The following is a 57,671-nucleotide window of genomic DNA, read 5'->3' as shown; positions in this document are numbered from 1 at the left end:
AGAGGATGCCAAGGCCCTCAAGCGGGACATCAACGTGCTGTGGATCTACCCCCCGGTCGATGACTCCGAGCAGCTCCTCGCCCAGGCGGGCCGCTTCTCCAACCTCTGACAGCGCGAGCGCGGGCGCACCGCGTGCCCCCGGTCCCGCCGGGGGCATCACCGACGGAGCGTATGACGGGCATGGCCGACAGGTACCGCACTCACATGACGTGTGCGGTACCTGTCGGCTTTCCCTGTGCGGTGGGAGGGTAGATTTGACGCATAAAGTTACGTACTGGACATCAGGTTCCAGGGTTGGGCAATGCCATGAGATTCGCGGCCGTCGGTGGTACCGGGCTGATCGGGTCACGCGTCGTGGAGAACCTCGACGCAGAAGCCGTCGCGGGCGCCGATGTCGTCATCACCCCGACGAATTCCCCGGCCTTCGACGAAACCTCGCCGGCCTTCCTCCGGTCCTCGATGGACACCCTCCTCGCCGCGAGGGGGAAACGCGGTGTCGGACACTTCGTCATTCTCTCGATCGTCGGCGTGGACCACCTGCCCGAACTGGACTACAACCGCGCCAAGGTGGTTCAGGAGGATGTCCTCAAGTCCGGCCCGATGCCGTACTCCATCGTCCGCGCCACGCAGTTCATGGAGTTCGTCGAGGCGATCCTGTCCAGGACCATCGGCGGCGAGACCGTCCGTCTGCCGCGTACGCCGCTCCAGCCGATCGCCGCCGAGGACGCCTCCCGCAACGTCGCCGTACTGGCCGCCCGCGCCCCGCTCAACGGCGTTCCCAGCATCAGTGATGCCCTCGACGCCGGGAACGACGCCCACATCGCCCACCTACCCACTCCACGGACTGGGTCTCCTGAACCAGCCGTGATTCCCGACGGCCCATCAGAACCCCGAGGTTCATCCGCACGTTCATGTGTGTGGCATCGGTGGCCGTCGAACTTGCCGGACAGCAGGGACTGTGCACAATGTCGCCGAAGAACAATCCAGCGGATGAAGCCGAGGACCTCCGGGAAGCAGAGGCAGCCTTCAACGAGGCCCGTCGCTACCTGTTCGGGATCGCCTATCGGATGCTCGGCTGCCTCAGCGAATCGGAGGACATCCTCCAAGAGGCCTGGATCCGATGGCAGACCTACGACCGGTCCAAGGTGGAGAACGCGCGGGCGTTTCTCACGACGACCGTGACGAGGCTCGCCATCAATGTGCTGGAGTCGGCGAGGGTCCGCCGTCAGGCCTATGTCGGTCCGTGGCTCCCGGAGCCGGTCGACACCAGCAGCGACCCGGCGCTGGGCGCCTTGAACGCGGAAGCACTGGAAGTCGCGGTGATGATGCTGTTGGAGAAGCTCACCCCCACGGAACGAGCGGCGTACGTGCTCCGTGAGGCATTCGACTACCCGTACGAGCAGATCGCGGAGATCATCGGCCAGACGCAAGTCAGTGCACGCCAACTGGTGAGCCGGGCACGGAAGCACCTGGTCGCCGGGAAACGGGCAAGCGTCCCGGCCGCTGACCACCAGAGGTTCCTGACAGTGTTCGTGGCGGCCGCCCAGGAAGGGAATGTGGCCGTACTGGAGAAGCTGTTCACGGAAGACGTCGTCTCGTACGCCGACGGCGGAGGGGTCGTGCGGGCGTCGAAGTTCCCCGTCGTGGGCCGTCAGCGCGTGGCGAAGTACTACCACGCGTTCGCCGACCGCTTCTGGCCCGGCGTCACGGTGGAACCGGTCGAGGCCAACGGCAGACCGGCGGTGAGCCTGTCGCGCGACGGCACCGTGTTCGCCGTCCTCACCGTGAGCGTCACCCCGGACGGCATCGACCGAGTGCTCGTCATGATGAACCCGTCGAAAATCGCTGCCATGGCTGTCTGAGCATGCGGCAGACCGGCCCGGGGCGACGATGCCGTTCAGCGGGGTGCCCTCGGCGACTTCGGCCATCGCGTCGGCCATGCCTAGGCGGCGATCGGATGGATCGGTGTGACGGTCAGCCGGACGGTGGCGGCGGCGGTCCAGGACAGGGTGGCCGACGCCGCCTTAGCCGCCGATGACGTCGATTGCGAAGTACGTAGCGACCAGATGCCCTCGACAGGGTTCAGGTCGCGCGTGTAGGTGGGCAGTTGGACGCTGGTGAGCCCGTCATGCTCGGCCACGTGTGGGCGTACAAGGGTGGGTTCACGCCGCAAGCCGCATGCAACGAGGCGCGCCCGGGCGGCAGGCTGCCGGCGCGCGAGCGTGTTCCGCCGCACCGCCCGCGCGACAGGCAAAACCCGGTCAGAAGATCTGTCAGCCGCTCTTGCCATGGCGGTCCCGACCCGTCTGGCGGCGTCCGTGGCCGGTCGACCGGACGCGCGTCGACGTCACACCCCCCGCCCCAGCGGCGAACACCACCTGCGCCGGCGACGCCACAGACGTACCAGCCGGGTCCGAGCCCGCCGCTGTCACTACCAAGGCCGAGGTCATCTGGGTACCGCACGAGCATGAAAGGGCCCCGCCCTGCGGAGTCCACTACGAGCCTCTCGCAGGGGCGGGGCCGCCCGCCCCTGTTGGCCGGTTGGGCGGGCTGCGGGCGCCCGTCCCCTGACGCCCGCCTCTCCAAAATAAAACGAACGGTTATTTTTCGCAAGCGTGCCGTGCCAGGTCGTCGGCGCACATGCGTGGAGGCCCTGCGGAAGCTTCCGCTGCTGCTCCGTGACTCTTGGCGTGGCATCCTGCTGTAAGGAAAACGAATGTTCGTCTTGACCTGGTCTCGCCAAAGCCCTCAGGATGTGGTGACGGAAAAAGGAACGTTCATTCCGGGAAAGGGGGTGGTGGCATGAGCACCGCACGGGCCGGAGGGCTGGCGTTGTCACCGCGACAGGGGCCGGAGAGTGCCAACGGGACGCCAATGGCGCCTGTCGAGGCCGAGTCTGCACCGCGTGACACCGTGGCGTTCGTGCTGCAAGGCGGCGGCAGCCTGTGTGCGCCCCAGGTCGGCATGCTGCGGGCACTGACCCAGGCAGGGATCAGACCGGACCTTGTGGTGGGGTCGTCGGCTGGGGCGCTGAACGGTGCGGCCTTCGCTGCCGACCCAAGCATCGGCGGTATCGATCGGTTGGAAGCGCTCTGGATGCGCCTGAAGCGTCGGCACGTCGCACCGCTTTCGCTGCGGACCCTGGCCAGGGCCGCGCTGGGCCGGAGCGAGGCGGCGGTCTCCAGCGAAGCGCTGCGGCAGGTGCTGCGGTCTGCCGTAGCTGTCGGTCGACTTGAGGAGGCTGCTGTCTCCATGCACGCCGTGGCGACCGACTTCGAGACTGGTGCGGCGGTCGTCCTCTCCACTGGGGCGGCTGTCCCGGCCCTACTCGCCTCAGCGGCCTTTCCGGGCCTGTATGCCCCCGTGCGCGTAGGCGGGCAGCGGCTCATCGACGGGGGAGTCTCGGCGGACCTGCCTGTTCTCCAGGCAGAGGGGCTCGGCGCGACCACTATTTACGTGCTTCCCGCCGCGGTCACGAGACAGGCGGGGCGCCCGGCGCACGCGGCCCTGGACGCTGCGTTCCGGGCACTTGGCCAGATCTTGGATGAACGGGAAAGGCGGGACATCGCGGCGGTCCGCGGATTGGTCCATCGACTGCCCAGCGTCACCACTCCCGTGGCCAGCGTCATCGACTTCCGTGACACCGAGCGGCTGCTTCAGGCCGGCCATGGGCTCACCGCGGCCTGGCTGGCCGGGCAGACCGCAACCCGGGAATGAGGGAGGCCCATGGCCAGCCGTGCCTCTCGCGTGCGCCGCCGGATCCACGACCTCGTGTGTGCACCGGCCGGCAGTACACAGCTTCGATGGTGGGCGGAGCGGCTGTTGGTTGACATGCCGCTTCATGCGAGCCCAGGGGACCTGACTCTCCCAAGGCGCACATGGTGTCCCGTGCACCTGGTCGGCCTGATGCGCCTGCTGCCCCAATGGCCGGTGCAGCGATGAGCAGCTCGCACCAGATCGAGCCGGCTGACCACGGATACAACCAAGTTGCTGCTCCAAGGGCGGGAGCCCGGGTGGAGCAGGTGAACGAGGACGACGGGAGCCCATCCCCGTCACGCTCTCGACCACGCGTCGCGCTCACTGTGGGTGTCGTCCTGATGCTGCTGAGTGTCGAGCTGGCGGTTGCCACGCCCTATGCCCGTCGAGCTGCAGGCCATCTGGCCCATGCTCAACCCGCCTGGTTTCTGCTGGCTGTTGCCGCTGAGATGGTGTCGATGGCGGCCTTCGCCCGGCTGCAGAGCCTGGCACTGAGTGCGGGCGGTTTGCGAGTGAAACTGCGCGCCGCTGTTTCCGTCGTGTTTGCGGGGAATGCTCTCAGTGCGACTCTGCCTGGCGGCAGCCTGGTATCGATCACCTACCGGACTCGGCGTATGCGTGCCTGGGGTGCCAGCGTGCCTTTGATCGGCTTCACCCATGCTGTCACCGGTGTTCTGAGCACGATCGCACTCATCGTGCTTACTGGGATTGGCAGGACTCTGGCTGGGGACAGTGCCCAGCTTGTAAGGGCGTCCATCCAAGTTTCAGTGGCTTGTGCCGTCACCGTCGCCGCGCTCGCGCTCGTCCGGCACACCAATGTGTTGCGCCGGCCCGTGAGCGCTCTTCTTCGTGTGTGGCAGAGACTGCGGCGCAGGAAGGACGGGCACACGTCGGCTGATGGCTTGCTTGAGGAGTTGGCTGTCATGCAGCCTCCAGGTCGCTTCTGGTTGCTGGGGCTTGGCGCTGCCCTGATCAACTGGGCAGGCGATCTCGTGTGCGTGCTCGCTGTGTGTCATGCGGTGGGCTCGGCCCCGGCCTCGGGCAAGGTGCTGCTCGCCTACGTCGCTGCGATGACGGCAGCGTCGGCTCTGCCTCTGTTGCCCGCGGGACTCGGCCCTCTCGACGCGGCTCTGGTCCTGACGCTGCATCACGGGGGAATGCCGATGGCGGCTGCCACGGCCGCTGATCTCCTCTACCGGACCCTCAACCCAGCACTGATCGGTGTCGCCGGGTGGTCGGTCTTGCTCGTCCAACGCCGGGGCCGGTCAAGGCGTGGCCGGCTCCGGCCACAGGGCCCGTACCGCGTCGCCGACCCCATCCACGAGCGCGGGGTCGAGCATGGCCACCTGGAGGATGTAGCCGGGTAGGAAGCAGACCAGCGCGCCGGCGATGGACTCGGCAGTCACTTCCTTCGGCAGAGCGCCGCTTTCTTGGTGCTCTCGCACGACCTCTGCGAGGTCGGAGCGCATCTGGGTCAGCAGGGTGCTGAACTGGCTGGCCAACGTGGGGTTTCGCAGAGCCTCGGACCAAGCCAGCACAGCCAGCCTCGCGGTGTCGTGTTCCGCGGCCCTGACTGACACGAGGTCGAGGACATCAGCGATGACGGCCCCTACGGAACCTCTGGGCCGAGTCGTGGCGACGCCGTGGACCATCGTGAGGACCTCACGCATGTTCTCTTCGGCAATGGCCAGAATCATCTCGTCTTTGCTCGCGAAGTGCCGGTAAACCGCGCCCGCCGAGAGCCCGGACTCTGCGAACAGATCCTGCATCGACGTTGAGTGAAACCCGTCGCGCAGGAAGCATCGTCGGGCTGCATCCAGGATCTGGGTACGGCGATCGTCCATGTACTGCTGGGATACCTTCGGCATGGGGGGCATCCTATCAAATACGAAAACGAATGTTCGTCTTAGCTCTCTCGCGGAGCTAAGCAGACCGAGGTTCTGGTGAACGACCATTCGCCTTTGGGGGCGAGGCCGTGGGGACCCGTTTGGCGGGACGCCAGTCATAGCGGCGAGTGACCCCCACTGGGGATCGTGGGCACGAATACGGCAAGCCAAGATGCGGTCGAGGGCCTGGCGCACGGCGCGGCTGGTGGCTTTGGCGTCCATCTTGTTGTCACGGAGGCTGCGACCTGCGTCGCGTCTTATGGCCTTGAGCGCCGTGAGTGGAGCGGCGGCACTCGGGGTCTACCTTGTGGCCCACGGTTTTGTCGGTGCGCTGCCGCACGAACATTTGGCAACCTGGGCTTCCTTCTCACTCACCAATCTCGCGATCAGCGCCACCACGGCCGGGGTAGTCACTCTTGCGGGTCAGGCGGGGTTTGGGCTTCGTCAGGCGCTCATGGACTTTGTCGGCGATCCGTTTTCCGGCAGCACGTCCGCACCGGAACGGCTTCCCAAGGCGGTCGATGAACGCCGGCCAGTGGCTGCCGCCGGGCGCCGGCGCGAGCCTCGTGCGCGGCACGGCCTACTTCAACGGCAATGACAGTGCCGGCCGCGTCGCAGTTCTCACTCCGTGGAGCGTGCTGGGACCGGCAGCCGCTGCGGGCACGTGATCCGGCGCTTGAAGGGATGGTGGCGCGGCCTGGGTGCTCCGCTGGCGCGCGACCTGTCCCTTGGCTGCTACGTCGTCTCGCTGGGCGGCCTGCCAAGCCGACTGGGTGCGGTCGCCGACGACGGTGGTGGACGGCCGCCGCGTGGCGCGTGCGGCGCAGTCTCCTTCATGACGACGGTCAGGTGGCCGCATGGGCGGGTGGTGGCGGCGTGGACGCAGAGACCCCGCGGTGTGCGAATGGCAGCACCCTGATGGCAAACGAAGCGGGACCCCGGGTGGTATAGGACACGGGATCCCGCTGAGAGCGTGGCACGTCAGTGCTTGAAGACGTCCTTCGCCTTCTCCTTCGCCTGGCGCGCGGCACCCTTAGACTTCTTGGCCTGTCCCTCGGCCGTCATTTCCTCATTGCCCAGTGCGCGGCCGACCGTCGCCTTGGCCTTGCCCGTGGTCTCTTCCATCTTGCCCTTGCCCTTTTGATGTCCGGCCATCGTCGCTCACTCTCCTCACCGCATGCGGCGTTGTCGCACCGCTTCGAGTACCCGCAGCAGGCGGGACGATGCCCGCGGTCCTCAGGGTGTGTGCGGCTCGACCTGGTGACGCCCAGTGTCCGGGCGAGACGCCGGCTTCGGCTTCTCCGTGGCGTACGACCACTACTTTCCGTGATTGCGCGAGCAGGGGCTTTCGCGTACGCCTGGAGCGTGCACGGCGCAGCCGCGCAGGCTGCGCTGAGCACCGCGCGACGGAGGGCGGCAGACCAAGCCCAGCGCCACCCCGCTTTCCCATCACAGCGGCGGCAACGCCTGGGTGCCGACCGATATCCCCGCGGGCTTCGGCAGCCACGCCACACCTCACGGCCACCGTCCGTGGAGAGCGCGACAGTCGGCCAATCGCCCGGCGCACGGAGTTGCGTGGCCGGGACATCGGTCGGCGGGGGAGCGACGACGAGGACGACTGGCCGCTTTGGGGGATTGACGAGCGGTCACAGCCTGGCGTAACGGCTTGACCTGCCTCCCGTCGATCCTGCCGGGACACCGCAAGTCCTTAAGGTAATCAGGCAGGCCATTGATCGACAAGTGGTTTCGCTGGGCGGCGACCAGGGGACGTGCCCGGGTTCGGCCGCCCCCAACTGGCTTTGCGTGGCTCACGGCATGCCGGGCGGTGTCCGCCTCTCTCTGTTACCCCCGGGCGTCCCCGTGGCGAAGGTCGCGACGACGGCGTCGAAGCCTTTTCGTAACCGATGTTTCACGCAGGACTCTTGCGCTCGGCGGCGCCGACGGCAAAGGTATCGCACCAAACCTTTGATTTAGGCGGGGAGCGGTACGTCGGATCCACCGGCGGCCACCAGAGCCCGAGGAGGCCCGTATGCCCACCGACAAGTCAGTGACGGAGCCGGAGCGCGAGAAGGCTCTGTCCGGAGACGCTCAACGCCTTCACGAACTCGGCTACGCCCAGGAACTGGCGCGTTCGATGTCGGCGTTCTCGAACTTCGCCATTTCGTTCACCATCATCTCCGTCCTGTCCGGATGTCTGACGCTGTACGGCTTCGGCATGGTCACCGGCGGCCCGGCGATGATCACTTGGGGCTGGCCGCTGGTCGGCGTCATGACCCTTTTCGTGGGCCTGGCCATGGCCGAGGTCTGCTCCAGTTACCCGACGGCGGGTGGCCTGTACTACTGGGCGGCCAAGCTCGCTCCGTCCCACGGCGCGGCCTGGTCCTGGTTCACCGGCTGGTTCAACTTCCTCGGCCAGGTGGCGGTGACCGCGGGCATCGACTTCGGCGCGGCCTTCTTCCTGAACGCGCTGCTCGACCTGCAGTTCGGGTTCTCCGCCACGCCCGGGCACACCATCCTGCTCTTCGGGATCGTGCTGGCCGTTCACGGCGCGTTGAACACCTTCGGCGTCAAGCTCGTCTCCCTGCTCGGCAACGTCAGTGTGTGGTGGCACATCCTCGGCGTGCTGATCATCGTCGGCGCGCTCGTGATCTTCCCCTCGAAGCACCAGTCGGCGGACTTCGTCTTCACTCACTTCGTCAACGGCACCGGCTGGGGCTCCAGCTTCTACGTCGGACTCCTCGGCCTGCTGCTCGCCCAGTACACCTTCACCGGCTACGACGCCTCGGCGCACATGACCGAGGAGACCCACAACGCGGCCGAGGCCGGACCGCGCGGCATCGTGATGTCGATCCTCGTCTCCCTCGTCGCCGGCTGGGTCCTCCTGCTCGGCATCACCTTTGCCATCCAGAACTACGACGGCGCCCTGGCCAGCTCGACCGGCGTGCCTCCGGCGCAGATCTTCATCGACGCCCTCGGCGAGACCGGTGGCAAGCTCCTGCTGCTCATCGCGATCGGTGCCCAGTTCTTCTGCGGCATGTCCTCGGTGACCGCGAACTCCCGGATGATCTACGCCTTTTCCCGGGACGGTGCCTTGCCCGGCTCGCAGGTGTGGCACCGCATCAACAAGCGGACCAAGACGCCCACCAACGCGGTCTGGCTGGCGGCCGGCGGCGCCTTCGTCCTCGGCCTGCCCTACCTCTGGAACGCCACCGCGTACGCGGCCGTCACCTCGATCGCCGTCATCGGCCTGTACATCGCCTACGTCATGCCCGTCTTCCTGCGACTGCTCCAAGGCGACAACTTCGAGCGCGGCCCCTGGCACCTCGGCCGCTGGAGCCGGCCCGTCGGTATCATCGCCGTCGCCTGGACACTGATCATCACCGTCCTGTTCATGCTGCCCACAGCCAGCCCTGTCACCAGCAAGAACTTCAACTACACCCCGATCGCCGTTGTCATAGTCCTCGGTTTCGCCGGAGTGTGGTGGCTGGTCTCGGCACGCAACTGGTTCACGGGCCCGAAGGTCCAGGGCACCGCCGAAGAGCTGGCGGCGATCGAGCATGAACTCGAGTTCTGAATCGATGCGACGGGGCACTGAGCCCTGCCTCAGGCAGGGCTGAAGGACGGCTGCACCGGCCGTCGCATCTGCTCGCGCTTGCCGCGCAGGACGGTGAGGGTGAGGTCGAGTACTTCGATCTCACCCTGCCGGCCCTCGACGCTCCCGAGGAACGTGACCGGCCACGAGTTCCCGCGGGACATCGTGGCCGGTCCTGTGCGCTCAGCGGGTTGACAGCTGGGGTTGCGGCATCCGCTGCCAGCTGAACGGGCCGTAGGTCGTGTCGGTGACGACGTGGTGGGCATTGGGGTCTGCGGTCAGTTTCAGCCATTCAAGCGGGGTAGTGCTGCCGTGCACGACGATCCGGTGGAAGTTCGGGACGTTGTAGTACGGGTGCTCGTTCCACGCGCTGTTCCCCGGGTCGTGGGCGCAGACGCCGGCGCCGGTGGCCGGGTCCGTCTCGCCGGTGCACGTCGCCGTCAGCGACAGCGGGTTGTCCGAGCGGTACAGGTGCGAGTCACCGTTGAGCATCAGCACCGGGCGGGCGAACTCGGTCGTCTTCGCCGCGACCTCGCTGATGATCGGCTCGTAGTTGGTCAGGTGGTCCTTGGTCTTGCCGTCGAGGTCCCACATGTCGGCCTGTGCCGTGATCACCACCGCCTTGGCGTGCCTGGCCCGCGCGTCGGCGAAGGCGGTATCGAGCCAGCGGACGTCGGCCGCGGTCCGGTTGGCCCGCTCGCCGGTCTGCGCCTGAGTCGCGGTCGGCTCCTTGTACCAGGGGTCGGCGTCATTGTTCGAGCCACCCGGCACGTTGACGGTCACGAAGACGATGTCGTTCTGCGCCCACATCACGTTCTCGACGTACTGCGCGTCGCTCGGGTGGCTCGGGTCGTAGGCGGTGGCCTGAGAGACCACGTCCAGTGTCCCGCTTCCGAGGGTGTGGCCGGGCCGGGCGAAGAAGTTCTGCCGGACCTTGGCGAGGTTGTCGACCGGGTTGCCGCAGTGGTAGCTGATGCAGTCCGCTGTGTTGGTCGACAGTCCGCTGGTGCCGATGTAGTTGATCGCGCCGGAGGCCGGGTCGTAGAAGCCGCCGCCTTGCCCAGGTGAGGTGAGGCTGGATGCCTTGTGGCAGTCGGCCCACTCGTTGTCGCCCGGCGTGTAGATGAGCGGCTTGGTGAAGGACTGCCACGCGGATGCGATCGAGGCGTCGTAGTCCTCGGTGCAGAACTCCTTGCCCGAGTGGATGTCGCCGACGTGGATGACGTCGCTGATCGTCGGATCGCCGTTGATGGTGCCGATGAACGCCGGGGTCTTCTGGTACTGCGAGGTGTCGGCGATCTGGCCCGCGGGCGCGTACGCCGACTTGCCGTACGGGGAGTCCCCGAACACGGCGAGCGTCAGTGGGCCGTCGGCCGTCGAGGCAGTGGCGGTCGACATCACGGATGAGGCAAGGCCGACGGCAACGAGCGTGATGAGCCCACGCTTTGGCATACGACTCGACATGCGTCCCTCTTTCAGGTCCGGTTGAGGGGGGGCGCTCCAGTGAACTGGGTCCTCGGCGAGCGCGACATGGCCTCAACGGCGGCCTGGAGATGACGAGAAGGCGAAATTACGGCTGAGCCCGCAGGCCGGATCGCTCTCTGAACGGGGTTGCGGGCGGAGTCCCTTGGTATGGTGCGCCGATGTCATCGATCAAGAAGTTCCAAGTCACCTTTGACTGTGCGGAACCTGAGCGCCTCGCTCGCTTCTGGTGCGAGGTGTTGGGGTACGTCGTACCGCCGCCACCGGAGGGGTTTGCCACTTGGGACGATTTCAAGCGCTCGCAGCCACCTGAGCAGCGGGATTCATGGTTCGCCTGCAGCGATCCCTCAGGTGTGGGCCCGCGGCTGTACTTCCAGCGCGTCCCCGAGGGGAAGGCCGTCAAGAACCGGGTGCATCTTGATGTGCGGGTCGGCACCGGACTGGTGGGTGAGGAGCGGCTCGCCGCACTCGAGGCCGAGTGCGCACGACTCGTTCCGCTGGGCGCGGTACATGTGCGAACGCTGTATGACGGCAATGATGCGTGCATCCCGATGCTGGACATCGAGGGCAACGAGTTCTGTATCGACTGACCATTCTCCGGGCCGGAGAAGCGATCGTTGCGACTGTCCGTGACCGGCCGGCCGACGGCGACGACCAGTCGGTGTCGCCGTCGATGACGACCGATGGTTGGTCGAGTACCGGTAGTTCTACGACTGAGTTTGTTCTCGCCGACGTTGAGGTAGCGCAGCCGTGTCAGGTTTCTGAGGGCGTCGGGGATCTCGGTCAGGTTGTTGTCGTGCAGGTAGAGGCAGTCGTTGAGGTTGGTCAGGTCGCCGAGTTCGTCGGGCAGTGACCGGAGGCGGTTGTGGCCCAGATCCAGGGTGGTCAACCGTGGCAGCCCTCCGATCTCGGTGGGCAGGTGGGTGAGCCCGTTGTCCGCGGGATCAGCACCTGGAGCTCGGTGCGTTGCCAGACCGAAACCGGCATCTTTCCCAGCTGCTGACGCCATAGGTTCAGCATGTGCGGCACGGTGCGGTCCCTTTCCGGGCACGTCGACGGTTCAGGTGAAGCATCGCAGCAGGTGTCGTACGACCGGCTCCGGTTGTTCCTCGCGGACGTCACGGGCACCGGCAGTGGGTCGGCGTCGTCATCGGGGTTGAAGCGCGGAAGCGTCGCCGGCCCCTCATCTCGGACGGCACGCACTCTCGAGGACGGCGTCCGCGGTGCACAGTACGGTCTCGTTGTACTCAGCGTACGCGCCCGGCACTACGGCCGTTCGGCACATTGCCGTGACGGGCATTGATACCGGTCAAGCGGTCAAGGGGCCTTCCAGGATCCGTCGTGCGGCCTTCCAGCCGCCGTTCCAGACGAAAGGCCCATCGTCAGCCGGCAGTCGCCCCCACGGCAGAAGCAACAGGTTCTCCGCTCGGGCGGCGAGCGTGACCACCGGCGTTCCGGGGCCGTACGTCCACGAGGCGCCGGTGTCGGTCGCCTCGAACCGTAGGGCGTGCCGGGGTGGCTGTGCGCGGCCCCGTTCCGCCTGCCGGGGCGCCATCGTGTCGAAGACCTCGGCCACGCCCTCGCCCGCGAGTTGGGCGTCGAGCGGCCGCGGTGTGCCCAGCGCGCGCTCGGCGTCCCACCGGTGGACGAGTGCCTCCAGGCAGCGGCGTCGTTGCCAGAAGCCGACCGTGTGCGGTGGGTGGAACGTCCACTCGGGAGCGGAGGGATCCGTGTCCAGTGCCTTCAGCAGGGTCTCGGACGCCTCGTAGACCACCTCATCAGCGCCCCCTGCTCCTGTGGTGCGGCAGGCGGTTCGAAGCCCCCATGCCCTTCGGTGACGGCGGCGGCCGCCCAGAGGTTCGAGGCGCCCAGATGCTCCGACAATTCGCGCAGCGTCCATTCGCCGCAGTGCTCGACTCGTACGGACAGATCGCCATCGAGGCAGGTTCGGGAAGAGTCCAACTCACGCTGCAGGTAAGGAAGAAGAGACGCGGTGTCCATGTCGTGAACCTAGCCGAGCCGACCGACAGGGCAGAGCCCGTTTCACTGGTACAGGTCATCAAGGGAGCTAGCGATGGTAGGGGGCGCTTTCGTCTCGGAGCGTTGGGGCGGTGAGGGCCGGATCCGGGGGGCGCACCACCGAGGGCGCGCGGGTGTTTTGGACGGGGGAGCGCACCATGATGCGCCCCCACGGCCGGAAACGGCCGAGGGCTGCCCGTTCGTCTGACGTTGTGGAGCCGAGGGGGCGCGGCGTGGGGAAGCCGTGCGGACGTGAGGGGGTACGGTCATGGGGCGGGCCGGATCAGCACGTGGGCGGAGGCTGTGGGGCGCGGTCATGGCGGCACTGCTGCTGACGACGATGGCGGCGGTGCCGTCCGCGGCCGCGGCGAAGGGTGGCGCACGGGCGGCGTCCGGCGTCCGTGTGGATACGCCGGATCCGTCGGCCATGGTGGTCCCTTCGGGTCCGCAGCCCGACCCGGAACCGACGGACCCCGAGACGGACGACGACACGCCTTCGCCCCCGCCTGCCGACCGTTCGCTGACCCCGGAGAGCCAGCAGGTCTACGCGCCCACGTCGTTCACCATGACCGGCACGGGCTTCGACTGCTCGGACGGGCCGGAGTCGGCGGGCCCGCTGACCTTCGAGGTGGAGGGGCAGGAACCGCTGAGCCTGACCGTCGGCGACGACGGGAGCTTCACGCAGGACGTCACCGTGCCGGCGGACACCGTGCCCGGGACGTACCACATACAGGCCCAGTGCTCGGCCACGGACGACGCGTCCGGCGCCGAGGCCACTTTCGAGGTGCTGTCGCCGAGGGCCCCCGACCCGCAGGTCTCCCTGGAACCGGACTTCGGGGACCCGGGGACGAATTCGGTCGTTCACGGTGAGGGATTCCTGTGTGACGAGGGAGCGGGAGTGGACGTGCTCTGGGACGGCGAACCCGCCACCACCGCGACGCCCGACGCGGACGGGAGTCTCACCGCCACGCTGCCGGTCCCGTCCTCCGCCACGGAAGGCGGGCACGAGGTGGCCGCGAGCTGCCAGAGCCCGCAGGACGTCCAGGACTCGAAGACCTTCACCGTGAACCCTCCGTCGGTCACACCCTCACCGGAGGACACCCACGACGTCACCATCCACCTGACCGACTACCCGACGGCGTGCACCCGGGGCTCCATCGTCATCGGCGGCCGCCGCCTGAACACCTGGCTGGACGAGGGCTCGACCGAGGGTGACGCGGGGGCGGGGCTTTGGGAGTTCATCGACCTCCATGGCCACATTCCGAGCGATCTGACGGGTCGTCTGGAAGTGGACCTGGACTGTGTGGGCCGGGACCGGGAGAAGGCCGGTGAGATCACTCTGCCGACCACGGACGGGCTGACGCTCTTCGAGCTGCCCCTGGGATTCCACAGCCACCCGGAGGGGCAGACGGGCCGGATCACCCCATTGCCCTCGGGCAGCAGCACGGGTGAGAACAGCGGCACTCCGGACCCGACAGCCGGCGCCGACCCGGACCGCAGCGCCGCCCCGAGCCCGTCGCCGAGTAGCAACCCGCACGACCCTCGGGAAACGAGTCCGGCACGCGACCTCGTCGAGGCCCTGCGCACCCCCGCCGACGTCTCGTGGGCATTGAAGGATCTGGCAGGGTCGGTGGCGATGGCCGCCTGGTTCCTGCTGCTGATACTCCTCCTGGAACGGGCCTTCCCCAATCAGTTGGCCGACAACGCGATAGGCCGCTGGTGGGCTCGGGTCCGGGAACGGCAGCAGGCGCGGCCGCCGAGGCTGCCCGGCTGGGCCAGGATGTGTGGTTTCGCGCTCGTTGGCGGCACGCTGGCCGTCTGGTCCGACGCGAGGACCGGCCTGAGCACTTCGACTACGGTCAGGACCGTGGGCGCCGTCGCGGGCATCGTGATGGTCCTGGTGACCTATGAGAAGACCAAGGACTCCCTGCGCCACCCACGTCGGGGCGGGATCCGCACGGAGTTGCGGGTGGTCCCCGCCGGGCTGCTGCTGGCGGCCCTGATGGCGCTGATGTCCCGGTTACTGGAGTTCCCGGTCCCGTACGTGTACGGCCTCGTCGCCGTCTACATGGTGTCCGGCGCCCGACGCTCCGACCCCGACGACGTCATGCCGAGGGGCCAGGCGGTTCTGATCGGCGGGATCTGCGTGCTCGCCGCCTCGGTGCTCGTCTGGGTGCTGGGCGCGCCTGTGGTGCAGGCGGTCCAGAGGCACCACGATTCGCCCGGCAGCCTGCGCTATGCGATCGCCTACACCCTGGGCCTGGCGGTGGTCGGCGGCGTCGAGGTGGTGGTGTTCGGCCTGCTCCCGCTGCCCGGCATGGACGGGCAACACCTCAAGGACTGGAACAAGTTCGCCTGGTTCGCCCTCTACCTGACCGGCCTGACCTTCTTCTTCCACGTCCTGCTGAACAGCGTGCACCCGGGAGTGGGCAAGGATCTCGCCGTCGACGGGGACCTGCGCTGGTGGACCGTCGGCATAGCCACCGCCCTGTTCCTGGCAGCCTGGGCCTTCTCCCTGGTTCTACGCTGGTTCGCCGCGCTTGCGGAACTGCGACATCCTGCGCCTTGAAGTCATCGGATTCCGTACCTTGCTCGCAGACGACGCCACGAGGCACCGATCTCCGAGATGTGATCGCGGACGCCGTGTGACGGCTGCGGCACCCTGTGGCCAGGTTTTCCACACCAGCCTCATCGGCAGGACTCGGCTCCTCTCCGGCCAGATCGCTCACGATCACCGCCCAGACCGGCCGCGTCGCCGTCGTCACCGGAGCCAACAGCGACCTCTGGTACGTCCCCGCGCGGGAGCGTGGTGGTTGACCGGATCGAGGCCGAAGTTCGCGTGGCCCGGATCGAGTTGGAGCGGCCGGGCCTCGGAGATCTGGGCTCCGTACGGGTGGAACCTCGGCGCGGCCGCCCGCATCTAGTCGGCCGGTGAGGCAGGAGCGGCGGCACTCGGCCCCGCGAGAGTGACGTCATCCAGGGGAGTTCTCATGTCACGTGGGACAGCGGCGGTCTACGCGGTTGGTCTGGTCATGCTGAGTGCCGCTGCCTGCGGACAGAGTGACAGCGTCTCGGACGCCCGGATTGCCGCATGCGGAACGTCCCAGTTGAGCTGGAAGATGACCCTTCTCCCGGGCAAGCCGCACAACACGCCGACGGCGACGCTCAGCGCCGCGCACATGGGATCGAAGCCTTGCGCCTTCGACGGATACCCGGAGCTCAGTGTGCATGTCGGCAAGGGGCCGTCGGCCGACTCCAAGCCGAAGGAGTCTGCGCCGGTCCATTTGCTGCTGAAGGCGGGCCACAGCATCGCGATCCCGGTCTTCTATGACGCGATCGGGTCGCCGTCCGGGTCCTGTGAGGTCATGGCCGAATACAACCCTCGCGTCGACGTACGGCCCCCGCACCCCACAGCGCACGACTATGGCTCTCGTGTGGAACTGACCGATGCGAAAGGGCACCACCGGCGGGCACAGGTGTGTGACCTCGACATGCTGCTGGGGGCACCCCAACTCCACTGAAACGGCCCTGGAGTTCGCCACCGGCGCGGACACTTTGTACGTGGCGAGGGACCACGTCTCGTCCCAGGCCTAGCAGGAGTCACCGAAGGCGGGGGCGGCGGCGATGTGCACACGGCCGACGGTGGCCCTTCGGCACGGGAATGGCATCAGACGCCCCCCGAAGTGCCCTACCGCAGGCTTTGCTGACGGCCGCCCTGCCGCCCTCACTCCCAGCGGTATTGACGCCGGGGCTGCCCGGCCCGTGTTCAGCCGGCGGTTTCTCCTCCGCTCGGTGAACGACTGCTGGTAGGAGAGGGGCTGATGCTGCTGGAAGGACTGGCGGAGGGCCTTGCGGAAGCGGTTGCCGTCGGCTTGGAGGAGTTGGGGTGGCCGCTGCTGGAGGGTCGGGGGGTCGGCCTGGGCTTCACGCGCGGCGGCGCACTGGTGGTGGAAGGAGGCCGGGAGGTCGGCGGTTCGCTGCGAGTTGGCGTCGGCACAGGGCGGCGGATGCCGTCACTGTTTCGGTCCTGGACGCCTTTCCGGGCGGGGTGCGTGGTCACACGCTCCAGCGAGGTGGGTGAATCGGAGACCGGGCCCTGGAGCTCGTCGGGGGATGGACCTTCCGGGATCGACGCGGCTCGTGGGGCTGTGGACTGGGGAAGCACCGATGCGGTGGCCAGGCCGCCGAGAATGGTGAAGGCGGCTGCGGCAAGAGACCGGACGGCGTACTTCTTCAACCGCGGCGGACGATTGCGGGCTGCCGACAGGTCGGGTGCGGGAGGGGCCGATCCGGGATCGCCGGCTGAGTCGAAGGGGGGCAGTCCCTCGGGGACGTGGACCTTCGCGATCGCGGTGTCGTCTCGGGGAGCACCGCCTGTGTGATTGCTCAGCTCTGCCATGTCGGAGTCGTATGCTCCGCACTCCGGGCACGTTACGGCGCTGTTGAGTGTGCGGCTGCACGGGATGCAGTAGTCCATGACGCGACCGCTCAGTCCTCCTGCCGATGGGAGGGAACACATGCCCAGGACGGTCCGCAGTCAGCGGTCGGGAGACGCCGCTCGGCTTCTTTCGGGGCGATCTTTGCCATGTGCGAACCTCACTCACCGGTCTGTAGGCGGGTTACCGGTTACTGGGGTCAACGGGGCAGGTCGATCGAGTGTTCAGTGGTTGGCTGAGGAGTGGGGTATGTAACTCCCTTGGAAGGGTTTTGCGTATTTTGTCCCACCTTCTGTGGCGCAAAACGTGCCTTCACTGCCTGCGCCTCCCACCAGTTGCGCACCGCTGACCGGCCTACAGCTCACCCTGGAGTCCGGCTGGAAGCTCGCCGAGGCCTGGCCGTCAGGCGCCGAATGCACCACTCGGTGGAGGGGGCCACGTGCCCGTCTACGTCCCGCGCCCTGCCGCGGAACAGGGCGGCCGGTCGGCCCCTGAGTCAGTCCTCCGGGCGACGAAGGAGCGTCGGCACCGTCCGCTCGCCGGGGCCGGCCGACGCTTCGCCCCCGCGGCTCGCAAACGGTTACGAACGGGCCGCGTTCCACGGGAATCTGGGGACAGTCGCATGCCGGAGCCCACCAGTCCCGAGGCTGAATCCCCTACGCGTAGCAGCCGTTGACGGTCGCCGCGAGGCCGTCCATGGCGTCCTTGATGGCGTTCGGGTCGGTCGTGGCGCCGTTCTCGACGAAGGAGAACACCTTCCACTTGCCGTCCTTGCCCTGTGTCAGACCGCTCAGCGCGATGGCGCCGGTGAGGGTGCCGGTCTTCGCGTGGACCTTGCCGACCGCGCACTTGGACTTGGCGTCGTCGAAGCGGCCGTACTCCGGGCCGAGCGTACTGCCGGCCTCGCCGGAGACGGGCAGGCCGTCGAGGATGGAGCCGAGGGTGGGCGCGTAGCTGGGCCGCGTGAGCAGTTCGAGGATCTGCGCGAGGGTGGCGGCCGGGATGCGGTCGGCCCGGGACAGGCCGCTGCCGTCGTAGAGTTCGAAGTTGGCGAGCGAGACGCCGTACACCCGGCTCAGCACATGGCGCACGACCTCGGTGCCGCCCTCGAATGTGGCCGGGCGGCCGGCGGCCAGGGCGGTCATCCGCAGCAGGGTTTCGGCGATGTTGTTGTCGCTGTGTTTGAGCATCGTGCGGACGATGCCCGACAGCGGCGCGGACTTGTGCTGGGCCACCGGTACGTCCGTCGGGCGTGCGGTGGCGCGGGTGACGTCGCCGGTGACCGTGACGCCGCCCGCGGCGAGTTGCCTGGCGAAGACCTGCCCGGCGTCGATGGAGGTGTCCTGGACGCCGCGCCCGTCGACGACCAGCGCGCGGATCGGGGCGACGGTGTCGGGGTAGTAGCCGTCGTTCCAGCCCTTGGCCAGGGTCGGCTTCGGAAACAGGCTGTCGTCGACGGTGACCTTCACGGTGGTCCGGCCCGCAGCCTTGAGCCCGGCGATGGCGGTCTTCGCCATACCTGCGAGGTCGGCGATGGTCAGGGTGCGGTCGCCGCCCCCGATGAGGGTCAGGGTGCCATCGCCGTAGACGACTTTCGTGGTGAACCGGTGCTGCGAGCCGAGCACGGTCAGGGCGGCGGTCGAAGTGGCGAGCTTGGCGTTGGACGCCGGCATCAGCGCGGTGGAGGCGTGGTGGCCCCAGACGGTGGTGTTCGAATCCGCATTGAGGACCACGCCGCTCACGTTCGAGCCCAGCCGCCGATCGAGAGCCCGGGTCTCCAGGTTCTTGGCCATCTGCTGGTCGTCGGTGTCCAGGTCGTGGGTCTTGGCCGTCGAGCCGGCACCCTTTTGGGCGGCGAAGGCGGACGGACCGGCCAGGGCGGCGGACGCCACGGGCACGGCCATGGCGAGAACGAGAGCCCGGCGCAGGCCGGTTCCCGCGCCATTCTGACTGGGCCTGCGGTGCCGACGTCGGCTACCCGGAAGGAAGGGGCTCTCGGGAGTCTTGGCAGTTCGTTCGCTCATCGGGGCTCGAAACTTTCAGGAGTGGGGGCAATGGGTCAACGAAAGGCCTTGCGCTCGGTGACGGGGACCGCCCGGGCGAAGGTGACCGATATCGGCATCCCCACACCGACCCTCTGCCCGTCGGATACGTTCACCCGCGCCGGCGCGAGCACGGAGGGCTCCGGCACCGACGAAGCCGGGCCTATGCCGGACGCCCTTCCCGCTCTGTCGGTGTGCCCGTTCGCGAACTTCTCGGCCGCCGCGGTGGAGGTGCGGGCATCCGGCCTGTCAGCGGCCGCCCTGACGCCGGAACCCGCGTCGGCCGAAGCGCCGGCGGCCGAGAACTGGGCCGCGTAGGCCAAGAGACCAGCGCCGAATCGGCTGGCGGTCCGACCGGCCGAACGGTCCAAGTGCATGCGATTCCCCGGGTGAGGTGCAGTATCGCCTCTAGTACGTACGGGCTCAGAGGCAGGTTGCAGCGCAGCGCAACCTTTTTGCCGGGCAGCTCGACGGGGGGAGAGGCACAACGCGCTCGCGCGCCGCAGGCTGTCCGGCGCTCCGTCCAGGCCGAGGAGGGCGGGTACGTTCGGCGACGCCACGTTGCCGTCACCGGGTTGCATACGCGGGGCGCAGGCGGTGCCCAGTTGCCTCGTAGAGCGAACTTCCGTGCTGGTGTGGCCACTTGATGGTTACACTTGTACTGATGGGGTGACGTCATCACCGCTCTCAGTTGGGCACATGGACACTCTGTGCGCCGAATGGGGTGGGAGCTCAGCCGCGCCGGACACCGGTCCGGACGCCGCCGGTTGCTCGCGCGGCGGCCCGACCACCAACAACTGCACCTGGCCGTCGAGCAGGGGCAGAAACTCAGGTGGCAGCAGACTTCGACACCCCGAACACACGCGCCAGTCGACCGGGCATACATGAGGTCCGCGAGCGGGAACCCGGCACGCTTGATCGCCATCACTTCATGTACAGATCACCGCGTACGCAACTGGGTGCTCCTGGGCCGCATTTCGGCCGCGGAGCACCACGGCGGTGGCTCATGGAGACCGGAATCAGTGCAGGAAAGTCAGGTACCTACACGTGCATGAACGCAAGCCGCACCGGCGGCTGTCACTGACCCTCGCGGCAGGTGTGCTGGCAACCGCGGGGATCGCGGCCGCCCCGTCGTCCGCCGAGGCGACGGCACATCGAACGGCCGGACATCGGACGGCGGCCGACAGCCGTCAGCACATCTTCGAGCAGGCCGCGGCGGAGTACGACGTCCCGCTGCCCGTCCTGCTCGCCGTGGCCTATCACGAGTCCGCCTGGGACGCCCATGCCGGCGAACGCAGCACCAGCGGCGGCTACGGGCCCATGCATCTGACGGACGTGACGGCGAAGATGCTGGCCGCGGGCGACGCGGGCGCGGTCGGCCGCGCCGACCTGGCCAAAATGGCCTCCGCTCCGCCCCTGCATACTCTCCAGGCCGCCGCCGGACTGACAGGTCTGCCCGCGAAGCGACTGCGCACGGACGAGGGCGCCAACATCCGCGCAGGTGCCGCCCTCCTGGCCTCCTACGCGAAGAGCACGGTCGGCGGCACCCCGAAGGACCCGGGCAAGTGGTACGCAGCCGTCGCCCGTTACAGCGGCTCCACCGAGCAGCGTGCGGCAAGTGCTTTCGCCGACCGGGTCTTCGACACCATCGAAAACGGCGCGCAGGAGATCACCCGGGACGGACAGCACATCAGCCTGCCGCCCACCCCGGGCATCCGCCCGGCGACCAGACAACTGTCCGCGCTGCACCTGAAGACGACGGCCGCGGTGGACGGCACCGAGTGCCCCGCCACCATCAACTGCACCTTCCTGCCCGCCGCGCCGGCCAACGGCCAGGTGTCCAACCGTCCCGCCAACGGGATCAGGATCGACACCATCGTCATCCACGACACCGAGTCGTCCTACGACGCCGCCCTGAACACCTTCCAGAAGCCGGGCGGCGGATCGGCCCACTACGTCATCCGCTCCTCGGACGGCGCCGTGACACAGATGGTGCCCACCAAGGACATCTCCTTCCAGGCGGGCAACTACTCGACCAACCTGCACTCGCTCGGCATCGAGCACGAGGGCTACGCCGCCGCCGGCGGCACTTGGTACACCCAGACCCAGTACGAGACGAGCGCGGAACTCGTCCGGTACCTGGCCGAGCGCTTCGGTATCCCGCTGGACCGGCAGCACATCATCGGCCACGACAACGTGCCCGGACCCAAATCCGCCTTGATCTCCGGCATGCACTGGGACCCCGGCCCGTCCTGGGACTGGGAGCGCTTCATGCGGCTGCTGCACGCCCCGGCGAGCGGCCGGCACGGCGTGGGCCCCGTCGGCTCTGCACTCACCATCAGCCCTGGTTACGACCGCAACCAGCAGACCGTGCAGGTCTGCCCGTCCGACGACCCCACCGGCGCCACACCCGAGTGCACCGAGCGGACCCAGCCCTCGAACTTCGTCTACCTGCGCACCGCGCCCAGCGCCACCGCGCCGCTCTTCGGTGACCAGGCAGTTCATCCGGACGGCGTCGGCACGGACCGTATCAACGACTGGGGCAGCACCGTGGCGGCTGGGCAGCAGTTCGTCGTTGCCGACCGCCAGGACGACTGGACGGCCATCTGGTACAGCGGCACGAAAGTCTGGTTCTTCAATCCGCACGGCTGCAACACCACACCTGCCCACGATGTGACGCTGGTCAGCGCCGCCGGCACCTCACCAGTGGCGGTGTATGGATCGAGCTACCCGGACGCGAACGAGTACCCTGCCGGGCTCTCCCCCTCCACTCAGGCCCCCCTGAGCTTCTACAGCGTCCCCGCCGGCCAGGCGTACGTCGCCACCGCCGCACCCGCCCCCACCGACGACTACTTCCCCTCCACCGGAAGAGTCGTCACGGGCGGGAAGAGCATGTACACCATCCAGTACAACCACCGCACCGCCCTGGTGTACGCCTCGGACGTCACCGCACAGTAACCCCCAGGCGGCAGTTGATACGACAGACGGACCCGGCCCCGGCAGCAAAGGCTGACCCTTTGCTGCCGGGGCGTCGTGATCAGTGCGGTCTGTTTCGGACCCGAAGGTCACGCCGGGCTGGCAGAACGCTGCGATGACGCGACGTGAACTGAGCAATGGTGAGTGGGAACTGACAGAGCCGTTCCTGCCGATCGGACGGTACGGCCCGTTCCCGCAGTGCCGGCGCGAACAGTTCGAGGGCGTTATCTGGTGGTTCCGTACTGGCGGCCAATGGCGGGAGATGCCCGAGGAGTTCGGGGCCTGGCAGACGTTCTACGACCGCTTTGGTCAGTGGCGCGACGTCGGCCCGCCGGGCCCAGCTCAGCGCGGCGGCGCTGGGTCGCTCGGGCGGTGGGTTGACCAGCAAGTTCCACCTCGCAGCCTGATGGCCTCGAACAAGTGCTAGCCCACAAGGGTCTGCTTCGAACGAACTACGCAGAACTCGTTGCCTTCCGGATCGGCCAGCACGGTCCATGATTCGTTGCCGCTCTGCCCTACGTCCACCTTGCGGGCGCCGAGTGCGAGGATGCGCTCGATCTCGGCCTCCCGGTCATCCGAGGCGGTCGTCAGATCGAGGTGCAGGCGGTTCTTGACGACCTTGTGCTCGGTCACCGGCATGAAGCAGATGCCGACCGGTGCGTTCTCGTCCGGCCCGACCACGACCTCCCGCTCCCGCTCGGACAGGATCCGCCAACCCAGTACCTCAGCCCAGAACCGGGCCAGGGCGGGCAGGTCGTGGGCGTCGATGACGATGTGGTGCAGTGATAGAGGCATGTCGGCCAGTGTGCCCCGTGATGGGCAGCGGGGGAGTGGCGTGGGTGGGGCGGCCGTGGTCCAGCCGTCCCGCGAGCGTGTGCCCGCGCCGCATGGAATGAGAACGCCGCGAGTAGTTCGGTGCCGTGATGCACAACGTGCCGACGAACTGGCGGCTCGCCGAGTAGGCCGGCCACACCACATGGCCTGCAGTACCTGTTCTCCCGCTGCCGCTGGGTGCCGCCCGCCTGCCCGCAGTAGGGAGTTCGCCGGTGACGAGTTGGCCACGGCAGCTGCGGATGCCAGCCTGCCGAAGCGTCGGCAACACGTTTGTGGGACGGCCGTACCAAGACCGTCCCACAAACGCCGAGCCCCGGTTACATTCCCCACCACCAGCTATTGACCAGAAAGAATGCAGAAGTCCGGCTGGAGTACTGGGGGAACGGGCCGATGTCACAGGCGGGTTCCGTTGACGATCAGTGTCACGCCGATGTTGTCACGCGTGGCTCGGGAGCACGGACAGACCTGGTGGGCCGTTCTGACCAGTTCGACCGCCTGCTCGTCGGTGACCGAGGGCAATGAGATGTGCAACTCGACGCCGAGCTCGAAGCGGCCGCCCTCGACGGGGATCAGCGAGACGTGCGAGTCGATCACCGCGTCGTCCGCTTGTGACTTGCTGCTCCGGCCGGCCAGGGCGAGCGTCGTACCGAAGCAGGCGGCGTAACCGATCGCGAAGAGCTGTTCGGGGTTGACGCCCTCACCGTCCCCGCCCAACTCCTTGGGTTGCCGCAGCCCCAGATCCAGCCGTCCGTCAGTCGTGCGCCCGTGCCCGTTCCTTCCTCCGGTGACGTGCGCCTGCGACATGCTTGTAGGCATCGCGATCTGTCGTACCGACGCCTTCTCGCGTATCCGGTTGGCGATATGGATGTGCTCGGGCGCAATCAGGTAGCGAGATGCGGGAGCCGGTTCCTCGACGATGGCAACAGAGGAATCGGCCGCCACCGGGCGGGGAGTGCCGGCCGTCGCGCCACCGCTTGCCGGTGCGCAGGTTGATACCGACGATCCGCGCGGCTTCTCGCGTGCTATAGCTCTGCTGGAAGTATGCGGTCCGCCCTCGGACCAGCCTCTTTCCGCCCCTGGCCTCCCGGATCTCCCCAATCTCGAAGTCCATCCCACCCCTTCATCTGGGGTGTTGCGACGACTACGGGAACCGAAGGGTCGGGAGGGGCCTCGGGCCGTGCTCGGTCAGCAGACCGCGGGTGGGACGCTCTGCTCGTACTGGAAGACGTTGTGGGGGTCGTACTTCGCCTTGATCCTGCGGAGCCGGTCGAAGTTGCCACCCCAGTAGGCGGTTTCCCAGTCCTGCTGCGCGATGTTCGGCACGTTGACGTAGGCGCCGTCCACGTAGGTCCGCAGGGCCTGGCTGAACTCGGCGATCCAGGCCTGGCACTGCGAGGTGAGCGGGTCGCAGACGCCGGGCTGGTCGCTGCGCTTTCCCCAGCCGACGCCGGGTTCGGCGTAGAAGAGCGTGTCGCGGTGCGGGAACGCGGTGCCGCCGCGGGGGCTCCTCCTGACGTTCCCGCCGAAAGCCTGGACGAAGTAGTTGCTGTCATCCGTCGGGGCGCTCTTGATGAACGAGTCGACGATGTCGATCGCGTCGCCCGGGAACGGCTTGCTGGAGAACTGCGAGTGGAACTTCCAGTTCGCCGGTTCGAGCTCGATCGGGATCTGGAATCCCGCGTACACGTCGCCCCAGTTACCGACCTGCGTAGTGATGTCCGGGCTGTCGATCGACAGGATCGGGTCCAGCAACCTCTTCGTCTCCTCCGGCGTTCCTTCGGGAAGAACCCCGAACAGGAAGATCTGGTTCCGGTGGATTTCGAGCTGGGTTCCGAGGCGGGCGTCGGTGGTCGGCGCCGTACGCTGATACGCCTCGAAGATGGCGCGGAGGTTGTCGATGCCCTGCCACGTCGCCTGGAGATAGGTGACGCTCTTCAGCGGAGCCAATTTGTAGGTCAGCGACGTGACGATGCCGAAGTTGCCGTTCCCTGCGCCGCGCAGCGCCCAGAGCAGGTCCGAGTGGTTGTGCAGGTCCACCTGGATCGCCTTGGCGCACTCGGTACCCGACGGGACGACGATCTCGGCCCCCACCAGGCTGTCGCAGGCCATGCCGAGCCAGCGGGTGAGGAAGCCGAACCCGCCGCCGAGCGTCGCACCGGACAGGCCTACGCTGCCCTCCGTTCCGGTGGTCACCGCGAAGTTCTGCTTCGCGAGCGTGGTCACCGCTTCTTCCTGGTTGAGCCCGGCGCCGACCCTCGCGATACGCGCGTCGTCGTCGATGTCGACCGACTTCAACTCGCTGATGTCGATCACGAGGCCGTTGTCCACGTTCGACCAGCCCTCAAGGGCGTGGCGGCCGCTGCGCACCCGCACCGCCACGTCGTTCTGCCGCGCCCACGTCAGGGCGTTGACCACATCCTGGGTGTTCTGGGCGAAGACGATGACCAGCGGATAGTGGGAGAAGAGCTGGTCCCAGCCGAGGCGCGCGTCCGTGTAGCCGGAGTCCTCGGGGCGGACGATGCGGCCGGTCAGTTCCGCCGGTGCGCATTTCCCGTGCTCGGGCCCTGTGCTCACGGCGCTCGCGTTCGGGGCCTCTACGGCCGTAATGCCCGGCACGACGACAGCGCCGGCGCCGGCGGCCGCGGTCGCCTTGAGCAGTCCGCGACGGGAAAAGTCGTTCATGGTCCATGTCCTCTCGACCGCAAGCAATCGCGAATCGGTCTTTTGCGGATGATTTAGGCGAAGCGGACAGTAGCAAGGGCGGTCACGGTGGAGCGTCTCGACACGCTCGCAACCGCGCCCAGCGCCTGATGCCGTAGCCCCCCGCCCCGGGGCGGCGCTTTGTGGCGCGCAGAGATCTCACGGACGAGCAGGGGGTGATGGAGTCACTGTCGCCAAGGAACGAGAAAGTCCGTCCGACCGCCGATATGGGCCAGGAGACGGCCGATCGACGACAGACGCTCCGGGCGGCACCATCAAGTCCGACAACGGGGAGACCCCGCGCCCGGGGTGCTCGCCGCCAGACGGCCGAAGAGATTCGGCCGCGACCGCGAGCTCGGGCGGCTGCTCGCGGTGGACCCGAGGCGATCCACCTCTTGGAGAACGGCCGCATGGCGGGCTGACTTTCCGGGCGAGCACGCACTCTCCGCGGAGTCGGTGTCGGACGGGCACCTTTCGGTGGATTGGGAAATCGCTCACACGAGTGAGACCTCCGCCCCCGGGCGATAACAGCTCGGCGTGGCTGTCAATCATGACCGGATGGGTATTTCCTTGTAAATCCCGAATTCATATAAGACGAGCGGCGTACCGGCGTGGCTGATCTTCGTTTGCGCATTTCCGACCTTACGCTGCCGCTGCTGATCAGCGACGTCGAAAGGAATTCCGTGCCTCCCAAGCCCGATCATGGCCGTCGGCGGACCGCGAAGTCTGTGCTCCCACGCTTGAAGCCCCGCGCTGGCGGACGCCTGGGCCGGCTACGGGCCGCCGCCGTGGCCGGTGCCCTGCTCGCCGGGCTGAGTCCGGTGGCGGCCGGTGCGCCACAGGCCGCCGCCGCGACAGGGCACAAAGACGATCCGACGCAGTACTGGAACAAGGTCCTGCTCCAGACGTTCCGCAATGCGCGGGGCTGGGACGCCTCGCCCGGCAAACTCTCCAGGTCGGGGGCCATGGTCTTCGCGGCGATCTACAACGCCGAGAGCGCCTATCAGTACACGTACGGAACCCTGAAGTACGAGCCGTACCTCAACCGGCCACTGAAGTACGCCGACAAACGCTCGCGGCCCAGTCCGGACGAGGAGGAGCGGCTGATCGACCGCACGGCGTACCGGATGATCTCGCAGCTGTATCCGGGCGATCAGGCGTACATCGACGCTCAGTACAGGTCCCGGACCGGCCACTCCCCCCACTCCTACGATCCCCTCGACCGCCTGGTGGTCAACCCCGTGGTGAGACAGATCAACAAATCCCGGGCGGGCGACGGTTCGGACAACCCCGAGGTCTACCACGGCGACACCACCACGCCTGGCGCCTGGCGGCCGACGGGTGAAGAGGCGACGCCCGACGAAGGGGCCTGCAAGGAGCCGAGCGACGCGGTGACCCCGAACTGGGGCAAGGTGCGGCCGTTCGTGCTCCGCTCCGGCTCGCAGTTCCGGCCTCCCACCCTGCGCGGCTTCACTTCCTACGCCGATCTGGTGGCCAGCCCGGAGTACGCGGCCCAGCGCGACGAGGTACGACGGGTCGGTGCCGTCGACTCCACCGAGCGCACATACGAGCAGACCGTCATCGGCTGGTTCTGGGACCATGACCTCAACGGCACCTACCACCCCCCGGGACAACTGCTCGAACTGACCGGGATCGTCGCCAAGAAGTTCAAGCTCGACACGTACGAGACCACTCACTTGTTCGCGCTGTCGGCGCTGTCGTTGGCGGATGCCGGGATCGCGGCCTGGGACTCCAAGTTCGACGGCCCGATCAAGGAGTGGCGCCCGGTGTCCGCGATCCAGGCGACAGGCGGCCCGAACGCGACCTGGGAGCCTCTCAGCGCGGACCGCTCAGGGACACCGTTCACCCCGTGCTTCGTCGCCTGGACCTCCGGGCACGCCAACTTCACGGCTGCGTGGGCAAGCGCGATGAAGCACTTCTTCGGTCGTGACAACGTCTCGTTCATCGCACACTCCGAGGACCCGCACACCATCGAGTCGTACCGCCGGATCGACAGCTTCAGCCAGGTCGCCGAGGAGGGCGAGTTCAGCCGCCTCTGGCTGGGCGTGCACTTCCGCTGGGACGCCGAGGACGGAAGGGCGATCGGTACCAACGTCGGCGACTACGTGTTCGCCAACGCGCTGCGGCCGACGCGACCGGGCAGTCCGCATCAATGGTGAGACGACACTGTCGTCCACGCCCGCACATGGGCTACCGGGCCTGGCCGACGCGAGATCAATCTCAGTGGCGCTTCTGTACCCCAGACAACTCACGCCGGGCAACGAAGGGCTGATCCGGGCTCGTGGGGGATAGCCGTCAGCGCCTTTGCCAAGTACCGCATGGTGAAGCCGTTGACGGCCGACGGTCCAGCGGTACCGGCCAAGCTGCTTTTTGGAGTCCCTACCCTTGCGGGCGATCCGCGGCATGATGCCACCGCCGCGTAACCATCGCCGCAGGTGGCAGTAGTCGTAGCCGTTGTCGGACAACGGCCCTGGACATGTGTCTGGGCTGTTTGGCGGTGCGTCCCTCGTCCTTTCGCGTGGTGCGTCTGGTGAGTGGGCAACTGGCGGCGATGGCACCGGTCGACGATCGATGAACTGGCCGATGGGATCGCAGGGGGAGCCTGCGACCGCTGCGTGAGGGTAGGTCGCTGTGATCGACAGGCGGGATGTGCTGCGGGCCGGCGTGCTGGGCGGCGTTGGGGCACTGGGGCTGCAGGCACCGGAGAATGCGGCGGCAGCTGTGGCGGCAGGGCCAGTTGGCGCTCGGGACTGGAAGCGGTTGGCTGAACGGCTGTCCCCTGGAGCTACCCTCTACCGGCCGTATGGCTCTGAATACGTGTCGCTGGCCTTGCCGTTCAACCACAGGTACGCCGGAATTCTGCCCGCCGGCATCGTTGCCTGCGCGACCACCGGGGACGTGTCCGAGGCGATCCGCTGGGCTCGCGCGGCAGGGCTGCCCGCCGTACCGCGCTCCGGGCTGGGACACAACTACGCCGGGTATTCGACCACCACGGGTCTGCTGCTGAACATGGCCCGCATGAGGAGCATCGTCTCCACCCCGATCCCGGGCCGTGCCCGCCCTCGGGTCTATGGGCCGATGAAGGTCGTGCACGACGCCGGCACCGTCACCGTAGGGGCCGGCGTCACCAATGGCGACCTGCATCCGCTGTTGGAGGACCAGGGCATGTTCGTGCCGACCGGTCGTTGCCCCAGCGTCGGGGTCGCAGGGCTGGTGCTGGGCGGCGGCATCGGCTTCAGCGACAAGATGTTCGGCCTGACGTGCGACCGGCTCGTTTCCACGACCGTCGTGCTCGCCGACGGACGCACGGTCAAGGCCGACAAGGATACGCACCCCGACTTGTTCTGGGCCTGCCGCGGCGGAGCCGGCAACAACTTCGGTGTCCACACCTCGTTCACCTTCCAGTACGAGCAGTTCGAGGGCACCGTGGGCATCTACCAGCTCCGCTGGAGCCTGGACTCCGTACTGCCGGTGATCGCCGCCGCGCAGCACATCGCCCAGGACACCGTGGGCGACAGGCGGTTCCATCTGCGTCTGGGCATCGGCACCCACGGGACGACCAGGGCACAGATCCATGCGAACGCCAACGTCAACGCCATCGGCCAGTTCTACGGCACTGTCGAGGAACTGCGTGACATCCTCAACCCGCTGCTCGAGATCGGCACGACCGAGGAACGCGCTCGCAACAGCGCGTCCGTTCGTGAGGTCACGCCCGGTGAGGCGAGCGTACTGCTGAGCGCCACCACACCGATCGATCGCTTTGCCACCAAATCAGCGATCCTCGACTCCCGCACTCTCCTGACCGATCAGCAGGTCAGCGCGGCTGCCGAGCGCCTGCTGGACTGGCCTGGCAGCAACAACGAGGACGGAGCCGGGTTCGCCATGTTCGCCCTCGGCGGTGAGATCAACCAGGTGCCGTCGAACGCGACCGCGTTCGTACACCGAAACGACCTCTTCGTCTTCGCCGCCGAGACCTCGTGGGCCGACTACGACCGCCCCGACGTCGCCGACGCCAACCTCCGCTGGCTCAAGCAGTTCTACGACGACATCTTCCCCGGCAAGTCGCCCGAACAGGCATACCAGAACTTCCCCGACCCGACACTTAGGAACTGGCGGGAGGCCTACTACGGCACGAACTACCCCCGCCTGGTCGACGTGAAGCGGAAATACGACCCGACCGGCTTCTTCGACTACCCGCAAGCGATCGGCACGAGTTGAGCCCAAACGGCCGGGTCTCGGCAAGGTGGTGGGCGGAAGCGGCCCGCAAACGGACGAGAGGCATGTGAGCCTGGGCGGGGCAAGCCCGAGGAACCGGGGCGAGAGCCGTGGGATGCCCCTCGCCCGCGGCCGGTCCGGTACCGGTCACCAGCGCAGCCAAGCAGCACAGGGGCACTTCCTCAATGTCTGCGGCAGTAGGGGGACTCGGCGAGCAGGGCGCAGTCCCTGTTGATGCCGATGGCGAAGTCCCGACACGAGAAGCCGGAGAAAGTCCGCCGCCGCCTCAGACCGTCGACGGAGGCGATGGGCGGGTTCACGAGCCTGTTCGCGTCCGGCGGCGGCGACCGCTGAGCCGCGCTCCTTGGTCCTGCTCGGTGCTGACGGCGGCGGCGGACAGGAGTGTCGTGGCGGTGAGGCTGCCCCAGAGGGCGGTCGGGCCGTGGGGTGCGAGAGCGGTGATGGCCGCCGGGGAGACGGCGAGGCCGAAGCCGGTGGAGAGTTGGAAGCGGGCGAGGACGCGTCCCAGTGCGTGGGCCGGGGCGAGGGCGGTGACGAGTGCGGTGGCGCTGCCGGCGTAGAGGATCTCGCCGAGGGTGCAGACCACGGACACCGCGCCGACGGCCGGGGCACCCCAGCCGTGTCCCAGTGAGGTGGCCGCGAGGAAGCCGAGGTAGGACGCGGCGAGTACCACGCCGGCGAGAGCCAGCACGGTCCGCCGGGAGAAGCGGGACATCAGGACGGTGACCGGCACCTGGAGAGTGACCACCAGCACCGTGTTGGCCACGAAGACGGCCGCCGACCACACCGGGGAGGCGTGCAACTGTGTCACCAGGACCAGAGGGAGCGCGATCTCGGGGACGTTGAGGCAGAAGACGTAGACCACGTTCGCGGCCAGCAGCGCGCGCATCCGAGGTGCGCGCCCGTCGTCCCCGTCCTTGGCCGGAGCAGCGGCCGGATGCGCCTGCAGGTGGACCGACCACGCCAGGGCCGCCGCGGCGAGATAGGCGAGCCCGGTGACGGCTGCCAGCGCCCGCAACGCGGTGGTGCCGCCCGCCAGGCAGGCGGTGGCGAGGAGCGCGCCCACGCCCAGACCGGCGTTGCGCAGGGCACGGCCCGCCGCGAGAGCGGCGTCGCGTTCCCGGCCGTGGGAGACCGTGGCCACGAGAGCCGCGTGGGCGGCCGGCCATGCCTGGTTGCCGATGCCGAGGAAGAGCGCCGCCGTCGCGAACGGCCAGACATGCCCCGCCGGGGTGGCCAGCAGCAGCGCCACACCCAGCACCCGCACCAGCATCGACGCTGCCACGACCGTGCTGCGTGCGCCTTGGTCCAGCCACCGGCCCACCGCGGGCATGCACATCAAGCCCGCGACGACGCCGACCGTCATGGCGATGCCGGTGGTCGGCGCGGACAGCCTCAGCACCATCACCCCGTAGAGCAGCAGAAAGGGCCGCAGCAGGCCGGTGCCGAGCGCGTCCACGACCAGGGCGACGGCATAGCGGGCTCCTCCGGAGGCACGGACGAGGGCGCGGGGCTGGGACTTGATGGTGGTTGCCATGACGTCAAACGGTGCGTGCGGCCGACGGGTCGGCCACGTCGGTTGACGGATACCGTCAACCGACGCCGTCGTCGGCCATCCGGTCAGTGATGATGCGGGGATGACGTTGAGGATCGACATCAGCGGCCTGCCGTCCGAGCGGCTGCGGTTCGCCGCCTCCCCGTTGGCCGAGCTGACCGCGATGCTGCACGTGCTGGCCGAACCCGGGCATCATCCGCAGCTCGCCGACTGGGCCGGGGAAGTCTGGGCAGGGCTGCGGCCGGAGCTGGCCGAGCGGCTCAGGGAGGCGGAGTTCCTCTGGCGTTCCTCTCGGGCCGACTTTCTGCTCCCCGCCCGGCCTCGGCCCACCCTCGCCGAGGAGTTGGACGACGTGGACCGGATCGACGACGAAAGGTATGTGGCCGCCGCGCTCGTGACGACGTGCGGCAGCAACCGGGTCCACTTCGGAGCTCCGTCGCCGCTCACCGACACGACCGCGCGCGAGCGGGCCCTGGACCTGGCCCAGGCCCGCGGCGCGCAACAAGAAGCCTTCGCGGAACGTCTGCTCGCGGACCCGGCCGCCGTGCGGGCGCGGGTGCGCCGCACCCTCGAACAGTGTGCCGAGGCCTTCTTCGACGCCGCCTGGACGGACGTCGCCGTGCAGCTCGCCACCGACCTGCGCCTCAAGAACGACCTGCTGAGGCGCCAGGGCATCGGGGCGGCACTCGCGTCGGTCTCCGGTGCGGTCACCCTGGCACCGGACGGCGACTGCATCGTCGTGGACAAACTGCAGGACAAGGCGACCGCCGCCCACAGCACAGGGGTCACCTTCATCCCCAGTGTCTTCGGCAGCCCGCACCTGGTGGCGGTCTTCGCGCCCGAGTGGCAGCCGGTGATGCAGTACCCGGTGGCCGAGCCGAGCCCAGCGGAGCCGGTATCGCTGGAGACGGTCACACTACGGCTGGAGGCACTCGCCCATCCGGTACGGCTGCGGCTGCTGCGCACCCTGGCCCGCGGCGCGCACACCAACGGTGAGCTGGCCCACGCCTGGGAACTCTCACCTCCGGAGGTTTCCCGACACCTCGCCGTCCTGCGCCGGGCGGGGCTGCTCACGGCCCGGCGACACGGTCGTTATGTTCGCTACGTCCTCAATGTGTCCGACCTGACGGCGCTGGGTTCCGACTTGCTGGCGGCCGTACTGCGCTGAGTGGCTCGGTCTGCCAGAGAAACAACGCAATGCCGTCGTGAGCCGGTCGATGTCCCGCGCCGGCTGGCCGGTGCGGGACATCGACCGGCAGTCGGTGAACGACGCCGACAGGTCCAACAGGCCCCTGCAGTTGAGGGGTGTGATCGCCGACGGCAACCGCTCTACTCGGAAATCTGCCAGCTCACACTGGTGGAGGCAGCTTGCCGGGCCGCGGGCTCGCGCAGCGCCGACGTGTCGTCGGTGGCCGTTGCGGTGACCGTGTGCGTACCCGGACTGATCCGCAGCGTACGCGGCGTGACGGAGCGCCGGCCGACCGCCTTCTGGACTTCGACTCCGTCGACGTACCAGTGCACGCGCACATCGGACAGGCCGTCGCGCGGCAGCCGGGGGACGCTGATACGAAGGGGGTCGGAAGCGTCCAGGGTGCCGACGGTGGGGGTACGGGCGGTGAGCAGGGAGGCGTGGCGATAGAAGCCCTCGATCATCGCTTCCTGACCGGGCAGGTTGAACCTGTCGTTGCTCAGGCTTCGCATGATGGAGTTCTCGGTGGGGCGATAGATGCCGTGGTGGTGGTAACCGCCGCCTTCGTACGCGCCGACCGTGCCGCCCGACGGGTCACTCTCACCGATCCAGCGGTACCACTTGGTCCGGTGGTCCTGCATGTCGGCGGCGGTCTGCATCGTGAGGTTGGGCTCGGTGGGTTCCGGTCCGGGGTAGCGGTCGCCGCCCCCGTCCTCGTACTCGTCCCCGAGCAGGCCTATGGAGTGGCCGAGTTCATGGGCGCCTATCAGGTAGGAGCTGGGGTTGTCGGAAGACATCGTGGCGATACCCGTGTGGCCGGCGGTGGAGCTGAGGCCGCTGTACCCGGCGCCGCCGTACTTCGTGGAATTCGCGATGACGAAGACGATGTCGGAGTCCGGTGCCCGCTGCGCGTAGGAGTCGACCTTCTGCTCGTCGACGCAGAGCAGTCGCTCGGTGTCGTCGCAGTAGAAGTAGCTGCTGACGGCGGTGTCCTTGACGACGTCCCGGGTCGGGTCGCCGGTGACCCCCGACTGGTTGGAGATGGCCTCCACGAGCCAGAAGTTGAACAGTCCGCGGTAGCTCCTGTACGGCTCGATCTGGAAGATCGCGTTCAGCTTGGTGCGTGCGTCCGCCTCGAAGTCGGACTGCTGGCCGGCCGTATAGCCGTCGCCGATGACCACGACATCGAGGCGGTCGTCGGGAGCACCTGTGCGCTGCAGTGCGGTGACGCGGGTCTTGCCGGGGCTCACCGTCGGGGCCGATCGACTCTGCCTGATCCACTGCGGGACGGTGGCGGGGACCTGGCGGTGCCTGCCCTCACCGTGGGTGCTGGGGAAGTACTCGACAGTCCGGGTGTTCTCACCGGCGGCTTCGGAGGACGGGGGCCGTGGGGCGGAGGTGTCGGCGGCGTGGGACGGGACGCTCGCGGCGTAGAGCCCGGCCAAGACGAGGGTTCCTGCGGTGATTGCCGGCAGCAGGTGTCTGTGGACGCGCACGAGGACCTCGCATTAAGTGGGGGGTTAAGTAGACTTAACTAGCCGCATAACATAGGGGGTTGGCGTCCCGAGCGGCAAGGGATGTACTCAAGTGACCCTGCGGTAACGGCAAATGGCGCACCGTGCCGGACGAAGTGACAGCGTCTGGGTGGGCCCGATGATCCGTGCCCCCTCCGACGGTGAGCGGGTACTGCCGCGGCCCCATACGTACCCGCGAGCGGCCCTGCGCCGACCCCGAGGCACTCACTGGGTCCTGACCTGTGCCGCAACGGTGCGGACCCACACGCCGTGCCACCACGAGGTGGTGTACATCCCCATTACGGCCCCGGTATCCCGGACGTAATGTCCCCGTAACTCCGAAGCCGCGCAACGGCATTCGAGGCAGGGTACGGCTGCCCTCTTTTCTCCCCGCCCGTCGCGATCACCCTGGTGGCACCATGAACCCGACTTTCGCCCCGTTCGTACCGCGCCGCGTATGGCGCCTGAAATGGCCGCGCCCCGTCTCCGCGGCGGCGACGGTCCTGTCCCTGATCGCCGTGGTCCTCGGACTTTCCCCGGCCCCGGCTCAGGCCGCGGGCCTGCAGCAGGTCACGGGCTTCGGCTCCAACCCCGGCAACCTGCAGATGTTCCAGTACGTTCCCGACAGCTCGCCGTCCGGCGCGCCGTTGGTCGTGGCCCTGCACGGGTGCACTCAGAGCGCGGGCGACTACTACAGCCATTCCGGCTGGTCCAAGTACGCCGACATGTACGGCTTCGCACTCGTCCTACCGCAGACCACCACCGCCAACAACGCCAACTCCTGCTTCAACTGGTACCAGTCCTCGGACTACACCCGTGGTCAGGGTGAGGCGCTGTCGATCAAGCAGATGGTGGACTACGCCAGGTCCCACTACGGCAGCGATGCCGGCCGCATCTACATCACCGGGCTGTCGGCGGGCGGTGCGATGACGTCGGTCATGCTCGCCGACTACCCCGACGTGTTCGCGGGCGGCGCCATCGACTCCGGCATCCCGGCGGGCTGCGCGACCGACCTCACCAGCGCGCTGACCTGCGAGTACAACGCGGTGAACAAGACCCCGGGGCAGTGGGGCGACGCGGTTCGCAGTGCCTCCGGCGGCTGGGGCGGGCCCTGGCCGCGGGTCGCGATCTGGCAGGGCACCGGTGACACCACGGTCAATCCGGCCAACGCCACCGAGGAACGGGACCAGTGGACCAACGTCTGGGGCCTCAGCCAGACCCCGTCCTCGACCACCACCCTGACCGGCGGCACCACACGGGCCGTGTACGACGATGCGAACGGCAAGCCCGCGGTCGAGACCTTCTCCGTGTCCGGCATGGCACACGGCCTCGCGGTCGATCCCGGTTCCGGCACCGACCAGTGCGGCAGCACCGGGACGTACTACCTCAACTACATCTGCTCCTCCTACTGGACCGCGAAGTTCTGGGGCCTGGACGCCTCGGGCGGAGGCGGCACCGGCAGCCTCCCGGCCCCGACCGGGCTTACGGTCACCGGCACGACCGACACCACCGTGTCGCTGTCCTGGTCCGCGGTGAGCGGCGCCGCGGCGTACGAGGTGTACCGCGGCGGCACCAAGGCCGGATCGACGGCCGGCACGTCGTACACCGACACGGCTCTCGACTCCGGTACGCGGTACGGCTACTCGGTCGCCGCGGTGGACTCCGGCGGCGCGGTCGGCTCCCGGTCGTCCGCGGTCTCGGCGACCACCACCGGGTACCAGCCGCAATGCTTCACCGACAGCAACTACCACCACGTCGCCGCGGGCCGCGCCCACCAAAGCCTCGGCTACGTCTACGCCAACGGCTCCAGCCAGAACATGGGTCTGTACAACGTCTCCGTCACCCACACCCTTCAGGAGACCTCGTCCGGCTACTACGTGATCGCCGATTCGGGCTGCGTCTCCTGACACACCGCCCGACGTCCCCGGTTTCACGGTGACAGATCAGGGCAGCACGACGATCTTGCGCCCTTGGCCCGCGGCGAACCGCTCCAGTGCCTGTGGGTACTCCGTCAGCGGCAGCCGGTGGCTGATGAACACTTTGGGGTCGAGTACCCCGGTGGCGAACAGTTCGGCCGCTCGCTCGTAACTGTGCAGCACCGCCATGGAGCCAGTGATGGTGATCTCGTGGTTGTAGATGCGGTACGGCGAAATGGTGGCCGTCGTCGCATAGTCGGAGACCCCGAACTGCAGAAATGTTCCCGCTTTGGCGACCCGGTCCAGGCCGTCCTGGATGGCGGCGGCGTTGCCGGTTGCGTCGACCACCACGTCCCAGCCACTCGGCCGCCCCAGCTCGTCCGCCGATGTCGCTGTCTGGGTACAGCCCAACTGCCCGGCCGTCGCCAGCCGTTCCGGGTTGACGTCGACGACGTCGACCGAGGCGGCACCGGTGCGTTTGGCCAGCTCCAGCATCATCAGGCCCATGGTCCCGCTGCCGTAGATCAGCACATGGGAGCCGATCCTGCTGTTGAGCACGTCGTAGCCGCGCACGGCGCAGGACAGCGGCTCGATGAGTGCCGCGTCCTGGACGCCCACGTGGTCCGGCAGCCGTACGCAGTTGGCGACGGGTGCCACGGCGTACTCGGCGGCGCCGCCCGCCACGGTCACTCCGATCGCCCGCCACCGGTCGCAGAGGTTGTTGCGTCCGGCCCGGCAGTAGCGGCACTCGTTGCAGTAAAGCGAGGGGTCCACCGCGACGCGGTCGCCGATCGCGAGTTCAGTGACCTCGCTGCCGAGTTCCACGACCTCCCCGGCGAATTCGTGGCCCGGTACGACCGGCAGGGTCGGTGCGAACTCGCCCTGCAGGATGTGCAGATCGGTCCCGCACAGTCCGCAGGCCGCCACATCGACCACCACCTCGCGCGGCCCGGGAGTGGGGTCGGGCACCGTGGTGACGGTGACCTTGCCGGGGGCTTCGATGACGGCGGCTTTCACTTGACTGCTCCTAGGGACAGGCCGCGGACCAGTTTGTCCTGGGCGGCGAAACCGGCGATGAGGACCGGGAGGGAGACCAACGTGGCGGCGGCGCAGAGCCGGGCGAGGAAGAGGCCCTCGCTGGTGATGAAGCCGACGAGGAAGACGGGCGCGGTGGACGCCTGCGTCGCGGTGAGGTTCACGGCGAACATGAACTCGTTCCAGCTGAAGATGAAGCAGATCAGCGAGGTGGCGGCAAGCCCTGGCATGGCGACCGGCGCGACGATCCGCCACAGGACGGTGAGCAGGTTGGCACCGTCGACCTCGGCGGCCTCCAGGATCTCCTTGGGGACCTCGGCGAGGAACGAGCGCATCATCCACACCGCGATCGGCAGGTTCATGGCGGTGTAGAGGATGATCAGCGTCCACACGTTGTCCAGCATTCCGGCGTCCTTGACGATCAGGTACACCGGCAGCAGGGCCGCGATGGCGGGCAGGAACTTGGTGGACAGGAAGAAGAACATCACGTCGGTCCACTTCTTGACCGGCTTGATGGACAGGGCGTAGGCCGTCGGCACCGCCAGGGCGAGCACGAGCAGTGTCGAAAAGACGCTGGCCATGGCCGAGTTGAGGAGGAACGGGGTGATGTCCCGGCTGAACAGCAGTTTGTACTGGTCGAAGGTGAGGGAGGCGAAGGGGGTCGGTGGGTTGGTCGCCGCGTCGGCCTCCTGGTGGAAGGAGGTGAGCACCATCCACGCCACCGGTGCGAAGAACGCCAGGGTGGCGAGCCAGGCGACGAAGGTCCACAGGGGCGACAGCCGGGGCGCACCGGTGTGGTCGTCGTGACGGCGGATGAGCTTCTTGAGCCTCGTGCCCGGTGCGGCGACGGCTGCGTGCGTCATCGGGACACCTCCTCGCGGAACAGCGACGCGATGGTGCGCAGCGCGAAGGTCGCGATCACGATCGAGCCGAGTACCACGACCACTCCGGCGGCGGCCGCCTGACCGTACTCGTACTTGCGGAACATGGTCAGGTAGATCTCGTAGGGCAGGTTGGTCGTCTGGGAGCCGGGGCCGCCTTGGGTGATGGTGTAGACGGCGTCGAAGGTCTGCACGACGTAGATCGTGCCGAGCAGGACTCCCAGCTCGATGTACTGGCGCAGGTGCGGCAGGGTGATGTGGCGGAAGGTCGCCATGGCCGATGCCCCGTCGACGCGGGCCGCCTCCAGGACGTCGCCGGGCTGCGCCTGCAGACCGGCCAGGAGGATCAGCATCATGAACGGGGTCCACTGCCAGACGAGCGAGACCACGACGGCCGGCATGGGGTAGGAGGAAACCCAGTCCACCGTGGGGCCGTTGTCCGCGCCGAAGAGCCGGTAGACGGCGTTGAGCGTGCCGTTGAGCAGTCCGTAGTCGGGGTTGTAGATGGCGTGCTTCCACAGCAGCGCTGCCGCGACCGGCATGACGAGGAACGGCGCGATGAGCATCGTGCGCGCCAGACCCCGGCCGGCGAACCGGCGGTCGAGCAGCAGCGCCAGACCGAGGCCGAGGACCACGCTGATGAACACCACCGACGCGGTGAGCACGACGGTGTTGAACACCGCTGTGCGCAGTCGCTCGTCGGTGAAGACGAACGTGAAATTGGACAGGCCGACGAAGTGCCGGTCGCCCGGCTTGAGAATGTTCCACTGGAACGTGGAGATGACGAGCGTGGCCACGAAGGGCAGCTGCGTAACGACGATGGTGAAGACCAGAGCCGGCAGCAGCGGGATGCGGCGCCGCCATTTGCCGACGCCGGTGGACGTGCGCGGCCGGCCAGGTGGTCGTGCTGTCCTGGGGGGAGCGGTGAGCGTGGTCATGGGTGATTCCTCTGCCTGAGGGGGTGCCTCTCCGGCCCGTCAGGTACTGGGGGAGGCCGGGGTGGGGAAGCGGTGCCCGGCCGGCGCCGAGGCCGACCGGGCGGTGACGGTCACTGGTAGTTCTTCGCGACGTCCTCGGCGAGCTTCTGGCCGTCGTTCAGCGCCTTGTCCACGCTGGTCTTGCCGGCGATGGCGGCGGAGATCTCCTGGGCGACCTTCGTTCCCAGGTCCTGGAACTCGGGGATGGCCACGTACTGCACGCCCACGGTCGGCCTGGGCTGGACGCCCGGGTTGGCCGGGTCGGCTCCCTCGATGGACTTCAGGGTGATGTCACCGAACGAAGCCGCGGCCTTCTGGTACTGCGGGATCTCGTACGTGCTGGCCCGCTTGCCGGCCGGCACGCGTGACCAGCCGAGCTTCTCGCCGACCAACTTCTCGTACTTCTTGCTGGAGGCCCACAGCATGAACTTCGAGGCCGCGTCGGCCTTCTTCGTGGTCTTGGGCATGGCCCACGCCCAGGACCACAGCCAGCCGCTGCTCTTGGTCTCCTGGGTCGGTGCGTAGGCGTACCCGACATGGCCGGCGATCTTGCTGGAGCTGGGGTCCTCCAGCGACCCGGCCGCGCTGGTCGCGTCGTACCACATCGCGACCTTCTTCTGGCTCATGGCGTTCAAGCACTCCGTGAAGCCGGCCTGGGCCGCTCCCGCCTCTCCGTGCTTCCTGACCAGGTCGACGTAGAAGTTCGTCGCCTTCTTGAACGCCGGGCCGTTGACCTGGGCCTTCCAGTCCTTGGTGAACCAGGTGCCGCCGAAGGTGTTGACCACCGTCGTCAGCGGGGCCCCCAGCTCACCCCAGCCGGCCAGACCACGCAGGCAGATACCCCGCATCCCCGGCTCCGCGCCGTCGGCCTTGGCCGCGATGTCGGCGATCTGCTGCCAGGTCGGGTGCTCGGGCACCGTGATGCCCTTCGCCTTCATGACGTCCTTGTTGTACATGAGGAACGACGACTCGCCGTAGAACGGCAGGGCGTAGAGCTTGCCGTCGGAGCCGGACAGTGACTGCACCATCGGCTTGAGCAGGTCGGCCTTGTCGAAGCTCGCGTCCTTGTCGGCGTAGGCGCCGAGGTCGTGCAGCCAGCCGTTCTTGGTCCAGATGGGTACCTCGTAGGCGCCGATGGTGGCGACGTCGTACTGACCCGCCTGGGTGGCGATGTCCTGGGTGACCTTGTCGCGCAGCTCGTTCTCGGGAAGGACGGTGAAGTTCACCTTGATGCCGGTGTCCTTCGTGAACGTGCTCTTCGTCAGCTTCGCGATGTCCTCCATCTGCGGGTTGCCGACCATCAGCACGTTGATGCTCTGCCCGCCGCCCCCGGAGCCCGTCGAGCCGCCCGCGCCGCTACAGGCGGCCAGCAATGAGCCCGCGGCCGTGGCCGTGACGAGGACGTGGATCATTCTTCGTGTGCGCATGACTGACTCCAGGGGATGTTTCGAGGGCGTGGGAAACCAGGCCCCCGGCTTGCGGGGGTGGGACAGGCGGGATGAAACGCGGCTCAGACCCGGATGACCTCAGGGCCCAGCAGTGAGTAGCGGTGTGCTTCGGAAGCGGGCAGCCCGGCGTCGGTGACGATCGCCTCGAACTCCGTGACGTCCGCGAAGCGGCAAAAGCTCACGGCACCGAACTTCGTATGGACCCCGGAGAACACCCGGCGTCTGGCGGCCCTGAGGACCTGGGCCTTGACCTCGCTGACCGCGGGGTCGGGAGTGGTGAGCCCGTACTCGCGGGAGATGCCGTTCGCGCCGACGTACGCCAGGTCGATGACGAAGCCGGACAGCATGCGGGTCGTCCAGTGGTCGACCGTGGCCAGCGTCCCGCCACGCACCCGGCCGCCGAGCAGCAGCACGGTGAAGTTCTCGGCGGAAGCGAGGGCACCCGCGGTGGTCAGCGAGGAGGTGACCACGGTCAGTGGCCGGTCGCGGGGGAGGGCGGCGGCGATGAGCTGCGGGGTGTAGCCCTCGTCGATGAAGATGGTCTCGGCGTCCCCGAGCAGTTCGGCCGCGGCGGCCGCGATCCGGGACTTCTCGGGAACGTGCATGGTGATACGGAAGGCGAGCGTGGTCTCGAAGCCCGCGCTCTCCACGGGATGCGCACCACCGTGGGTACGGCGGACCAGCCCGTGCCCCTCCAGCAGGTTCAGATCGCGCCTCACGGTCTCCTTGGAGACCCCGAGGTCGGCTGCGAGCTTTCCGACATCCACGGATCCGCAACGGCGTGCCGTTTCCAGAATCCCGCGTCTTCGTTCCTCGGCGTCCACGGCGACACCTCCGTTTCACGGCTCTGCGCGTTGTGCTCGCACCGACTGCTTTTCCGGTGCCCGGCCCGTTTCGGCTCCGGTGGCCAAATTTCTATAAGCGATTGGCGGTACTGACCAGCTTCGTCGTAGAGCCGTTGATGACCGAATATGCCCGTACTTCGGAGTGCGAAGTCCCTGGATTTCGCGGTCGAGGGCTCCGCGGGGCGGGGAGCCGCTGCCCGCTCGCCGACTGAGGTGTGCCCGCTCCCTGCCCGTTCTTTCCAGAGGGATCCGGACACCCGCCCAAGGTTCGGCAGGAAATCGGGCCACCTACGCCGTGTCGGATCACGCGAGGCGTGTCCTGCATGATCACGATCTGCCGTGAAGTCGAGTGGCATGGGTCGCAGCGGCGGGCCAAGCTTGCGGCAACTGGAGGTCCCCGTCGGCGTCAGCGGGGGGGCCAGGCTCAGAGCAACAAGGGGTTACCGTCACAGTGATCGACACGGACGAGCTGGCCGAGCGGAACGCCGGGTTCGCCGACGGAGGATCATTCGCCGGCCTCAAGCTCATGCCCAGTGGCAGTCTGACGGTCATCGGATGCGTCGACCCTCGTGTCGACCCGTCCGACGTGCTCGGGCTCAGGCTCGGCGAGGCAGCGGTGATCCGCAACGTCGGAGGGCGGGTCGCGCCCGCGACACTCCGGACGCTGGAGATGCTCGCCAAGGTCGTCCAGGCCCGCACGGGCGGCCCTCGCCCGGGCGACGTCCACTACGCGGTCCTGCACCACAGCGACTGCGGGATCACGGACCTGGCCGCGTTCCCCGAGCTGCTGGCCGACTACTTCGAAGTTCCGGCCGGGGTCCTGGACGCCAAGGCGGTCACCGACCCGGTCGCCGCCGTCCGCGTCGACGTCGACGTCCTCAAGCAGAAGCTTCCGGCCGGAGTCTTCGTCTCAGGGCTTGTGTACGACGTGGCCACCGGGCTCATCGACGTCGTCGTCCCGCCCGCGCGAGTGGCAGCATGACACCGCGCGGCGCCTGCTGCCGGTCCGGCCGGCGCGACCGCCGTGGGCCTGCGGCTTCCACCGGGATCTGCCTCTCCGGCCGGTCCTGTCGGCGGGGAGGCGCTTCCTAGCATGTGCGACGATCACGGGCACTCGGCGGCCGAGGCGGCCTGGTCGGCGCCTTGCGTCGCGGAGGGACCGGCCGTCGACCCGGTGAGGTGATCGAGCGGCGGCAGCCGTCGCTGCTGGCAGGAGGCATCCTGATCACCGGCGAAGTGGACCGCGTCACCGAGTTCGAGCACGGGATGCCGCAGGCACACCAGGCCTGGGACGGGAACGGCTGGCGACACGACCCCGCCGTCATCGACGACCAGGCACTCGTCATCAACGTGCGCGGCCGGGGACTTGTCATCATCACCGGGTGCGGCCACGCCGGAGTGGTCAACATCATCCGGCACGCCATGCGGCTGACCGGCGTCAGCAAACTGCTGGCCGGCATCGGCGGATTCCACCTGAGCGGCCCCGTCTTCGAGCCGGTCATCGGCCCGACGGTGGCCGCGCTCACCGAACTCGCACCCGAGCTGATCGTCCCCGGTCACTGCACCGGCTGGCGCGCGCAGCACACACTCGCCGCGGCGGTCCCGGACGCATGGGTGCAGACCAGCGTCGGAACCACCTACACGCTCAGCGGCCCACAGGCGGGTGCTGCCTGATCCCGGTTCAGCGGACCGTGATGACGGGGGACCTGGCCGACGCCGCCGCGGCCGCACCTCGCACATCGGCATCCGGTGCCTAGGCCGGCAACAGCGGCGCGCGGGTGATCTCCGGGAGCAGGTCGCCGTCCGGGCCTTTCCCGTATCCCATGACCGGCGCTCCCTCGGGCGGTGACGAGGTGGGTGCCCTTGCCCCGGGGCCCAACTGCCCTCCGGTACTGCGAGGCTGACCGCCTGTTCGCCCTGTGCGTCGGAGAAGTGGCCCGACCCGCCCCACAGTCTTGACGTGAGCACGACCGATAGCTACGTTGCGACAGTGCTCCGGGCCGGTCTGGTGTCCAGCGGCTGGAGAGCTGAGAAGGATTCTCCACTCCCTGCAATACCCGTTCGGATTTTGGGCCGTCAGGACAACGTTGTCACATGTGATGTCGAGGTGAGCCGTTGTGCGTCCCGCCGTCCTGCCCGTGAGGAGTTCATCCGGCGGCGCGTGTGCGAGACGACAGCGGTGTGCAGCGGGGTGCGGGGTTCGCCTCGTTCGGCGGCGAACGAGCGGGTGTTCCCCTGTGACGGCCGGTCGGAGAGCACAGGTCCGGCGACAACGTTGCCAACGCGCCCTCCTGGTCAGCCTCATGCATGAGAGAACGGGACCTCGCGCCGCCGTGCGGACCGCGGCCCGTTCCCCGGTCGGACCAACGCCCCTCACCGGGGCCCTACTTCGTCCGTCCGCCTCGGTGTACTCCCGAACGCATCCCTCAGGAGGCAGCTCGCGATGTTCTCGATTCCTGTCGGCGGCCGCCGGCATCGTACGCGCAGACGACCGGGCCGCGGTCGCTGGATCCGCACGACCCTGGGTGCCGCCACTGGCGTCGCCCTCCTGGGCACGCAGGCATTAGCCGCTCCCGTCGCCTGGGCGGAGCCCTCAAGAGCGGCGGAACTCGTGTCGGCACCGGCGGACCTGGTCAATCCCTTCATCGGCACGTCCAACGACGCAAACGACTTCCCCGGTGCGGACGTCCCCTTCGGCATGGTGCAGTGGAGCCCGGACACCTCGTCGCGACCACCCGGTGGCGGGTACGAGTACAAGGACTCCTCGATCACGGGATTCAGCCTCACCCACATCGCGGGACCGGGCTGCGGAGCCGCGGGTGACATCCCGGTGCTGCCCACGGTGGGCGCTGTCAGCAACACGGCGACGGACTCCTTCTCGCACGCCAACGAGTCCGTCTCGGCCGGCTCCTACAAGGTCGCCCTCGACAACAAGGTGACGACCGAGCTCACCACCACCACACGTAGCGGCATGGCTCGCTTCACCTTTCCCGCGACCGCCCAGGCCAACCTCCTCTTCAAGCTGACCAGCAGTCAGAATGGCGGAACGTCAACACAGTTCGACGTCGTCTCCAGTACCGAGGTCAGCGGCCAGGTCACGAGCGGAAGATTCTGCGGCGCCGGGAACACCTACACCGTCTACTTCGACATGGTCTTCGATCGACCGTTCACCTCCAGCGGCAGCGCGCTCGCCCACGCGACGAACACGCCCAAGCCGTCCGCCGACCGGGCGGGCAAGAATGCCCCGGAGAAGCCGAACAAGCCACGCCTGCACGGATCCCTGCCGAAGCCTCGCGCTGACAGGGCGGTGCCCCAGGACGCGGCCCCCGGCGCCGCCGCCTCGAACGCGCACGTCACGTTCGACACGACCGCGAACCAGGTCGTACAGGCCAAGGTCGGCATTTCCTACGTCTCCGCGGCCAACGCGGTCGCCAACCGGAGCGCCGAGAACGCCGGCTGGAACTTCGACGGCGTGCGCGCCGCAGCCCACAAGGCTTGGGACACGGCGCTGGGCAAGGTGCAGATAGCCGGCGGCACGGCAGACCAGCAGAAGATCTTCTACACGGCGCTCTACCACTCGCTGCTGCACCCGAACGTCATCAGCGACACCAACGGCCAGTACTACGGCTTCGACGGAAAGACGCACACGGTCGATACGGGACACGACGCCGCCTACGCGAACTACTCCGGCTGGGACATCTACCGTTCCCAAGCCCAGCTTGAGGCGCTGGTGAGCCCTCAGGTCGCCTCCGACACCGCCCAGTCGATGACCGACGACTACGCCCAGACCGGGATCTTCCCCAAATGGTCGGAGAACAACGGAGAGTCCTTCGTCATGGTCGGCGACCCGGCGGCGGCGATCATCGCCGACTACTACGCCTTCGGGGCGCGGAACTTCGACTCGTCGAAGGCGCTGGCCGGCCTGCTGAAGCAGGCGAGCGTCGCGAACAACGACCGACCGGGCCTGAACTACCTGGACAACCCCGGGTACGAACCCCACGACGGCAGTTACGGCTGCTGCAACTTCTACGGCCCAGTGGCCACGACCCTGGAATACGACACCGCGGACTTCGCTCTCTCCGCCTTCGCCGGCGCCCTCGGCGACACCCGGAGCCAACAGACGTACGCCCACCGCGCGCAGGACTGGCGCAACCTGCTGAACCCGGCCTCCGGCTTCGTCCAGCCCCGCAACGCGAACGGCTCCTGGACCGGCGGATTCGACCCCACCAGCGGGACGGACATGGTGGAGGCCGACTCATGGATCTACTCCGGCATGGTTCCCTTCAATGTAGCCGGGCTCGCCACCGCCAAGGGCGGCGACAAAGTGATGGCCGACTACCTCGACACCGTGCTGCGCAGCTACACCGGCGCCAACGGCTACGCGTGGGTCGGCAACGAGCCGAGCATTGAACTGCCCTGGGAGTACGACTACATCGGTCGGCCCTACCGGACCCAGGCGACGGTGCGCTCGATCCAGGACCAGATCTGGTCCAACAACCCCGCCGGCCTCGCCGACGGCAACGACGACCTGGGCGCGATGAGCGCCTGGTACGTCTGGTCCGCACTGGGCATGTACCCCATGACGCTCGGTACTTCGGACCTCGCTCTCGGCTCGCCGTTGTTCTCGCAGGCCGTGATCAATCTGCCCTCCGGCAAGACCCTGACGATCAACGGCGACGGCGCCGCGGACAACGCGCCCTACGTGCAGTCCGCGACCTTCAACGGGTCCGCGTGGAACAACGCCTACGCACCCACGAGCGCGATCAGCTCCGGCGGAACGCTCAGCTTTACGCTCGGCACCAGTCCGAACACCGACTGGGCCGCGAGCGCGTCCGCCGCCCCGCCCTCCTACCCTGGTGACACAGCCGCCCCGCCGAAACCACGGGTGGGGCCCATCAGGTCCGGAGTCACTTCGGCGCAGTGCATCGACGACGCCAACTCCGGCACCGACGATCACACCGCGATCCGTCTGTGGACCTGCAACGGGACGTACGCACAGGACTGGACGATCGCGTCGGACGGCAGTCTGCGCACCCTCGGAAAGTGCCTCGACGTGGCGAACAGCGGGACGACGAACGGCACGCTCGTCCAGCTGTACACCTGTAACGGCACCGGTGCCCAGAAGTGGACGCTCGGCGCCAACGGCTCCCTGACGAACCCCAATTCCGGTCTCTGCCTGGACGACCCCAATTCCTCCACCACGGAAGGGACACGACTGCAGATCTACACATGCAACGGGACCGCGGCGCAGAAGTGGACGCTGCCACCGGCATGACGCCTCCGCCACGCGCGAGCGCCTCATCCGTAAATCACCCGTGAGGCGACCGGAGACGTCCCGATGGCCGAACAGGCGCAGATGGCGGACATGGGCCGCTACTACGGCGGTCCTCCCCGATCCATGGCGTCGGCTCCAGACACCCGCGCCCTTCTGACCTCCAAGCGGCGGAGCGAAGAAGGGCGAGGGCGACGGTGATGGGGGAGTAGGGGCACGCGGCGAGGCGCTCGGCCAGCGCCTGTTCGGCAAACGGGGATGCGCTCAGCTGCCTCGCCGTACAGCCCCAGCCAGGATCCATGCCTCGATGGCTTCGTACTGGCGGCGTTGCTCCTCGGCCTTTTGCCGACCGGAGATCACGGTACCCGCCCAGCCCAAGGCGAAGCCCAACGGGATGGAGACCACACCTGTGGTGGTGAACGGGAACCAGTTGAAGTCGGCGTTGGGGAAGGCGGAGAAGGGGGAGCCGGACACCAAGTTGGTGCCGGTCATCAGAGCGACGGTGGCGAGGGTGCCACCGATCAGGGTGCACAGCAGACCTGTGCGGGTGTAGCGCCGCCAGAAGAGGCTGTAGACCAGCGCCGGCGCGAGTGCCGAGGCGCCGATGGACACCGACAGGAGCGCCAGCGGCTGCAGGTTGTGGTGCTGGACGAGGGTGGCCAGCAGGATGGTCGGAGCGCCCACCGCGAGGGCGGACACACGAGCGAGGATCATCTCGCGACGGGCGGTCGGCTGCGTGCGACCGACGAACAGGTCGTGGGCAAGGGTGTTGGCGCAGGCCAGGATCATCCCGGCGACTGAGGCGAGCAAGGTGAGGAAGAGCGCTGTGGTGACCGTGGTGAAGAGGAAAGTCTCAGCCGTCGACACGTCAGCCCCGAAGGCCGCCCGCGAGCCCAGCAGATACGCCGTCCGGCCGGTGGGGTCGGCGGCGGCGATCGTCGTACGCCCGACCAGCGCCGTCGCGCCGAAGCCGACGACCGTGATGATCAGCACGAAGAAGGCGACACAGGGCACCGCCCAGGACATGGACCGGCGCACCTGAGGGGCGCTGCTCGCGGTGTACATGCGCATGGTGACGTGCGGAAGACAGGCGCCGCCGAGGACGACGGTCAACTCCGAGGTGATCATGTCGAGTCGGGGATAGGACCCGCCGGCGAACTGCAGACCCGAGTGCAAGAACGCGGACCCCACCCCGCTCCGCTGCGCCGCCGCGGAGAACAACGCGCCCGGGTCCCAGGCGAACTGCCGCAGAAGCAGTACGGCGACGACAGCGCCGGAGCCGAGCAGCATGACGATCTTCAGGATCTGGATGAGGGCCGTACCCTTCATGCCGCCGATCGCCGCGTAGCTGATCATCAGCGCGCCGATTCCGACGATGCACCCGGTCTTCAGCGAGTCGCTGGAGAAACCGAGGATGAACGACAACAGATCGCCCGTGCCCGCGAGCTGGATCAACATCATCGGCACCAGCGCCGCGATCGTCACAGCGCACGCGGCGATCCGCCCCGCGCGGCCGGGCATCCGCCGGGCGAACACATCGCCCATGGTGAACCGGCCCGCGTTGCGCAGCGGTTCGGCCAGCAGGAACATCAGCAGCATGAGCGAGAGGGCCGTGCTCAGAGCAAGGACGACGCCGTCGTAGCCGTCGAGTGCGATGACTCCTCCGGTGGACAGGACCGTCGCGGCGGAGATGTAGTCCCCGGCGATGGCAAGGCCGTTTCGCATCGGGGAGAGCGATCCGTACCCGGTGTAGAACTCGTCGAGATCGTCCCCGTCGGGCCCTGTCATCACGCAGAGAAGCAGGATGATCGTGGCGACCGTCGTGAAGGCCACCAGAGACATGGCTTGGGTGGAACTGCTGAAGCCTGTCATCGTCACGCCCTCCGCTTGGCGTCGAGCTCGGCGTGCCTGCGAATGCGGTCCGCGATCGGGTCGACCCTTCGGCGCGCCGTGTACTCGTACAGGCCGATGGACAAGCAGGTGACGGGCACTTGGAGCAGCCCGACCAGCAGTCCCGTGGACAGTCCGCCCAAGACGGTGCGCGTCATCAGCGACGGCGCCAACGCGGACAGGACGAGAAAGAGCGTGAAATAGCCGAGAGCGGTGAACGTGGCCACGCGGCGCTGCCAGCGGTATGCGCCGCGCAGGGTGCGCAGGTCGCTGTGATGACCGTGGGCTGGAGAGCGCGGTGTCGTTCGCTCGGGCTCCGGTTGCGGTTGTGGCGGCCAGGGGTAGGCGGCGTAGGAACGAGACGAATGGAGCGCGGGGCCGTCCGGCGGGGCCATGTGACGTGGTGGGTGCTCGGGGGACGAGAACGCGTCGGTCATCCCGTTTCTCCTTGCGTGGCTCAGGGCCCGTGCGGGACCGCAGGGAAGCGGGGGGTGAGGGCACGCTACTGCTTGGTACGAACCTGCGGGAGTCCTTCGACAAACTGAGTGGTTGGTATGCATGCGATGGATGGCTGTATCAGGCGCGCTCCTTGTGGTCTCTTCCGTTGGTAGGCGGCGCGCCAGGGGTCACCCTCGGAGGTCGGCCGAAATCATCCTGATCATGGTTTGCGCGATCAGCCGTCACCGTCGCGCAGCAGGTCGGCATAGGTGCGGGCCTGCCGCGCCGCGTTGCGATGCCAGTCGGTCTGTGTGCGGTGCTCCTCGGCCAGGGGCGGCTCCGCAGTGACGAGTTGGTCGTAGACGTCGGCGATCTCCTCGTGCACCGCAGCGATGGCGAGTCGGTTGGCGCGCACCGCTGAGGCGTGCCCGCGATGGGCCGAGATCTCCAGCGGGTCACCGCCGACGGGCGCGGCCGCGGGGCCCTGGGCATGCAGTGCGCCGTACTCGTCGTTGAGCCCGGTGGCCTGTGCGTCCAGCTCCATACGGCGGATGTGCAGGGCGGAGCCGCGGGCTCGCAGGCTGGCCTCGTACGCGTGGGAACCGGGGAATCGGATCGCGTCCAGGCCCGAGGTGACCGCCTGCGGCCGGTCCGGGCGCAGCCTGGCATGACGCGCGTCCGCTTCCGCCGCCACCTCCAGCGTCTTCAGGTGCGCCGGCAGCGCACTGCGCCCGGTGGCCGCCCAGGCATGGATGTCGCCGTACCACTTCTCGTGTGCGGACTGCCGGGTCATGCCCGCGGCCTCCCCTATCTGGCCCCAGGTGGTGCCGCGTTCGCGCTCGGCGACCACCGCCTCCCGGATCACGTCCTCCGCGCGACGTGCCAGCCGCAGTGCCGTACGCAGCAGGTCACCAGGGGCGGGATCCGGTTCGACCGGTACGGCGTCCAGGACGGCGTCGGCCAGTTGACGGAGTGTCAGGGCCAGTGCGACGCGGGACTCGTCGCGGGGGGACAGCCGGTGGAACTCGGGCGCGGCCGGAGCTGAGGGGGTGCCTGCGACATCGGTCATGGCGTCAGGCTAGCCCTGACATCGAACACCTGTCAGGGACGGCCTGACGGCTTGGCATCGCCGAGCAGGCTCCGACAACCGCTGACGTGGCCGGCCGAGTCGAGCATGGCCAGAGCGCGCGCCGTCAGCTTGCGCTGCCTTTCCTCCAGGGCGCCGGACGGCGCACGGACTGGGTTTTGTTGTTGAGCGGCGTCCAGGCTCCTCCCGCCTCGGACGCGAGGCGGGTCACGGTGACGCGGTGGACCTGCTGGACCAGCTGGTCTCCACCAAGCTGCCGGCGCGGGCCGGGAAACCCCTGTGATCCCGCCCCGCCCCGCCCCGAGAGAATGCCGGTATGCCGAAGCCTCCACTGCTGTCCGTGCCCGAGTTGGAACGATCCTCCGTGGTCGCCAACAACACGATGAACCGCGAGCGGGGCCTCGCCGGGGTCAACAGTTACGCCCGCGAGCTGGGCCTCGATCCCCTCGCCTGGCTGGGGGACCGTGCCGCACCCTCCTGGCTGGACCTGTGCTCCGGCGAGGGCCGCGCCCTGCGCGAGGCAGCCTCCGCCCTGCCCACGGACGCGGTCCTCACCGGCGTCGACCTGGTGGGCCCGCTCGTCCCGCGGCCGGCTCCGGCCACGCTGGAGGAGATTGTCGCCTCCGTGTCCTCCTGGACCCCGGCCCGGACGTACGACCTGATCACGTGCGTCCACGGCCTGCACTACGTCGGCGACCAGCTCGGCCTGCTCTCCCGCGCCGCTTCCTGGCTGGCCGAGCACGGGCTGCTGATCGCGCACTTCGACCCCGACTCGGTGCGCTGGGCGGACGGTTCGCCGGCGGGCCGCGCCGTCGTCACCGCCCTGCGCACGGCCGGATACGAGTACCGTCCCCGGCACCACCGACTGACTCTGCAGGGCGGGCGAGCCGTGCGGCTCCCGTTCCACTACATCGGCGCAGACCCCGACGCGGGCCCCAACTTCACGGGCCAGCCCGCGGTGAGCTCGTACTACGAGCCCTGTTGAACGGCCTGGACTGGAAGACGCCCGAGGGCGGGGGAGGGGGCGCGGGGCCCGAGGAAGTTGCCCATCTTGTCGACGGGTGCGGTTGGCACAACCTCCCGTCATCATGGGGAACTTCGGCACTTGGACCATCCTCGTCCAGCTCACCACGGGTGTGCCGTCATGCGGCGGCACATCTAGGATGCTCCCGCTGCTCAGACAGCTGACATGGAGGGGGAGCTGTGGCGATAGCGCCGTTGAACCTTGAGGAACTGCTGCCCGGTGAAGGAATCATCCTTCGTAAGAACGCCAACGCGGTCATCAATGTCCGAGCAGCGGGGCTGTCCCGGTTCGCGTTCGACGATCTCATGTGGCTGGTCGGTATGCGAGGGAAGGAGGCCATCGGCGGACGGCTCTATCTGACCAACTATCGACTGGTCTTCACATCTCATCGTTTCAACCGGATGCGTGGGAAGTTCAGCATCTTCCTCCCCTGCATCGAGGAGGTCCGGGATTCCTCGGTCGCGGTCACGCGGCAGGTGGCTGTGTCGACGGGGACCCAGGACTTCACGTTCGTCGTCTGGGGCATCCCGCAGCTCGTCGACACCATGGACCGGTGCCGGGCCGAGTTCGACGACGCGAACGTGGCTGATCTGGCCGCCCTCGTTCTGGCCGAACCCTGGAAGCTGGGCGGCGGCCTTCGGACGGTCGCCCACTACGAAGCACTGAACGCGCTGATGAGCGCCGTGCGGCGACGAGGCGGCGACCTCTCGGATGCCGCAACGTCCGTCGCCGACCTCATCGACAACCGTTCCAACCCGGCAGATGTGTCCGGAGCCCTACAAGCGGTGGAACTACTGATCCGGGCGGGCCAGCATCCCACCGCTCAGCGCTGACGACTTCTGTCGCACCCTGTGGTGAGCCGGATGGAGGCAGCGGCGCCCGTCGACGGCCACCGGGCCACAAGCCGGCCACAGGCGCCCCTGCCACTGCTGCTCGCCTGGACCGAGGATGATGTCGCCGTCATCCGGTAGCTGATCCGCCGGCCCGCACGCCACAGCGCGGAGATCGCCGTGTGCCTCCAGGACTTGGAGCATGAGTACGTCGACGCCACCAACGACGACTTTCGGGCTCGTGGTGTTCGTGGAGCGCACGCCATCGCTACGAGGTTGAACCCTGCGGCTGCGAATTCCCGTCTTCATGGTTGATGTGGCGTCGAGGGCGAATTCTTCGGGGCGGCATCATCCATTCGATGTCTTCGGGAAGGGCTTACAGGATGGTGTGGCAGAGCGACAGCAAGGGGACGGTCCGCTGGATCGCCGGAGTCGCGCTGGTGGTGACGGTCGCGGGTGTCATGGGTTGCTCGAAGGGCAAGGACTCCGGCGGGGACAAGGCGCCGACCGCGAGCAAGTCGACCGCGAGCAAGCCGACGACGGCCGCTCCGAAGTCCCGTCAGTCAACAGCCGAAGAAGCGGTTGCCGCGTGGGTCACCGCGGTCATCGAGGGCCGGCCGAAGCAGGCATGCGTGGTGATGGCAGAACCGGCCACAGCTTCGTCGCCCGCTCAGGTCGGCACCCCATCGAGGTGTAACAGCAACACACCCGAGATGCGCCAAATGCAAGAGAACCTGGGGAGGTTCCGCAAGGCGTTCACGCCCAAACAGCCTACGAACAACCCAAAGGTGGAAGTCGCCCATGTCCCGGAAACCAGTGGTAAGGCGGTGATCCCTGCCGACAAGATCACCATCGACGGACAGACTCTCGAGAAGGTCGTCCTGTCCAACTCCACGGGGATCGAGCAAGGGCAGCTGGACGTCAAAGTGGAGTCCGCCAAGATCAAAGACGCCTGGTACGTGACCAACCTCGATTTCAACGTCGGCTGATGCCGTGACCGGGGACGTCGGCCGGGGAATGCAGGCTCTGCCCGCCGACTTCCCCGCGCGGCACCGCGTCTACGCGTTCTGACGGCGTAAGCGCACCGCAGCCCCTGGTGTGGCACTGCAACAGCCCGTACGCTCCGCGAGCGCCTCATGCCCCGACGGCTCGAAGCCCGTGCCCTGCCTTGCCACTGGTCGAGCTCAGGCTCACGGCAACGTCCGCCCCGCTACGTGTGGATGGGGCCGTTGTCCGTAAGCCAATGCGCCATGAGTTGAGGCGGTGCTGCCGGAGAGGTGGTTCTCGGCGGCCGCCGTCTCATCCGAGCATGTCCGCCGTCGACTTGTACCCAGTAGCCTGCTTCGGCGTGAGGTAGTGCGAGACGCGGACGAGGATCGTCCCGTGGACGTAGTCGTACTCGGCGAGTGCCGGCATCGACTTCGTGATGGCCTGGATGTACGTCGCGCGGGCTTTCGCGTCAGCCGGGCTGCCGAACACCTCGATGGCGCCGCCGCGTTCGACGTCACCCTTCTCCGTGCCGCTGACTTGGTCGCCGGGGATCCGCGTGTCCTCGAAGGTGACCTTGGACGTGTACTGGTTGGGGCGGCCGAGCAGGTGGTTCGGGTCGTTGTCGGCGGTGACCACGCCGGATTTCTTCGCGGACGGTACTGCGGCCGTGATGCCTGTGAGCGCCGCGGCCGCGGTGAGGGGCCTGCTGGCTGGTGTGGCGGCCTTCGCGTCTGAGGGCTGGTTGCTGGGGGAGTTGCTGCTGCATGCCGTGAGCACGACGAGGGCCATGATGGGGAGGGCAGTGGGGGTGAGGGATTTACGCATGTCTGCGATGCTGATGGTCTACAGACGCCTCTGTAGGGGTTGTGGCGGAGTCGTGATGGTGTGTTCGATCTCGTGCTCGCGTCGGCCTCGGTCCCGCGGGCCCAAGCGTCGCTGCGCAGCAGATGCCCCGGAGCCAGACGGCGGCTCCGGGGCCCCCATCGACTACGGGCAGTTCTCGCCGCGGCTCGGAGGACCGGCTGGTTGATGTGACGTCCGCCGCTGTCGCCGGGGCACCACCCTGAGCCGCCACCGCATGACTGGTGCTCGGACAGCCTCCGCGTGGACGCTGGCCTCGGTTTCCGTACCGGCCGGAAGCAGCCTCGCCATGTCGCCGTACAGCCTTGATGTGACGGTACCGGCGAACGCAGGCCGGCAGGCCGGTGACCTCGGCATGTTCACCTAGCACCTCGACCGTGGCGGGGCGGTGAAGTGCCCGTCGGTGGTGGTCCGTCCGGGCTGGGCCGGCCCATGACTCCGTCTCCCTGAGCGGTCGGTTGGGCCGACCGCCCAGGTCCGGAGCGGGGTTTGATCGTGACGATCGTCGGCGTCCATCTCATCCTGAAGTCGGTTCCGGGCAGACAATCGTTGCTGCTTCGATCGAGTGACCCGGCCAAGTGACCGGTCCCAGCGAAGGGCCCCTGGAACAGCGTCACTTGCATCCGACCGCACCTGCTGGCACTGCGCAGTGCTTACGCGTGGCAGGGCGGACCAACTCGGGCGACCAGGCCGGGCGTGTTCGTCCGTCGTGCGACCCGCGTCGGCCGATCGCGGCGTAGCGCCGGCGTTTTCACATCAAACAGGCGGAGTCGCTGCCTCATGCTCCGGCTCCGGTCCCTACCAACCTCAGGTGCGAGCGCGCCATGACTCAACGCGGTGGGTGATCCGACACCCATCCGTACGAAAGGAACCCAACCCAGTGCGCAGAACCAAGATACGCAGCCTGGCGGTCGCCGTCGGGGTCACGACGGCCGTTACGGGCCTGGGGGCCACGGCGCTCGGTGCCCCCACTCCGAGCACGGACCACGCTGTGTCATCGTCCCGCCCCTCTGACGCTGCTGTGGTGGAGGCCGCGCGCACAGTCGCCATGGCCCACGCCTCGGCGACCGGCCTCACCAAGGGCGAGGGACTGCGGGCCCAGGACGTGATGCTCGACCCCGAGGGCGCACGCCACGTCCGGTTCGTACGCACCCACCAGGGCATGCCGGTCCTCGGCGGCGACCTCATCGTGCACCTCGACCACGCGCTGGCGTACACGGGCGTCACCCGTGCCGCCGGCCACGAGGTCAAGCCCACCACGACCAAGGCGAAGTTGACGCCGGCGCAGGCAGCGGCCAAGGCCGCCTCCGTCGCCAAGGGCAAGGCGGGCGGCGCCCAGTTGGTGGTGGACGCCCGAAGGGGCGCATCCGCCCTCGCGTACCAGGTACAGGTCAGGGACAGCGCCACCACCGAGGCCAACGGCTCCCGGACGGTCGTCATCGACGCCGACACCGGCAAGGTCCGCAGCGACATCCCTGACAACGACGGGTTCGTCTCCCCCGAGCTGCGCGAAACACTGCGCAAGCGCGGCGAGAGTCTCACGCCTGCCACGGACAACGCCCCTGCGGGGTCCGGCTTCGGCGCGACCACCCCGGCCCCGGCCGCGGACGGCAGCTTCCCGCGCACCGTCAAGGGCAGTGGCGCGTCTCTGTCTCTGGGCACGGTCCCCCTGACCACCACCCAGACCGCCCCCACCACATTCCTGCTGAAGGACCCGACTCGCTACGGCACGGAGACGCGGGACGCCAAGGGCCAAGAACTGGACGACTACGCCAGCAGCGCCCAGATCACCAGCACCACCAACAAGTGGGGCAACGGCGCCGTCTCCAGCCGCACCAGCGCCGCCGTGGACGCACAGTACGGCATCGCCGAGACACTGGACTTCTACAAGAAGACCTTCGGGCGCAAGGGCATCGCGAACGACTCCCAGGGCGCCCACGCCATGGTGCACTACGCCAGCAAATGGGCGAACGCTGCGTGGTCCCATGAGTGCCAGTGCATGCTGTACGGCGACGGCGACGGCAAGACGTTCAAGAAGCCGATGGTGAACCTGGACGTCACCGGTCACGAGCTGACCCACGGCGTGGTGGATGCGACGGCGAAGCTGGAGCCGACCTTCCAGGACGCGAACGGTCAGTACGGTGAGCCGGGTTCGCTGAACGAGTCGCTGGCCGACATCTTCGGCTCGAACGTCGAGTTCTTCACCAACAGCGCGAAGGACACGCCGGACTACCTGATCGGCGAGAAGCTGGGCCTGGCCCAGAAGTTCATGCGCCGCCTCGACAAGCCGTCGCTGGACCGGCTTGGGCGCACGGTCGACTACTGGTCGCCCGACGTCTTCTACACCGAGGTGCACGCCGGTTCCGGCGTCTCCTCGCACGCGTACTACCTCCTCGCGGAGGGCAGCGGCCAGAAGACGATCAACGGCGTCAAGTACGACTCGCCGACGTACGACGGCGGGACGGTCAAGGGCATCGGCCGCACCAAGGCCTCGGCGATCTTCTACCGCGCCCTGACCCGCTACATGGTCTCCACGACCGACTTCCACGACGCGCGCGTCGCGACACTGAAGGCGGCCAAGGACCTCTTCGGCGCCGGCAGCACCGAGTACAAGACGGTGGACAGGGCTTGGGCGGCGGTAAACGTGACCGCCGCCAACACCCCGGAGGCGCATTCCTGACGGATCGTCAGTCACCGTTGCTCTGCTCCCGGCGGAGCAACGTCACATCGCAGTCACCGCATTTGCACACGGAAGGGATTTCAGATGAACGAGCATCGCAGTGCACACCACAAGAAGAAGGCAATCCTCGGTCTTCTCGTCGGCGGCGCCGTCGCCGCGGGCGCTGCCGCGGTCCTGCCGAACAGCGCACTGGCCGCACGCGACAACGCAAAGGACGACAGTTCCCGGCCGGCCGGCACGCAGACCCAAGCATTCTCGCCCTTCGTCGACATCGCCGACAGCTCCCCGCGCGACCTCGTGGCGACCGCGAAGGACAGCGGAGTCACACACTTCACCGTCGGACACCTCAAACGCGCGACCGGATGCGCCGTCGAGGGCGGAGACGACGTCCTTGCGAAGCTGGATCAGCTGCGCCAAGCGGGCGGCGACGTGCGGGTTTCCTTCGGAGGGGACGGTGGCGACCTGACGCCCAACTGTTCCTCCGCGACGCAACTGGCGGCCGCCTACGCGAAGACAATCGACAAGTACAAGATCACGAAGGTCGACTTCGACGTTCAGGGGTACGTCCTGAACATGCCGACGCTCAACTCCCTCCGCTCGCAAGCCATTGCACGGCTGCAGAGGAGCCACCCGGGCCTGGACGTGTCGATCAGCCTGCCCGCGCTGCCGGGCGGCTTCACCCCCAACGGCCTCAAGGTGCTGGCCGACGCCAAGGCCAAGGGCGTGAAAATCTCCACGGTCAACGCCGTGACCGGCAACCCGGGTGACACCGCCACCGACGCCGACCTGCTGAAGTACACGACCACCGCCGCCACCGCCGCCCAGCGACAGCTCACCTCCACCCTGGGACTGCCGGAGGCACAGGCATGGAAGGCACTCGCCCTCACTCCCAGGATCGGCGAGAACGACTTCGGCAAGCGGACGTTCACCCTGGAGAACGCGAAAGCACTGGTCACCTTCGCCAACACCAAGCATCTGGGCCGGCTGTCCATGGATTCGATCAACCGCGATCAACAGTGTCAGGACGGCGCCGACTCGGCCGACGGAACCAAGCCCTCGTGCAGCGGCGTACAGCAGAAGCCGTTCGCCTTCAGTAAGGCCCTGGGCACCTACCGGGGTTAGCGGGATTGAGGGCAGGTGTCGACACGAACCGACACTGCAAGAACGCGGTGGGCGGCCCCCCACCCGTGCGGACGGCCCCCCCCCCGCCCCCCCCCCCTGATTAGACCACAACGCCAGGAACGGGGCCGGTCGCGTAT

At 68.0% G+C, this 57,671-nt stretch carries 45 protein-coding genes and 3 pseudogenes (1 of these 48 running past the window's edge); 25 read left to right on the top strand and 23 right to left on the bottom strand.

Going from position 1 to position 57,671, the window contains the following annotated elements; all coding sequences use genetic code 11:
* The 3 genes and pseudogenes from ACWGKT_RS28085 to ACWGKT_RS28075 form a co-directional block, all read left to right on the top strand.
* On the top strand, positions 1–109 hold the 3' portion of the coding sequence (locus ACWGKT_RS28085; RefSeq protein ID WP_453275901.1) for an NAD(P)/FAD-dependent oxidoreductase. Its footprint begins 1,088 nt before the window's first position; only the last 109 of its 1,197 coding nucleotides appear in the window; its start codon lies beyond the left edge, outside the window; the stop codon is at positions 107–109.
* Between the two features lie 197 nt (positions 110–306).
* Positions 307–789, top strand: a pseudogene (locus tag ACWGKT_RS28080) (SDR family oxidoreductase); the annotation flags it as partial.
* Positions 790–965: 176 nt separating this feature from the next.
* A complete protein-coding gene (locus tag ACWGKT_RS28075) occupies positions 966–1,862 on the top strand; it encodes an RNA polymerase sigma-70 factor (RefSeq protein ID WP_453275900.1) in 897 nt (298 codons plus the stop codon).
* A gap of 80 nt (positions 1,863–1,942) precedes the next feature.
* On the opposite strand, the gene ACWGKT_RS28070 is transcribed toward ACWGKT_RS28075, so the two are convergent.
* The gene (locus ACWGKT_RS28070) at positions 1,943–2,140 is read right to left on the bottom strand and encodes a hypothetical protein (RefSeq protein WP_453275899.1); all 198 of its coding nucleotides are present in this window, start codon (positions 2,138–2,140) and stop codon (positions 1,943–1,945) included.
* A gap of 662 nt (positions 2,141–2,802) precedes the next feature.
* On the opposite strand from ACWGKT_RS28070, the gene ACWGKT_RS28065 reads away from it, so the two are divergent.
* A complete protein-coding gene (locus ACWGKT_RS28065) occupies positions 2,803–3,717 on the top strand; it encodes a patatin-like phospholipase family protein (RefSeq protein ID WP_453275898.1) in 915 nt (304 codons plus the stop codon).
* Positions 3,718–4,097: 380 nt separating this feature from the next.
* On the top strand, positions 4,098–5,123 hold the full coding sequence (locus ACWGKT_RS28060; protein ID WP_453275897.1) for a lysylphosphatidylglycerol synthase transmembrane domain-containing protein: 1,026 nt from the start codon (positions 4,098–4,100) through the stop codon (positions 5,121–5,123).
* On the opposite strand, the gene ACWGKT_RS28055 is transcribed toward ACWGKT_RS28060, so the two are convergent.
* On the bottom strand, positions 5,022–5,624 hold the full coding sequence (locus tag ACWGKT_RS28055; protein ID WP_453275896.1) for a TetR/AcrR family transcriptional regulator: 603 nt from the start codon (positions 5,622–5,624) through the stop codon (positions 5,022–5,024). The genes ACWGKT_RS28060 and ACWGKT_RS28055 overlap by 102 nt on opposite strands.
* Positions 5,625–6,163: 539 nt before the next feature.
* Between ACWGKT_RS28055 and ACWGKT_RS28050 the strand changes: the two genes are divergently transcribed.
* Positions 6,164–6,310 carry a hypothetical protein gene (locus ACWGKT_RS28050; RefSeq protein WP_453275895.1) on the top strand — a complete coding sequence of 49 codons (147 nt, stop codon included), beginning with the start codon at positions 6,164–6,166 and terminating at the stop codon, positions 6,308–6,310.
* A gap of 313 nt (positions 6,311–6,623) precedes the next feature.
* Here ACWGKT_RS28050 and ACWGKT_RS28045 read toward each other — a convergent pair whose 3' ends face one another.
* Positions 6,624–6,797, bottom strand: a complete 174-nt coding sequence (locus ACWGKT_RS28045) for a CsbD family protein (RefSeq protein WP_356149351.1) — start codon at positions 6,795–6,797, stop codon at positions 6,624–6,626.
* A gap of 874 nt (positions 6,798–7,671) precedes the next feature.
* Here ACWGKT_RS28045 and ACWGKT_RS28040 point away from each other — a divergent pair.
* A complete protein-coding gene (locus tag ACWGKT_RS28040; protein WP_453275894.1) occupies positions 7,672–9,216 on the top strand; it encodes an amino acid permease in 1,545 nt (514 codons plus the stop codon).
* A 29-nt stretch (positions 9,217–9,245) separates the two neighbouring features.
* Here ACWGKT_RS28040 and ACWGKT_RS28035 read toward each other — a convergent pair whose 3' ends face one another.
* Together ACWGKT_RS28035 and ACWGKT_RS28030 are read right to left on the bottom strand one after the other, a co-directional pair.
* Positions 9,246–9,398 carry a hypothetical protein gene (locus ACWGKT_RS28035; protein WP_453275893.1) on the bottom strand — a complete coding sequence of 51 codons (153 nt, stop codon included), beginning with the start codon at positions 9,396–9,398 and terminating at the stop codon, positions 9,246–9,248.
* Positions 9,399–9,417: 19 nt separating this feature from the next.
* Positions 9,418–10,632, bottom strand: a complete 1,215-nt coding sequence (locus ACWGKT_RS28030) for a hypothetical protein (protein ID WP_453275892.1) — start codon at positions 10,630–10,632, stop codon at positions 9,418–9,420.
* Positions 10,633–10,877: 245 nt separating this feature from the next.
* On the opposite strand from ACWGKT_RS28030, the gene ACWGKT_RS28025 reads away from it, so the two are divergent.
* Complete coding sequence (locus ACWGKT_RS28025; RefSeq protein WP_235455650.1) at positions 10,878–11,306, top strand: VOC family protein; 429 nt, start codon at positions 10,878–10,880, stop codon at positions 11,304–11,306.
* Between the two features lie 185 nt (positions 11,307–11,491).
* Here ACWGKT_RS28025 and ACWGKT_RS28020 read toward each other — a convergent pair.
* The 3 genes and pseudogenes from ACWGKT_RS28020 to ACWGKT_RS28010 all read right to left on the bottom strand — a co-directional run.
* Positions 11,492–11,725: pseudogene (locus tag ACWGKT_RS28020) on the bottom strand (hypothetical protein); the annotation flags it as partial.
* Between the two features lie 300 nt (positions 11,726–12,025).
* Positions 12,026–12,571, bottom strand: coding sequence for a maleylpyruvate isomerase family mycothiol-dependent enzyme (locus tag ACWGKT_RS28015; RefSeq protein ID WP_453275947.1), 546 nt, complete (start codon positions 12,569–12,571; stop codon positions 12,026–12,028).
* A complete protein-coding gene (locus tag ACWGKT_RS28010; protein WP_453275891.1) occupies positions 12,460–12,717 on the bottom strand; it encodes a maleylpyruvate isomerase N-terminal domain-containing protein in 258 nt (85 codons plus the stop codon). The genes ACWGKT_RS28015 and ACWGKT_RS28010 overlap by 112 nt, the downstream gene beginning before the upstream one ends.
* A 334-nt stretch (positions 12,718–13,051) precedes the next feature.
* Here ACWGKT_RS28010 and ACWGKT_RS28005 point away from each other — a divergent pair, with 334 nt between their 5' ends.
* Positions 13,052–15,304 carry an FGLLP motif-containing membrane protein gene (locus tag ACWGKT_RS28005; protein ID WP_453275890.1) on the top strand — a complete coding sequence of 751 codons (2,253 nt, stop codon included), beginning with the start codon at positions 13,052–13,054 and terminating at the stop codon, positions 15,302–15,304.
* A 463-nt stretch (positions 15,305–15,767) separates the two neighbouring features.
* Positions 15,768–16,256 carry a DUF4232 domain-containing protein gene (locus tag ACWGKT_RS28000; RefSeq protein WP_453275889.1) on the top strand — a complete coding sequence of 163 codons (489 nt, stop codon included), beginning with the start codon at positions 15,768–15,770 and terminating at the stop codon, positions 16,254–16,256.
* A 1,571-nt stretch (positions 16,257–17,827) separates the two neighbouring features.
* Here the strand turns inward: ACWGKT_RS28000 and dacB are convergent.
* Positions 17,828–19,195, bottom strand: a complete 1,368-nt coding sequence (dacB, locus tag ACWGKT_RS27995) for a D-alanyl-D-alanine carboxypeptidase/D-alanyl-D-alanine endopeptidase (protein ID WP_453275888.1) — start codon at positions 19,193–19,195, stop codon at positions 17,828–17,830.
* 30 nt (positions 19,196–19,225) lie between these two features.
* Here dacB and ACWGKT_RS27990 point away from each other — a divergent pair, with 30 nt between their 5' ends.
* The 3 genes and pseudogenes from ACWGKT_RS27990 to ACWGKT_RS27980 all read left to right on the top strand — a co-directional run.
* On the top strand, positions 19,226–19,531 hold the full coding sequence (locus tag ACWGKT_RS27990) for a hypothetical protein (RefSeq protein ID WP_453275887.1): 306 nt from the start codon (positions 19,226–19,228) through the stop codon (positions 19,529–19,531).
* Positions 19,532–20,260: 729 nt separating this feature from the next.
* Entirely contained in the window at positions 20,261–22,171 is a 1,911-nt protein-coding gene (locus ACWGKT_RS27985; protein WP_453275886.1) for an N-acetylmuramoyl-L-alanine amidase, read from the top strand.
* A gap of 133 nt (positions 22,172–22,304) precedes the next feature.
* Positions 22,305–22,517, top strand: a pseudogene (locus ACWGKT_RS27980) (transposase); the annotation flags it as partial.
* Positions 22,518–22,612: 95 nt separating this feature from the next.
* Here ACWGKT_RS27980 and ACWGKT_RS27975 read toward each other — a convergent pair.
* From ACWGKT_RS27975 to ACWGKT_RS27965, 3 genes are all read right to left on the bottom strand, one after another.
* Complete coding sequence (locus ACWGKT_RS27975; protein ID WP_453275885.1) at positions 22,613–22,984, bottom strand: VOC family protein; 372 nt, start codon at positions 22,982–22,984, stop codon at positions 22,613–22,615.
* Positions 22,985–23,416: 432 nt separating this feature from the next.
* Positions 23,417–23,839 (bottom strand): organic hydroperoxide resistance protein, encoded by a 423-nt coding sequence (locus ACWGKT_RS27970; RefSeq protein ID WP_453275946.1) that lies wholly within the window; start codon positions 23,837–23,839, stop codon positions 23,417–23,419.
* 369 nt (positions 23,840–24,208) lie between these two features.
* Positions 24,209–25,705: an FAD-binding oxidoreductase gene (locus tag ACWGKT_RS27965; RefSeq protein ID WP_453275884.1), complete on the bottom strand. Its 1,497-nt coding sequence runs from the start codon at positions 25,703–25,705 to the stop codon at positions 24,209–24,211.
* A gap of 758 nt (positions 25,706–26,463) precedes the next feature.
* Between ACWGKT_RS27965 and ACWGKT_RS27960 the strand changes: the two genes are divergently transcribed.
* Together ACWGKT_RS27960 and ACWGKT_RS27955 are read left to right on the top strand one after the other, a co-directional pair.
* The gene (locus tag ACWGKT_RS27960) at positions 26,464–27,903 is read left to right on the top strand and encodes a vanadium-dependent haloperoxidase (protein ID WP_453275883.1); all 1,440 of its coding nucleotides are present in this window, start codon (positions 26,464–26,466) and stop codon (positions 27,901–27,903) included.
* A gap of 472 nt (positions 27,904–28,375) precedes the next feature.
* Positions 28,376–29,962 carry an FAD-binding oxidoreductase gene (locus ACWGKT_RS27955; protein WP_453275882.1) on the top strand — a complete coding sequence of 529 codons (1,587 nt, stop codon included), beginning with the start codon at positions 28,376–28,378 and terminating at the stop codon, positions 29,960–29,962.
* A 313-nt stretch (positions 29,963–30,275) separates the two neighbouring features.
* On the opposite strand, the gene ACWGKT_RS27950 is transcribed toward ACWGKT_RS27955, so the two are convergent.
* Entirely contained in the window at positions 30,276–31,517 is a 1,242-nt protein-coding gene (locus ACWGKT_RS27950) for an MFS transporter (RefSeq protein ID WP_453275881.1), read from the bottom strand.
* 100 nt (positions 31,518–31,617) lie between these two features.
* Here ACWGKT_RS27950 and ACWGKT_RS27945 point away from each other — a divergent pair, with 100 nt between their 5' ends.
* Positions 31,618–32,703 (top strand): DUF5937 family protein, encoded by a 1,086-nt coding sequence (locus ACWGKT_RS27945; RefSeq protein ID WP_453275880.1) that lies wholly within the window; start codon positions 31,618–31,620, stop codon positions 32,701–32,703.
* A gap of 161 nt (positions 32,704–32,864) precedes the next feature.
* Here ACWGKT_RS27945 and ACWGKT_RS27940 read toward each other — a convergent pair whose 3' ends face one another.
* Positions 32,865–34,169, bottom strand: coding sequence for a M64 family metallopeptidase (locus ACWGKT_RS27940; RefSeq protein WP_453275879.1), 1,305 nt, complete (start codon positions 34,167–34,169; stop codon positions 32,865–32,867).
* A gap of 488 nt (positions 34,170–34,657) precedes the next feature.
* Here ACWGKT_RS27940 and ACWGKT_RS27935 point away from each other — a divergent pair, with 488 nt between their 5' ends.
* Positions 34,658–36,145 (top strand): extracellular catalytic domain type 1 short-chain-length polyhydroxyalkanoate depolymerase, encoded by a 1,488-nt coding sequence (locus ACWGKT_RS27935; RefSeq protein WP_453275878.1) that lies wholly within the window; start codon positions 34,658–34,660, stop codon positions 36,143–36,145.
* A gap of 36 nt (positions 36,146–36,181) precedes the next feature.
* Here the strand turns inward: ACWGKT_RS27935 and ACWGKT_RS27930 are convergent, their stop codons facing one another.
* The 5 genes from ACWGKT_RS27930 to ACWGKT_RS27910 all read right to left on the bottom strand — a co-directional run bounded on the left by ACWGKT_RS27930 (position 36,182) and on the right by ACWGKT_RS27910 (position 41,319).
* Positions 36,182–37,171: a zinc-dependent alcohol dehydrogenase family protein gene (locus tag ACWGKT_RS27930; protein ID WP_453275877.1), complete on the bottom strand. Its 990-nt coding sequence runs from the start codon at positions 37,169–37,171 to the stop codon at positions 36,182–36,184.
* On the bottom strand, positions 37,168–38,052 hold the full coding sequence (locus tag ACWGKT_RS27925; RefSeq protein WP_453275876.1) for a carbohydrate ABC transporter permease: 885 nt from the start codon (positions 38,050–38,052) through the stop codon (positions 37,168–37,170). The genes ACWGKT_RS27930 and ACWGKT_RS27925 overlap by 4 nt, the downstream gene beginning before the upstream one ends.
* A complete protein-coding gene (locus ACWGKT_RS27920; protein WP_235455617.1) occupies positions 38,049–39,008 on the bottom strand; it encodes a carbohydrate ABC transporter permease in 960 nt (319 codons plus the stop codon). Before ACWGKT_RS27920 ends, ACWGKT_RS27925 begins: the two co-directional genes overlap by 4 nt.
* 110 nt (positions 39,009–39,118) lie before the next feature.
* Entirely contained in the window at positions 39,119–40,474 is a 1,356-nt protein-coding gene (locus tag ACWGKT_RS27915; protein WP_453275875.1) for an ABC transporter substrate-binding protein, read from the bottom strand.
* Positions 40,475–40,557: 83 nt separating this feature from the next.
* Positions 40,558–41,319 carry a DeoR/GlpR family DNA-binding transcription regulator gene (locus ACWGKT_RS27910; RefSeq protein ID WP_356156638.1) on the bottom strand — a complete coding sequence of 254 codons (762 nt, stop codon included), beginning with the start codon at positions 41,317–41,319 and terminating at the stop codon, positions 40,558–40,560.
* 472 nt (positions 41,320–41,791) lie between these two features.
* Here ACWGKT_RS27910 and ACWGKT_RS27905 point away from each other — a divergent pair, with 472 nt between their 5' ends.
* From ACWGKT_RS27905 to ACWGKT_RS27895, 3 genes are all read left to right on the top strand, one after another.
* Positions 41,792–42,322 carry a carbonic anhydrase gene (locus tag ACWGKT_RS27905; protein ID WP_453275874.1) on the top strand — a complete coding sequence of 177 codons (531 nt, stop codon included), beginning with the start codon at positions 41,792–41,794 and terminating at the stop codon, positions 42,320–42,322.
* A gap of 197 nt (positions 42,323–42,519) precedes the next feature.
* Positions 42,520–43,014 carry an MBL fold metallo-hydrolase gene (locus ACWGKT_RS27900; RefSeq protein WP_453275873.1) on the top strand — a complete coding sequence of 165 codons (495 nt, stop codon included), beginning with the start codon at positions 42,520–42,522 and terminating at the stop codon, positions 43,012–43,014.
* Between the two features lie 769 nt (positions 43,015–43,783).
* Positions 43,784–46,615, top strand: coding sequence for a lectin (locus ACWGKT_RS27895; protein WP_453275872.1), 2,832 nt, complete (start codon positions 43,784–43,786; stop codon positions 46,613–46,615).
* Positions 46,616–46,876: 261 nt separating this feature from the next.
* Here ACWGKT_RS27895 and ACWGKT_RS27890 read toward each other — a convergent pair whose 3' ends face one another.
* From ACWGKT_RS27890 to ACWGKT_RS27880, 3 genes are all read right to left on the bottom strand, one after another.
* Positions 46,877–48,484 (bottom strand): sodium/solute symporter, encoded by a 1,608-nt coding sequence (locus tag ACWGKT_RS27890; RefSeq protein WP_356156647.1) that lies wholly within the window; start codon positions 48,482–48,484, stop codon positions 46,877–46,879.
* Between the two features lie 2 nt (positions 48,485–48,486).
* Positions 48,487–48,939, bottom strand: a complete 453-nt coding sequence (locus tag ACWGKT_RS27885; protein WP_356156650.1) for a DUF485 domain-containing protein — start codon at positions 48,937–48,939, stop codon at positions 48,487–48,489.
* A gap of 236 nt (positions 48,940–49,175) precedes the next feature.
* The gene (locus ACWGKT_RS27880; protein ID WP_453275871.1) at positions 49,176–50,009 is read right to left on the bottom strand and encodes a hypothetical protein; all 834 of its coding nucleotides are present in this window, start codon (positions 50,007–50,009) and stop codon (positions 49,176–49,178) included.
* A gap of 334 nt (positions 50,010–50,343) precedes the next feature.
* Between ACWGKT_RS27880 and ACWGKT_RS27875 the strand changes: the two genes are divergently transcribed.
* From ACWGKT_RS27875 to ACWGKT_RS27865, 3 genes are all read left to right on the top strand, one after another.
* Entirely contained in the window at positions 50,344–51,012 is a 669-nt protein-coding gene (locus tag ACWGKT_RS27875; RefSeq protein ID WP_453275870.1) for a class I SAM-dependent methyltransferase, read from the top strand.
* A 218-nt stretch (positions 51,013–51,230) separates the two neighbouring features.
* Positions 51,231–51,884 carry a hypothetical protein gene (locus tag ACWGKT_RS27870; protein WP_453275869.1) on the top strand — a complete coding sequence of 218 codons (654 nt, stop codon included), beginning with the start codon at positions 51,231–51,233 and terminating at the stop codon, positions 51,882–51,884.
* A gap of 380 nt (positions 51,885–52,264) precedes the next feature.
* Positions 52,265–52,870: a hypothetical protein gene (locus ACWGKT_RS27865; protein ID WP_453275868.1), complete on the top strand. Its 606-nt coding sequence runs from the start codon at positions 52,265–52,267 to the stop codon at positions 52,868–52,870.
* Positions 52,871–53,180: 310 nt separating this feature from the next.
* On the opposite strand, the gene ACWGKT_RS27860 is transcribed toward ACWGKT_RS27865, so the two are convergent.
* Positions 53,181–53,696, bottom strand: coding sequence for a hypothetical protein (locus ACWGKT_RS27860; protein ID WP_453275867.1), 516 nt, complete (start codon positions 53,694–53,696; stop codon positions 53,181–53,183).
* A 916-nt stretch (positions 53,697–54,612) separates the two neighbouring features.
* Here ACWGKT_RS27860 and ACWGKT_RS27855 point away from each other — a divergent pair.
* Complete coding sequence (locus ACWGKT_RS27855) at positions 54,613–56,412, top strand: M4 family metallopeptidase (RefSeq protein WP_453275866.1); 1,800 nt, start codon at positions 54,613–54,615, stop codon at positions 56,410–56,412.
* 84 nt (positions 56,413–56,496) lie between these two features.
* Positions 56,497–57,534, top strand: coding sequence for a chitinase (locus tag ACWGKT_RS27850; protein ID WP_453275865.1), 1,038 nt, complete (start codon positions 56,497–56,499; stop codon positions 57,532–57,534).
* Positions 57,535–57,671: the final 137 nt, after the last annotated feature.

It is taken from the genome of Streptomyces sp. NPDC054794, from assembly GCF_053611585.1.
This window is presented reverse-complemented; position numbering and strand designations above follow the sequence as displayed.

Excerpts from the sequence above, each read along its gene's own strand:
- ACWGKT_RS28075 (WP_453275900.1), top strand. The coding sequence starts at position 966 with ATGTCGCCGAAGAACAATCCAGCGGATGAAGCCGAGGACCTCCGGGAA.
- ACWGKT_RS28065 (WP_453275898.1), top strand. The coding sequence starts at position 2,803 with ATGAGCACCGCACGGGCCGGAGGGCTGGCGTTGTCACCGCGACAGGGG.
- ACWGKT_RS28060 (WP_453275897.1), top strand. The coding sequence starts at position 4,098 with ATGCTGCTGAGTGTCGAGCTGGCGGTTGCCACGCCCTATGCCCGTCGA.
- ACWGKT_RS28055 (WP_453275896.1), bottom strand. The coding sequence starts at position 5,624 with ATGCCGAAGGTATCCCAGCAGTACATGGACGATCGCCGTACCCAGATC.
- ACWGKT_RS28050 (WP_453275895.1), top strand. The coding sequence starts at position 6,164 with ATGAACGCCGGCCAGTGGCTGCCGCCGGGCGCCGGCGCGAGCCTCGTG.
- ACWGKT_RS28045 (WP_356149351.1), bottom strand. The coding sequence starts at position 6,797 with ATGGCCGGACATCAAAAGGGCAAGGGCAAGATGGAAGAGACCACGGGC.
- ACWGKT_RS28040 (WP_453275894.1), top strand. The coding sequence starts at position 7,672 with ATGCCCACCGACAAGTCAGTGACGGAGCCGGAGCGCGAGAAGGCTCTG.
- ACWGKT_RS28035 (WP_453275893.1), bottom strand. The coding sequence starts at position 9,398 with ATGTCCCGCGGGAACTCGTGGCCGGTCACGTTCCTCGGGAGCGTCGAG.
- ACWGKT_RS28030 (WP_453275892.1), bottom strand. The coding sequence starts at position 10,632 with ATGTCGACCGCCACTGCCTCGACGGCCGACGGCCCACTGACGCTCGCC.
- ACWGKT_RS28025 (WP_235455650.1), top strand. The coding sequence starts at position 10,878 with ATGTCATCGATCAAGAAGTTCCAAGTCACCTTTGACTGTGCGGAACCT.
- ACWGKT_RS28010 (WP_453275891.1), bottom strand. The coding sequence starts at position 12,717 with ATGGACACCGCGTCTCTTCTTCCTTACCTGCAGCGTGAGTTGGACTCT.
- ACWGKT_RS28005 (WP_453275890.1), top strand. The coding sequence starts at position 13,052 with ATGGCGGCACTGCTGCTGACGACGATGGCGGCGGTGCCGTCCGCGGCC.
- ACWGKT_RS28000 (WP_453275889.1), top strand. The coding sequence starts at position 15,768 with ATGCTGAGTGCCGCTGCCTGCGGACAGAGTGACAGCGTCTCGGACGCC.
- dacB (WP_453275888.1), bottom strand. The coding sequence starts at position 19,195 with ATGAGCGAACGAACTGCCAAGACTCCCGAGAGCCCCTTCCTTCCGGGT.
- ACWGKT_RS27990 (WP_453275887.1), top strand. The coding sequence starts at position 19,226 with ATGGGTCAACGAAAGGCCTTGCGCTCGGTGACGGGGACCGCCCGGGCG.
- ACWGKT_RS27975 (WP_453275885.1), bottom strand. The coding sequence starts at position 22,984 with ATGCCTCTATCACTGCACCACATCGTCATCGACGCCCACGACCTGCCC.
- ACWGKT_RS27970 (WP_453275946.1), bottom strand. The coding sequence starts at position 23,839 with ATGCCTACAAGCATGTCGCAGGCGCACGTCACCGGAGGAAGGAACGGG.
- ACWGKT_RS27965 (WP_453275884.1), bottom strand. The coding sequence starts at position 25,705 with ATGAACGACTTTTCCCGTCGCGGACTGCTCAAGGCGACCGCGGCCGCC.
- ACWGKT_RS27950 (WP_453275881.1), bottom strand. The coding sequence starts at position 31,517 with ATGGCAACCACCATCAAGTCCCAGCCCCGCGCCCTCGTCCGTGCCTCC.
- ACWGKT_RS27945 (WP_453275880.1), top strand. The coding sequence starts at position 31,618 with ATGACGTTGAGGATCGACATCAGCGGCCTGCCGTCCGAGCGGCTGCGG.
- ACWGKT_RS27935 (WP_453275878.1), top strand. The coding sequence starts at position 34,658 with ATGAACCCGACTTTCGCCCCGTTCGTACCGCGCCGCGTATGGCGCCTG.
- ACWGKT_RS27925 (WP_453275876.1), bottom strand. The coding sequence starts at position 38,052 with ATGACGCACGCAGCCGTCGCCGCACCGGGCACGAGGCTCAAGAAGCTC.
- ACWGKT_RS27920 (WP_235455617.1), bottom strand. The coding sequence starts at position 39,008 with ATGACCACGCTCACCGCTCCCCCCAGGACAGCACGACCACCTGGCCGG.
- ACWGKT_RS27915 (WP_453275875.1), bottom strand. The coding sequence starts at position 40,474 with ATGCGCACACGAAGAATGATCCACGTCCTCGTCACGGCCACGGCCGCG.
- ACWGKT_RS27895 (WP_453275872.1), top strand. The coding sequence starts at position 43,784 with ATGTTCTCGATTCCTGTCGGCGGCCGCCGGCATCGTACGCGCAGACGA.
- ACWGKT_RS27890 (WP_356156647.1), bottom strand. The coding sequence starts at position 48,484 with ATGACAGGCTTCAGCAGTTCCACCCAAGCCATGTCTCTGGTGGCCTTC.
- ACWGKT_RS27885 (WP_356156650.1), bottom strand. The coding sequence starts at position 48,939 with ATGACCGACGCGTTCTCGTCCCCCGAGCACCCACCACGTCACATGGCC.
- ACWGKT_RS27880 (WP_453275871.1), bottom strand. The coding sequence starts at position 50,009 with ATGACCGATGTCGCAGGCACCCCCTCAGCTCCGGCCGCGCCCGAGTTC.
- ACWGKT_RS27875 (WP_453275870.1), top strand. The coding sequence starts at position 50,344 with ATGCCGAAGCCTCCACTGCTGTCCGTGCCCGAGTTGGAACGATCCTCC.
- ACWGKT_RS27865 (WP_453275868.1), top strand. The coding sequence starts at position 52,265 with ATGGTGTGGCAGAGCGACAGCAAGGGGACGGTCCGCTGGATCGCCGGA.
- ACWGKT_RS27860 (WP_453275867.1), bottom strand. The coding sequence starts at position 53,696 with ATGCGTAAATCCCTCACCCCCACTGCCCTCCCCATCATGGCCCTCGTC.
- ACWGKT_RS27850 (WP_453275865.1), top strand. The coding sequence starts at position 56,497 with ATGAACGAGCATCGCAGTGCACACCACAAGAAGAAGGCAATCCTCGGT.